Below are 57,456 nucleotides of genomic sequence, written 5' to 3'. Positions count from 1 at the left end.
GTTCCTTGCACGTGGCCGTCCAGGGTCGCTTCGTTGGCCAGCTCGGCCGGAATGCCGGCCAGGTCGGCGGCAAGCTTGTCGTAGGTGCCGCGGACGGCGTCCAATAATTCCTGTCGGGTTTGCGGCACAGCCATGATCGAGACGCTCCATATCGCCGCCGGCTGGCAGCGCATACCCGGCATTTTCTCATGTCGACTATGTTCTGGCAGCAATAAAAACAGCGGGAGGCATTCGAGCCGCCGTCCATGCTCGACAAGGGGATGTGGCCGATGGCATCGTCCAGAATTGGCCCCGCGAGTTTGCCACACGCACGCGCACGGCGGAACCGCATCGCGACGAATTTTCGCAAACGTCTCTTCTCCGCAAAGTATTGCATTTCTGTATTGACAATGACACCACAGCAGCCTAACGTTGCTAAAAATCAAATGTTTAATGGAGATTTACCTTGTCGATATCACACTTTCGCAGTGGTGCGCAGTGGAGTCTGAGCACCCTTTCCATCGCCGTCCTCGCCGCTTGCGGCGGCGGCGGCACATCCGAGCGCGCCCCCACGGTGTCGCCGGCGGCGCCAGTCACCGTCACCGACATGGGCGGCGGCGCATTGCGGCTGCCCGGCTCCGCCAATCCGCTCAATCCCGCCAACCCGCTGACGCCGGCGCCACCGCTGGCGCTACCGGCGCCGATCGGCACCACCCTGACCACTTTGCAGCTGATCAACAAGGCGACCGTGGCGCAAAGCAACGTGCCGCTCACCTTCGGCCAGGTGTTCGCGCCGGGCGCCTTCCCGGCCAACGCCGGCCTGGTCGGCGTGGCCGGCGACGTGCTGGTGCCGCTGCAAGTGAACGTCAAGGCCAAGCACCCCGACGGCTCGGTGCGTCACGCGATCATTTCCGCATCGCTGCCTCAGATTAACGCCGGCCAGAGCGTCTCGCTGGCGCTGAACGCCGCCGCCGCAGCGCCGCCGGTCGCACCGCGCGGCCCGGGATCCCTGCTGGCGGCCGGATTCGATACCATGGTCAAGCTGAACGTCGGCGGGCAGCTCTACACGGCATCGGCGGCCGAGCTGCTGCAACACAGCGCTTACCAGACCTGGCTGTCCGGCGCGGTGGTCAACGAATGGCAGGTCGCGGCGCCGCTCAAGTCGGCCGCCGGGGTCGAGCATCCGCACCTGAGCGCGCGTTTTGCCATCCGCGCCTACAACAGCGTCAATGGCATCAACGGCAAGGTGCGGGTCGACGTCACGATCGAAAACAACTGGGCCTACGAGCCGGCCCCGAAACAGTTCACTTACGATGCCGAAGTGCTGATCAATGGCAAAAGCATCTACAACATCAACGCCCTCAAGCACTATCAGCACGCGCGCTGGCGCAAGGTGTTCTGGCCCGGCGTCGACCCGAGCATCCACATCAAGCATGACACGCCTTACCTGATCGCCTCGAAAGCGGTACCCAATTACGACCAGAGCCTGACCATCGTGCCGGCCGCGCTGACGGCCATGAAAACCACCTGGGATAGCGCCAAGGCCGGCCCGATGGGCATGGCGATGGTCAACAACTACATGCCGGCCACGGGCGGCCGTCCGGACATCGGCCTGAACCATACGTGGGGCGCGATGTACCTGCTCAGCATGGACGAGCGCGCCAAGGAAGTCACCGTCGGCTTGAGCGACCTGAGCGGCAGCTGGCCGATGCACTACCGCGACCGCAACACCGGCCAGCCGGTCTCGATCGTCGACTATCCTTACGTGCGCGACATCCGCATCAGCAGCGACAGCTACAACCGCGTGCTCAAGCGCTGGGAAGACTTGCCGCGCTGCGCCCCGGCCGCCGAGTGCGTCACGCCGTACACGCCCGATACCGCGCACCATCCGTCCTTTTCCTACCTGCCCTACCTGGTCACCGGCGACACCTATCACCTGGACGAGCTGCACTTCTGGGCCAACTGGAACCTGGTCAACCAGAACCCGGGCTACCGCAAGTTTGCCACCGGCCTGGTCAAGAGCCACCAGGCGCGCGGACAGGCCTGGGCGCTGCGCTCGCTGACGCAGGCGGCCTACATCGCCCCCGACGATCACCCGCTCAAGGGCTACTTCAAGCAGGTGGTCGGGAACAACCTGGACTGGTACACCGCCACCTATGTGAACGGCAACAGCAACCAGCTCGGCTTCCTGGACAACAGCGGCTTTGCGACGGTGGCCTACGGCGGCCCGGGCGGCCCGAAGACCGGCATGTCGCCGTGGCAGGATGATTTCTTCACCTCCGCCGTGGGCCAGGCGCACGAGCTCGGCTTTACCAACGCCAAGCCGCTGCTCGACTGGAAGTCACGCTTTCCGGTCGGACGCATGACGGCGCCGGGCTATTGCTGGGTCGATGGCGCGGTGTACGCCCTGTCGGTGCGCGCCACCGAAACCGCGCCCTACTTCACCACCTTTGGCGAAGCCTGGCAGGCGACCATGCGGGCGGCGGACAATACCGACCTGGTCAACAGCACCGGCAAGCGCTATGTGGACCAGCCGTGCGGCAGCCAGATGCAGGCCGACTGGCGCACCCAGCTCGAACGCGACAAGAAAAGCGGGCGCACGCCGTGGCTGGCCGGGGAAATGACGGGCTACGCCAGTTCGGCGGAAGGCTTCCCGGCCAATATGCAGCCGGCGCTGGCGGCGGCGGCCGACAGCGGCATTCCGAACGCGCGCGCGGCGTGGGACGTGTTCGCGAAGCGTACGATCAAGCCGGACTACGGCCAGCGGCCCCAGTTCGCGATCGTGCCGCGCTGACATTTGGGGCCGGCAACCGGCCCCGCACAGCGACACGATGCGCCAGACGCCGGGCACGCCCCTGCGCCTGGCGCGCCATATCCGGTTCCACGGCGCACCCGCTGGTGCCGCCTCAATGCGCGCACAGCACCGTGAGCGCCACCTCGAACTGCTTGCCGCCCAGCGTCAGCATTACCTCATAAGTCCGGCCGACATCGAAAGCCGGCGCGACATCGGTGCACAGTCCGTCCACGGACGACGCCGCCGCGCCAGTGACGGCCTCGGGCGCCGCAACCGGCCAGATGCGCCATCCACGGCTCTCTTGCTCGGCAGCCGCGGTCGGAAGGATGCTGACGTGCAGGTGCGCCGTGTGAGGATTGGCACCGGTGTACTGGCGTGCGCGGAAGCCATATGCGCGCGACCAGATGGTCTTGTTGAAAATGACGTAATTGGTCGATGGATGCAGCAGTGCCGCGCGCACCACCTCCATCGGCGCGATGCCGTCCTTGTCGACATCGAAGGCATTGACCGAGCTGCGCTCGTTGGGATTGTGGTCGCTGGGACGCTCGCAGTGACTCTGGTCGCCAATGGTGCCGTCGGAGCGCTTGTCCCGATCCGGCCAGCGCAGGTTGATCTCGGCACGCAAGCGCACCAGGGCAGGCGCGACATGCCAGGGCCGGCTGCTGCAATCGCCCGCCACCCGCACCTCCCTGGCGCCGCGATCGTCGGCGGCGTCGGTGGCGATCTCCATCACGTCGAGGGCGCGTTCCTCGTCAGCGGACAGCGCCGTCCCGACGAAGCGGTCCGGGTTGTCGTCTTCGGTTTCGATGGTGTAGTCGTTGCGCCTGGCGTCCTCGCTGCCGAGTTCGGCGATCTCGGCGTCCAGGTCGGCCTCGGCAGGCGGCGTGCAGGCCATGCCGCCCGCAACCGGGAAGAATCGGCTGCCGACCAGCCAGCGGCCATACTGCGCAATGCCCGGCCTGAGCGTACCCGCCGGAATCGCCAAGGCCTCCATGGGCGCATGGAGCAAGCCCGCCAGCGATACCTCGTGCCGCAAGATATCGGTACCGAGCAGATCGATAGCGGCGGCGTCGGCGCCGATCACCACGCTCAGCGCCGGCGGCAAGCGCCGAAAGCCGAACTGCGCCGGACTGAACGGAACCGAAAACGCGAGTGGCAGCGCGCGGCTGACGGGTTTCAAGATGACCGACCCCAGCACCTGGTCGTAGAACACGACGGCAACGCGCAAGTGGAAGTGCGGATCGAACTGCTCGTCCGGGATCCGGCCAAGGTCCAGCGTTCCGGTCAGGGTGGTCATCGTCGGCTCCTGTTTGTGAAGGGGGCATTCACTTCCACTGTAGAGATGTTCAGCCCGCCCGCCTACCAGGAAGTCGCCGCCGCTTGTGTCCCATCATGCGCGCGCACGAATTTACGATCAATCCGGACACTTAAAAGGATCAGACGCAAGATTTCCGGCGCGAAGTGTGGCCGCAACGAAAAACGGCGGAAGGATCATGTGATCCTCCCGCCGTTGGCAAGCGTCAGCGACAGTCTCAGGCCGGCTTGTCGAACTTCTTCATCCACGCCGACAACTGGTGCGGACGCAGGCCGTCGTAATCTTCGAACGGCTGGTGAATCCACGGGTTGTGCGGCAAGTCTTCCAGGAAGTAATCCGGACGGATCGAGGACGTGCCCTTGACCCAGATCACCGCCGATTTGACTTCGGTCACGCCGGCGAAATTCTCGCTCAGGTGACGCGTGACCTTGTCGAGCGTGACGCCCGAATCGGCCAGGTCGTCGACCAGCAGGATCTTGCCAGCCAGCGGGCCCTTGGTCATCGTCATGTACTTGGCGATGTCGAGGTCGCCGCGCACCGTGCCCGCTTCTTCGCGGTACGAGCTGGTCGACAGGATCGCCAGCGGCACATCGAAAATGCGCGAGAACACGTCGCCCGGGCGCACGCCGCCGCGCGCCAGGCACAGCACCTGGTCGAACTTCCAGCCCGATTCGTAGACCTTGAGCGCCAGGCGCTCGATCAGGCGGTTGTACTCGTCCCAGGACACCCAGAGGTCGTTCTCGGTCGATGGAGGGGTGGTCATGATGATTCCTTATGTTTCTTGTAATTATTCGACTAATTATTCAAACGGGTGACGCAGGACGATCGTTTCGACCCGGTCTGGACCGGTGGAAACCATATCGACCGGCACGCCGACCAGTTCTTCGATGCGCTTGATGTAAGCGCGCGCGGTGGCCGGCAGCTCGGCCAGCGATTTCGCGCCGACGGTGCTTTCTTTCCAGCCCGGCATGGTTTCGTACACAGGCACGCAGCGCGCCGCGTCTTCCGCGCCGACCGGGAAGATGTCGACATCGCGGCCGTCGATCTTGTAGCCGGTGCACAGTTGCAAGGTTTCCAGGCCGTCCAGCACGTCGAGCTTGGTCAGGCACATGCCCGAAACACCGTTGATCTGGACCGAGCGGCGCAGCAGCGCGGCATCGAACCAGCCGCAGCGGCGCGCACGGCCGGTGACAGTGCCGAATTCATGGCCGACCGACGACAGGTGATGCCCAACGCCAGCGTCCGTCGGCAGTTCCGACGGGAACGGGCCGGAGCCGACGCGCGTCGTGTAGGCCTTGGTGATGCCCAGGATGTAGTGCAGCATGTTCGGACCGACGCCGGCACCGGCGGCGGCATTGCCGGCCACGCAGTTCGACGAGGTCACGTACGGATAGGTGCCGTGGTCGACGTCGAGCAGGGAGCCCTGCGCGCCTTCGAACAGCAGGTTGCCGCCGGCCTTGTGCGCCGCGTACAGCTGCGAGGACACGTCGCCGACCATTGGTTTGAGGCGTGGCACCAGGGCCATCGCGTCGTCGAAGGTTTTCTGGAAGTCGACCGCGTCGGCTTTCAGGTAATTGGTCAGCACGAAGTTATGGTAGTCGAGGTTTTCGCGCAGTTTTTCGGCGAAGCGCTCTTCGTTGAGCATGTCGGCGATACGGATCGCGCGGCGTGCCACTTTGTCTTCGTAGGCCGGGCCGATACCCTTGCCGGTGGTGCCGATCTTGTTGGCGCCGCGCGCCACTTCACGCGCCACGTCGATGGCGACGTGGTACGGCAGGATCGCCGGGCATGCCTCGGAGATCTTCAGGCGCGACACCACTTCCACGCCGATGGCCTGGAGCTTGTCGATTTCGCGCATGACGTCGGGAACCGACACCACCACGCCATTGCCGATGTAGCAGGCCACGCCTTCGCGCATGATGCCCGACGGGATCAGCTGCAAGGCGGTCTTCTGACCTTTGATGACCAGGGTATGGCCGGCATTATGGCCACCCTGGAAGCGAACCACGCCCTGCGCGTTATCGGTCAGCCAATCGACGATCTTGCCCTTGCCTTCATCGCCCCACTGGGTGCCGATGACAACGACGTTCTTTGCCACGTTTTTCTTTGACATCACACTTAGCCTAAGTTTTTGAGAATCCAGTTACTGTTTTCGAGGACGAGTACGCGATCGCACTCGAACTCGTCCTGCTCATTGTCGTGACCCGGCAAACTCTGGATCACAACCTCGCCTGCTTTGCGCAGTTGAGCGATTTTTTCACGCAGCTCGGGGGCATTGCCCCACGGAGCACGGATCGAGTGTTTGCGCTCGGCGGTCGGCAAGAGCCGCGCCAGTTCGCGCAAATCGAGCGAAAAGCCGGTCGCGGGCCTGGCCCGGCCGAATGCTTCGCCCACATGGTCGTAACGTCCGCCGCGCACCACCGCATTCGGCAGGCCGGGCACGTACAGCGCGAACATCGCGCCGCTTTCGTATTGGTAGCCGCGCAGGTCGGCCAGGTCGATCGCCACGTCGGCGCGGCCCAGGGCCGATCCGGCCAGCGCGGCCAGTTCGGCCAGCGCGCGCGTGATGCCCGGCAGCGCCGGCAGCACTTCGCGCGCCTTGGCCAGCACGTCGATGTCGCCGTACAGGCCGGGCAAGGCCTTGAGGGCGGCGCGCGTGGCTGGCGCGTACGCTGCGCTGATCGCGCCCAGCCCCGGGCTGTCCTTGGCGCGCAGCAGCGTGTACAGGGCCGCTTCGTCTTTTTTGGCGGCAGGGTCGTCGGCCAGCAGCGCGCGCAGCACGCCGGCGTGCGACAGGTCCAGGCGCACCTGCTCCGCGCCGAAACCGGCCAGGGCCAGCGAGGCCAGTGCCAGTTCCTGCACTTCGGCGTCCGCTTCCAGGCCGGCGTGGCCGTAGATTTCGGCGCCGATCTGGAGCGGCTCGCGGGTCGCGTGCAAGCCGCTCGGGCGGGTATGCAGCACGCTGCCGGCGTAGCACAGGCGGGTGACCGAGTCGCGGTTGAGCAGGTGGGCGTCGATGCGCGCCACCTGGGTGGTCATGTCGGCGCGCAGGCCGAGCATGCGGCCCGACATCGGGTCGACCAGCTTGAAGCTGCGCAGTTCGGTGTCCTGGCCGGCGCCGGCCAGCAGCGACTCGACGTATTCGAGCAAGGGCGGCATGACCAGCTCGTAACCGTAGGAACGGAAGTTATCGAGCATCAGGCGGCGCAGCTCTTCGGTCTTGCGCGCTTCGGACGGCAGGACGTCGGCGATATTTTCAGGCAGGAGCCAGTTCGGCATGGGCAACGGGAGATAGTTAAAAATCGGACAATATGGCGCGCACGGTCGTGCTAAATGTAGCGCCGAATCAGCGATTTTACAGGAAAATGGTTTAGGAGCGCCAACAAATGTGCAGGAGACAGTTGTGAGCTTGTTACGATGGGTGCGGCCGCTACCCTCAGAGCCGTCTTCCCCGCCTGCGCGGGGAAGACGGTGCTAGGAGTCTGCGCGGCAGAAGCTCGTCGGCCGAAACGGGTGGAGAAAAGTCCCACTCCCCACCCATTTCTCGGTCGTAGGTGCGCCGTCGCGCACCTACCTACGGCTACAGACCTCAAAAGTGGGTGTGAATTGGGTTCTTTTCCCACCCGTTTCGCCTCGGCTCCTTCTGCCGCGCAGACTCCTAGCGGGGAACGACGGTGGTGCTGGCGGGAACGGGCGTCCAATGCAAACGGGCGGGCCTGGAATCCAGGCCCGCCCGTCATGTCATCCCAACCGTCCGCTTACTTCTTCGGCGCGGACGGCGCCGAGGCCCCGCCCGGTGCACGGAAATACTTGAAGAACTCCGAGTTCGAATCGAGCACCAGCACGTCGCCGTGGGTCTTGAAGGTCGCGCGGTAGGCTTCCAGCGAGCGGTAGAACTTGTAGAACTCCGGGCTCTTGCCGAACGCTTCGGCGTAGATCGCCGATGCCGACGCATCGCCCTCGCCCTTGATCTGCTCGGCCTCGCGGTAAGCGGCGGCCAGCAGTTCGGTGCGTTTGCGGTCGGCGGCGGCGCGCAGCTTCTCGGATTCGGCCGAACCGGTCGAACGCAGCTCGTTGGCCACCTTCAGGCGCTCGGCGCGCATGCGGTCGTACACCGAGGCGTTGATCTTCTCGTCGTAATCGACGCGCTTCAAGCGCACGTCGACGATCTGCACGCCGATCTGCTTGGCCTCGGCCACCACCTTGCGCTGGATCGCTTCCATCACCTTGCCGCGCTCGCCCGAGATCACTTCGCGCACGGTGCGCTTGGTGATTTCTTCGTTCAGGGCGGCCTTGACGATCTGGCCCATGCGGCCACGGGCGCTGAGCTCGTTGCCGTTGAAGCTGATGTAGTACAGGCGCGGATCGACGATGCGCCATTTGACGAAGGCGTCGACCATGACGTTTTTCTTTTCCGACGTCATGAAACGGTCGGCGTCGGGCGTATCGAGTGTGAGGATGCGCTTGTCGAGGTAGATCACGTTCTGGAACGGCGGCGGCAGCTTGAAATGCAGGCCTGGCTCGCTGATGACTTCTTTCATCTCGCCGAACGCGAACACCACCGCGAACTTGCGCTGGTCGACCACGAACACGGTCGACGAGAACAGCATCAGCGCGATGAAGCCCGCAACAAAAATGGTAACTAGGCGGTTCATTAACGGGTCTCCCGATCACGTGAGGATTCGCGGCTGCGGCTATCGCGCTGGCGCACTTGTTCGAGCGGCTGCATCACCTCGGCCGGCAAAGCCTGCGGCTGGGCGGCGGCCTGCGCCGGCGCCATCATGACCGGGCCCGACTTGGACCCGATGGCGGCGTCGTTGGCGGCGGTCTGGGCGATCAGCTTGTCGAGCGGCAGGTACAGCAGGTTGCTGCCCGACTTGACGTCGACCATGACCTTGCTGGCGCTGCTGAAGATCTGCTGCATGGTGTCGAGGTACATGCGGTCGCGCGTGACGCCTGGCGCCTTCTGGTACTCGGTCATCACTTGCGTGAAGCGGGCCGCGTTACCGGTCGCGTTTTCGGTCACCATCGAGCGGTAGGCGCGCGCTTCTTCGAGCAGGCGCACGGCGTTACCGGCGGCGCGCGGCACCACGTCGTTGGCGTAGGCTTCGCCTTCGCTCTTGGCGCGTTCGTTGTCCTGGCCGGCCTTGTTGGCGTCGTCAAAGGCGCCCTGCACCTGCTCCGGCGGTTGCACGCCCTGCATGGTGACATTGCTGATCTGGGCACCCAGGGCGTAGCGGTCGAGGATCTGCTGCATCAGCAGCTGCGTGTCGAGCGCGACTTTTTCGCGGCCGACGTACAGCACATAATCCATCTTGCTCTTGCCCACCACTTCGCGGATCGCGGTCTCGGCGACCTGGCGCACGGTCTCATCCGTTTCCAGATTGTTGAACAGCCAGGCTTTCGGATCCTTGAGGGTGTACTGCACCGCGAACTGGATGTCGATGATGTTTTCATCGTCGGTCAGCATCAAGGACTCTTTCAGGTTCTTCGAGCGCACGTTGCCGCTGTAGCCGATTTCCATGGTCCGCACTTCGTTCACATTGACCTTTTCGTGGGTCTGGAACGGATACGGCATGCGCCAGTTCAGGCCCGAACCGGTGCTGTGGCTGTATTTGCCGAAGGTCGAGACGATGCCGGCCTGGCCTTCGCGCACGCTGAACACGCCGCTGGCGAGCCAGATGAAGCCGACCACCGCCACCGCCGCGCCGACCGTGACGCCGGCGCCCTTCATGTCGGGACGGTACGGACCGCCGCCGCCGGAATCGCCGCCACCGGGGCCCTTGTTGCCGAACAGGCGATTGAGGCGCTGATTGAAGTCGCGCCACATCTGGTCGAGATCGGGCGGGCCGTCACCGGGACGTTTGCTGTCCTGCAGCAGGACAGTAGGCGGCGGCCGGATGCCGACGCGTTTGAGTAATGAAGCAAGCATGCTATCGAGGTCCGACGTTGGTGGAGGTTAGAATTTCGGCCGGTTGCGCGTCCTGCTCGTGCGCAGCTTGCGCATCGTCTGCGTCGTCTGCGTCTTGTGCATCGTCGGCGTCGAGCGCATCGTCTGCGTCCTCGCCGTCGGGCGCGTCTTCCGGTTCGGCATCGTCCTGCTCTTCAAAAAGGTGGCTGCGCGCCGGCGCGGCCCTGGCCGCTTCGACCACGGCTTCGCGCAGCATGTCGAGCCCGGCGCCGGTGTGGGCGCTGATGAACACGCGCGCAATATTGCCCGCTTCATCGCGCTCGACCGCGGGCTCGAGGCCGGCGGCGTCGATCTTGTTCCACACAAGAATCTGCGGAATGTGATCGGCGCCGATTTCCTTGAGCACCAGGTTGACCTGCTCGATCTGTTCCATGCGCACCGGGCTGGCGCCATCGACGACGTGCAGCAGCAGGTCGGCGTGGATGGTTTCTTCCAGGGTGGCGCGGAACGCCGCCACCAATTGGTGGGGCAGCTCGCGCACGAAGCCGACCGTGTCGGACATGACCACGTTGCCCACCTCTTCGCCCAGGTAGACGCGGCGCGAGGTCGTGTCCAGGGTGGCGAACAGCTGGTTGGCGACATACACGCCAGCCTTGGTCAGGGCGTTGAACAGGGTCGACTTGCCGGCATTGGTGTAGCCGACCAGCGAGACCGAAAAGGTATGGCTGCGGCCGCGCGAACGGCGCTGGGTTTCATGCTGCTTGCGCAGCTTGGCCAGGCGCGCGCGCAGGGCCTTGACGCGCTCGCCGATCAGGCGGCGATCGGTCTCGAGCTGGGTTTCGCCCGGACCGCGCAGGCCGATACCGCCCTTTTGCCGTTCGAGGTGAGTCCAGCCGCGGATCAGGCGCGTGGCCAGATGCTGCAGCTGCGCCAGTTCGACCTGCAGCTTGCCCTCGTGGCTCTTGGCGCGCTGCGCGAAGATGTCGAGGATCAGGCTGGTGCGGTCGAGCACGCGGATATTCAGGCGCTTTTCCAGGTTGCGCTGCTGGGCCGGAGACAGGGCGTGATTGAAAATCACGATCTCGATGTTCTGGTCCACGCAGGCCAGGCCGATTTCGTCGGCCTTGCCGCTACCGACAAAGTAGGCGGCGTCGGGACTGGAACGCTTGGCGGTGATGGTAGTGATCGGCTCGGCGCCTGCCGAGCGGGCGAGCAGGGCCAGCTCCTCAACGCTCGCGTTGAAGTCGCCCGCGCCGAAATCGATGCCGACTAGTGCTGCGCGCATAGGCCTCCCTGCAGGGCCAGGCGACCCGGGGTGGCGACGCCCATGGCCTTACTCAGCTTCGGTATCAAGATTGAGATTCACCGCGCGTGCCGGCACAACGGTGGAGATTGCATGCTTGTAGACCATCTGGGTCACCGTGTTACGCAGCAGGACGACGTATTGGTCGAAGGACTCGATATGGCCCTGCAGTTTGATCCCGTTGACCAGGTAGATCGAGACGGGAACATGCTCTTTGCGCAAGGCATTGAGGAATGGGTCTTGTAACAGTTGCCCTTTGTTGCTCATAACAGCTCCGTGATGTTGTTGTAGTAAAGAATTGGAGGCGACTCGCTGGTTTTTCAAGTGCCGGGACCATCATTCTGTGAGGCGAATGATGTCCCTGAGTTACTGTAACCTGTTTTGCAATTGTCTGTCGTACGTGGAACCCGAAAAACCGGCTGGTTTTGCGGGGCCACGCAAGGTCTGTTACGACTTCGACGTACGTGCGAACGGATTCTTACCCACGCGCAGCTCGATCCGCAGCGGCGTACCTACCAGATTGAAGGTGTCGCGGAAATGCTTCTCGAGGTAGCGCTTGTACGGCTCGCCAATGGCGTCGAGCGAATTGCCGTGGATAACGATGATCGGCGGATTCTGCCCGCCCTGGTGCGCATAGCGCATTTTAGGACGGATCGAGCCTTTACGGCGCGGTTCCTGCTTCTCGACCGCTTCGATCAGCGCGCGCGTCAGGCGCGGCGTGGACAGGTCGGCGGTGGCGGCGGCGTAGGCGGCGTCGACCGACTTCATCATCGGCGCGATGCCTTGCGCCTTGAGTGCCGAAATGAAGTGGGTCTTGGCGAACGAGAGGAAATCGAGCTTGCGGTCGATGTCGATCTTGATTTCGTCGCGCTCGTCGGTGCGCAGGCCGTCCCATTTGTTCACGGCCACCACCAGCGCGCGGCCCGATTCCAGGATGAAGCCGGCGATGTGCGCGTCCTGCTCCGAAATGTCTTGCTGGGCGTCGAGCAGCAGGATCACCACGTGGGCTTCCGAAATCGACTGCAGCGTCTTGACGACCGAAAACTTCTCGATCGCTTCGAACACCTTGCCGCGGCGGCGGATACCGGCCGTGTCGATCAAGGTGTAGTTCTTGCCGTCGCGTTCGAACGGCACTTCGATCGAGTCGCGCGTGGTGCCCGGCATGTCGAAGGCGATCACGCGCTCTTCGCCGATCAGGGTGTTGACCAGGGTCGACTTGCCCACGTTCGGACGGCCGACGATGGCGATCTTGATGCCGCGCGCGGCCGGTTCCAGTTCTTCCTGGTCGTCCGGACGGCCGGCGAAGGCTTCGTTCAGCGCTTCTTCGACCAGGTCGGTCACGCCGTCGCCGTGGGCGGCGGAAATGACGTACGGATCGCCCATGCCGAGTTCATAGAAATCGGCCACGACGGAGCTGTACTTCATGCCCTCGCCCTTGTTGACGACCAGCATGACCTTGCGGCCCGACTTGCGCAGGAAGTCGGTGATGGTCTTGTCGTGCGGCGTGAGGCCCTGGCGGCCGTCGACGATGAACACGACCACGTCCGCTTCGGCGACGGCCTGCTTGGTCTGCAGGGCCATCTGGAACATGATGCCTTCCTTGGCGACCGGCTCGAAGCCGCCCGTGTCGATGACGAGGAAGGGGCGTTCACCGACCCGGCCTTCGCCGTAGTGACGATCGCGCGTCAGGCCAGGCAAGTCGGCCACGAGCGCGTCGCGCGAGCGGGTGAGGCGATTGAAGAGTGTCGATTTCCCGACGTTGGGGCGACCAACTAATGCGATTACCGGCTTCATGGTGTTTTTATTCGACCGCGATAGCGGTCACTGTCCCAGATTGTGTTTGAAAGATCAGGTTTGAACCAGCCACCAGGGGAGCGGACGTAATGGCGCTCCCGTCGGTGGCGGCGCGCGCCAGAAAGGAACCATCTTCCCGTGACAGGAAGTGGATGAAACCCTGATAGTCGCCGACCGCCACGGTGCGTCCGTAGGACACCGGGGTGGACAGGCGGCGATAGCTTAATTTGTCGTTTTTCCAGGCGCTCACGCCGCCTTCGCGGTTAAAGGCCGAGACCGCGCCCTTGTCGTCGACGGCGAACACAAAACGCTGGTCGACCGACACGCCGACGTCGGACGAGAGTTCCTTGGTCCAGCGCGCGGCGCCCGTGTTGATGTCGAAGCAGCCGACGCGGCCCTGGTAGGACACGGCGCACACTTCCTGGTCGATCACGACCGGGGTGCCGCCGATGTCGGTGACCCGTTCGAGTTCGGTGGCGCCGCGCGATTCGCCGACCGCCACTTCCCAGCGCGCCGCGCCCGTGGCCATGTTCAGCGACAGCAGTTTGCCGCCCGGCTGGGCGACGATGACTTCTTTGCCGACCACCACCATGCCCGGCGCATTGCGCAAGGTCAATGGCGGCGAGACGCGCTGCACGGTCCATTTTTTCTCGCCGGTCCTGGCGTCCAGGCCGACGATGCGGTTGTCGACCGAGCGCACCACCACGATGCCCTCGCCCACTACCGGGCTCGACAGCACTTCGCTCGAGGCTTGCGCCTTCCACAGCAGTTTGCCTTCGAGGTCGTAGGCCAGCACGCCGCCCTTGGCGCCGCCGAAGACCAGCATGCTGCCGTCGGTGCCGACGCCGGCGGTCAGAGCGGTTGCGGCCTTGATGCGCCACAGCTGCTTGCCGCTGGCGGCGTCGATGCGCGCGATGGCGCCGTCGGCGCCGGCCACGACCAGCGACTGGTTCACCAGCGCCGGGGTGAAGACGTAATCCTGGGCCTTGCCGATATCGAGCTTCCAGGCGGTGCGCACGGCCATCGAGCCCTTGAGCTCGACCAGCGGCGCGGGCACGTTGCCCTTGGATTTGGAGGCGAAAGGATTAAGCGAACTCAGGGTGGAGCAGCCGGCCATCAGGGCCAGCACACTCGCACCGATAAGTTTCTTGGTAATACGCATAGTCATGACCTTGTTCTGGGTACGTGGTCCGCTCAGGCGGCCGCTTTAGTTTCCGGCACGGTGCCGCCGATGGCTTCGAGCTTGATCTGCACCAGGGCCCGGCCCGGATGCTTGACGTCCATCACGGCCAGGGCAGCCTCGTAGGCGCTGCGCGCTTCGGCGATCTTGTTCTGCGCCACCAGGATGTCGCCCTTGCGGTCGGCCACGGCGCCGGCGAACTGCGGCAGGAATGGCGTCGCCAGCAGTTTCAGGCCTTCATCGTAGGCTTTCTCGTCGAGCAGCACGCCGGCCAGGCGCAGCTTGGCGATCGACTTGTATTCGTCGTTGCCGTTCTCGACCACCCATTGCAGATGGGCTTTGGCGCCTTTCAGGTCGTTGGCCTCGAACGCGCTCTTGGCGGCCGTGAGCGAGGTCATGGCGGCGTAGGCGCTCTTGGCGTACTTGGTGCGCACGTCGCCGGCGATGCGCTGCACCTTGGCGTTGTCCTTGGCGGCCGCCGCGCTCTGGATCTGCGTGTACAGGCTTGAGGCTTCGGCCGCGCTGACCTTCTCGGCGCGCTTCATCCAGGTGTAGCCGGCGTAGGAACCGGCGGCGATGATCAGCACCACCATCAGCATGTTGCCATACTTGTTCCAGAAGGCCTGCATCGCGGCCAGTTGTTCTTGTTCTTCGAGATCGTATGCCATGTGTTTCTCAACAGTATTAGGTCAGGTTAATCGGGGTACGGACGGGGCCTGCTGCTTAGTGATGGTAATGCACGTGCTCGTGGTCATGGTCGTGATCGTGGGCGCCGACGATCTGGTTGACCAGATAGTCGACGACATCGTCGAACGGCACATTGGCCTGCTGCTCGCCTTCGGCGCCGCGCATCGACTTGACCGCCGCCGTGCGGTTGGCGATTTCGTCGTCGCCCAGGATCACGGCAAACGCCGCGCCGCTGCCGTCGGCTTTTTTCATCTGGCTCTTGAAGCTGCCGGGACCGCTCGCAGCGGCGCAATGTAACACAACATCCAGGCCGGCATCACGGATGCGCTCGGCCAGCACGAATGCCTGCATGCGCGCTTGCTCGCCCTGGTGCACCATGTAGACATCGCATTCGGACGGATCGTTCGGTTCGCCCGCTTCTTTCATCAGCTCGATCAGGCGCTCGATGCCCATCGCGAAACCGACCGCCGGGGTTGGTTTACCGCCGAAACTTTCGATGAGCGGATCGTAACGGCCGCCCGCGCACACGGTGCCTTGCGAGCCGAGCTTGTCGGTGACCCACTCGAACACGCTGCGGTTGTAGTAGTCGAGGCCGCGCACCAGGCGCGGGTTGACGGTGTAGGGGATATTGTTGTGGTCGAGAATGCGCTTGAGGCCGTCGAAGTGCGTGACCGACTCGCCTTCGAGGTAGTCGAGCAGCTTCGGCGCATTGTTAACCAGGTCCTGCATGGCGGGGTTCTTGGTGTCGAGGATGCGCAGCGGATTGGCGTGCAGGCGGCGCTTGGCTTCTTCGTCGAGCAGGTCAAAGTTGGCTTCGAAATACGTGATCAGGTCGGCGCGGTGGCGCTGGCGCTCGGCGGCGTCGCCGATCGAATTGATTTCGAGGCGGATGTTTTCCAGGCCCAGGTCGTCCCACAGGCGGCGGCACAGCATGATCAGTTCGGCGTCGATGTCCGGACCGGCAAAGCCGACCGCTTCGGCGCCGACCTGGAAGAACTGGCGATAGCGGCCGCGCTGCGGACGCTCGTGGCGGAACATCGGTCCCGAGTACCAGACGCGGCGCGGGCCGTCGTAGACCAGGTTGTGTTCGACGACCGCGCGCACCACGCCGGCCGTGCCTTCCGGGCGCAGGGTCAGTTCGTCGTCGTTCATGGCATCCTTGAACGAGTACATTTCCTTTTCGACGATATCGGTCACCGCGCCGATGGCGCGCTTGAACAGCGCCGTGTCTTCGACGATCGGGGTGACGATTTTCAGGTAGCCATAGCTTTTCAGGACCGAGTGCACAGTGTTTTCGAACAGCTCCCACAGCGGCGCGTCGGCCGGCAGGATATCGTTCATGCCTTTGACGGCGGTGATCTTCGTGGCTTTTTTGTTATCAGACATATTCTTAAAACTCTTCTGTATGTTAAGGCGTCCCGGCTTGCAAGCCGGGGACCGCTACGGCGGCAAGCGGCATGCCGCTTGCAACCCCGCCTGCGCCATGTGCGATTTGCTTACCGTAAGTGGTTTGTACGTAGTTCAGGACAATCGCCTGGAATTCCTCGACGATCTTGTCACCGCGCAGGGTGACGGTTTTTTTGCCATCGACGAACACCGGCGCGGCGGGCGATTCGCCCGTGCCCGGCAGGCTGATACCGATGTTGGCGTGTTTCGATTCGCCCGGACCGTTGACGATGCAACCCATCACGGCCACGTTCATGCCTTCCACGCCCGGATAAGCCTTCTTCCATTCAGGCATCTGCTCGCGCAGATAGGTCTGGATGTTGTCGGCCAGTTCCTGGAAGGTGGTCGAGGTGGTGCGACCGCAACCCGGGCAGGCGATCACCATCGGCGCGAACTTGCGCAGGCCCATGGTTTGCAAAATTTCTTGCGCCACCACGACTTCGCGCGTGCGGTCGCCGCCCGGCTCCGGCGTGAGCGAAATGCGGATGGTGTCGCCGATGCCTTCTTGCAGCAGCACCGACAGGGCGGCGGTCGAAGCGACGATGCCCTTGCTGCCCATGCCCGCTTCGGTCAGGCCCAGGTGCAGCGGATAGTCGCAGCGGCGCGCCAGTTCGCGGTACACGGCGATCAGGTCCTGCACGCCCGAGACTTTGCACGAGAGGATGATCTGGTCGCGCCCGAGGCCGATTTCTTCGGCGCGCACGGCGTTGTCGATGGCCGAGGTGATCAGCGCCTCGTACATCACCGCCTGCGCGCTCCACGGCTGCGCGCGCTGCGCGTTTTCATCCATGATGCGGGCCAGCAGCGACTGGTCCAGGCTGCCCCAGTTCACGCCGATGCGCACCGGCTTGTTGTACATCACGGCCGCTTCGATCATCTGGGCGAACTGGCTGTCGCGCTTGGCGCCCTGCCCCACGTTGCCGGGATTGATGCGGTACTTCGACAGCGCGCGCGCGCACTCGGGGAAGTCGCGCAGCAGGGTGTGGCCGTTGTAATGGAAGTCGCCCACCAGCGGCACGTCGATTTCCATCCTGTCGAGCTGTTCGCGGATCAGCGGCACGGCGGCGGCCGCTTCGGGCTTGTCGACCGTGATGCGCACCATCTCGGAGCCGGCGCGCGCCAGTTCCTTGACCTGGATCGCGGTGCCGATCACGTCGGCCGTGTCGGTGTTGGTCATCGACTGCACCACCACGGGGGCGTCGCCGCCGACCCAGATTTTGCGTTCGCCGTGCGCGACCAGCACGCGGCGGCTTGCACGCCGCGCGAGGGGACCGGATGGAATCGCCAGATTCGAAGAAGACATGAACAAGGACCTATTACTTGAATTTACTTGAGTTTGACTTTGGCGGTGCGGCCATTGTCCGGCAAATTGACCGCTTCGCCGCGCAGGGTGGCCGATACGCCGCCCGGCTTGCCGACGATCAGGGTGACCGGCTCGGTGATGTCGAGCGTTTCGACGGTGCCGGCCTTGACCAGGCGCGACAGCAAAGGCGCCCCCTTGGCGCGCCGCACTTCGACCCAGGAATCTTCGCGCACATTGAGCACCAGCGGGCTGCTGCCCGGGGCGGCGGCGGGCGCGGCCACGCCGGCGGCAGGACCGGCGCCCGATACGGTCGCGGCGGCGCCGGCCACCGGGGTGGCAAGCGTTGCCGCTGGGGTCGAGCCGGCCGGCGGCAGTACCGACACCAGCGGCGGCGCCGGGGCGATCACGGGTTTGCGTTCATCGGGCTTGACCAGGGTCGTTTCGAGCGGCGCGGCGACGCCGGCGGGCTTGTCGCCCACCAGCGGGGCCGGCAGCACCGTCACGCTCGCTTGCGAACCGGAAGCGGCCGCCGGCGTACCCTGGCTGGCGGCGCCCAGCAGCGAGGACGGCACCAGGCCGAACTGCCAGGCGCCGGCGGCGGCGGCGATCAGCAGCACCGCCGCGCCGATCAGGCCGAGCGGCAGGCCGGAGCGTTTGCCGTTGGTCGGAAAGCGCACTTCGGAAAACGTGGCCGGCTTGTCGCGCCGCACGCTGCGGCTGCCGGGTTCGGTCAGCTCGGGCGTGTCGAGCGAAATCATGGCCACCAGCGGGGCCGCGTCGAGCTTGACGACCTTGGCGTAGGCGCGCACGAAACCGCGCACCACGGCCGGTCCCGGCAGGTTGGCGTAGTCGCCCGCTTCCAGCGCGGTGACCTGGCGCACCGCCATTTTCAACTGGTCGGCGACCTGCTCGACCGTCCATCCCATCGCTTCACGCTGGGCGGCCAGGGTCTTGCCCGGCAAACCGTGGTTGGCCGCGTTCGCGTTGGCGCCCGCTGCTGGTTGTTCTGCCCACTCTGAACTCATTGTCGATCCTGTCTCACTCATCAAATGCACCGCGCTGGAAGGCTGCGAACTCGGGCGAACCGGGGTGGCGGCGACGCAGTTGCGTCACCAGGCTCGTCTCCGAAGCCTTCTCGCCCAGTTTGCGTTCGACGCGGATCGCCAGCCAGAGCACATCGGCGGGCAAGCTGTCCAGTTTCGCGACCGCTTTGACACGGTTGATATAAACTCCGGCGCGCACGTAGTCGCGCCGCTCGTAATAGACCCGCGCCAGGCCGGCTTGCACCTGCACCAGGTCGGGCTCGATACGCACGGCTTGCAGCAGGTAGCGCTCGGCCGCGTCGTAATTCTTTTGCTTGATGCTGCATCCGCCCGCATTGACCAGCGCCTTGACCGGCGACTGGTACATGGGGTTTTTCAGGGCGATCTCGAACTGGGCGATGGCCGGCGCGTAGCGCTCGGTCTGGCACAGGAAGGAGCCGTAGTTGTTGTTGAACTCGGGATTGCGCGGCGCCAGGCGCATCGCGCGCTGGTAGTTTTCCTCGGCCAGGATGTTCTCGCCCATGCTGGTGTAGATCAGGGCGCGCACGCTGTAGGCGTCGGCCATCTCGGGATCGATGGCGATGGCTTGCTTGATCTCGTCGAGGGCGACCGCGTAGTTGCCATCCTGGTAGTAGCCGATGGCCAGCTGCATGCGGATGCCGGAGCGCTTGTCCTTGGTGGTCTGGTCGGACGCGGTCTTCAGTTCCGTGGTGCTGCCCTGCAGGCCGGCCGCTTCGGCCGAGGCGTTGCGGGTGACGCTGGTGGTGGTGCAGGCGCCCAGCGCCGCCACGGCAGCGGCCACGAGGGCCAGCGCCATCAGGCGGCGCCGGTCGAGGCCAGGCGGCACGCGCGCGTTCAAGAAGGAATCTCCACGATGCGCCCGAAGTCGGCGCCGAACTTCTTCTGGTATTCAGCCATTTTTTCCATGCGCTCCTGAACGCGGGTACGGTCTTGCACTTCGCCGGCCAGCTGGCCGCAGGCGGCGTCGATATCGTCGCCGCGGGTTTTGCGAATCGTGGTCACCAGCCCGCCATCCATCAGCACCTGGGCGAAAGCCTTGATGCGCGGATTCTTCGAGCGCAACAGGCCGGACTCGGGGAAAGGATTGAACGGAATCAGGTTGAATTTGCATGACACGCCGACCAGCGGGTCGTTGACCAGGGCGACCAGCTCGCGCGCGTGCTCGTCGCTGTCGTTGACGCCGTCGAGCATGCAGTATTCGAAGGTGATGAAGTCGCGCGGGGCGAATGCGAGATAGCGGCGGCAGGCCGCCATCAGCTCGCGCAGCGGGTACTTTTTGTTCAGCGGAATCAGGCCGTCGCGCAGGGCGTCGTTCGAGGCGTGCAGCGAGACCGCCAGCGCCACCGGCACTTCCTGCGACAGCTTGTCCATCATCGGCACCACGCCCGAGGTCGACAAAGTCACGCGGCGGCGCGACAGGCCGTAGGCGTTATCGTCGAGCATGAGCTTGAGGGCGGTGACGGTCGGCTCGAAATTGAGCAGCGGCTCGCCCATGCCCATCATCACCACATTGGTGATCTGGCGCTCGCCCTTGGGGCCGGGCTCGATGCCCTTGGTGCGGCGCAGCTCGAATTCGGCCATCCACAGCTGGCCGATGATTTCGGCCACGGTCAGGTTGCGGTTGAAGCCCTGCTTGCCGGTGGAGCAGAAACGGCAGTTCACGGCGCAGCCGGCCTGGGTGGAAATGCACAGGGTGCCGCGGTTTTCTTCCGGGATGAACACGGTTTCGACCGCGTTGCCATTGCCCACGTCGACCAGCCACTTGCGCGTGCCATCGGTGGAGGTGTGGTCGCTGATGGTGGCCGGTGCGCGGATTTCGGCGCGCGTGGCCAGCTTGTCGCGCAGCGACTTGGCCAGGTCGGTCATGGTGTCGAACTCGCTGGCGCCGAACTGGTGGATCCAGCGCTGCAGCTGTTTGGCACGGAACGGCTTCTCACCCAAGTCGGCGCAGTAAGCGACGAGTTGCGCGGGATCGAAGTCCAGCAGGTTGGTGAGAGTCGTCATAGTATTCTTCAGTAAGTCAGGACAAAATCAGGGGAAAAACATCCCGCCCGCCCGGCGAACCGGGCAAGCGGTGTGATACAGGTCAAGCAGTCGCGAATGACTGATTAACGGGAGTACACGTTCAGTGCTGGGAAGTAGTAAGCGATTTCCACAGCGGCGGTTTCAGCGGCGTCGGAGCCGTGCACGGCGTTGGCATCGATCGAATCGGCGAAATCGGCGCGGATGGTGCCTTTTTCTGCCTTCTTCGGATCGGTCGCGCCCATCAGGTCACGATGGGTAGCGATGGCGTTTTCGCCTTCGAGCGCTTGCACCATGACAGGACCCGAGATCATGAATTCGACCAGGTCCTTGAAGAATGGACGTGCAGCGTGCACAGCGTAGAAGCCTTCCGCTTCGGCGCGCGACAGGTGCATCATGCGGGCTGCGACGATTTTCAGGCCAGCGCCTTCAAAGCGGCTGTAGATTTGCCCGATGACGTTTTTTGCAACTGCGTCAGGTTTGATGATCGACAGGGTGCGTTCGATTGCCATGTGTAAAAACTCCAATAAAAAGAAAGGTTTAATGTTGGGTAACGGGACCCAATCAACCTTCGATTTTACCATACAACACCCCTTTTTGAGGGATATTGCACGGCCGTCCGCAGAAGTGTTAGAGTGACGGCTTCAAATGGACGCGGGCGCATGCGCGATTTTGCGCGTTTTTCCCGCGCCGTGCTATTCTTTTAGCGAGCATTACTTTTTTATTAATCGGAGGCACTATGTCAATTAGCTTGCAAGACTACGACCTGGCGGGTTCCAGCCAGGCGGTACGTCATCGCGTACTGCGCAATACCTACTGGCTGCTGGCCCTGTCGATGATCCCGACGGTGCTCGGCGCCGCCATCGGTGTGATGTTCCATCTGCCCGTACCACGCGGCATCCTCGGTTTCGTGCTGTTCCTGGCGATGTCGTACGGCTTCATCTGGGGCATTGAAAAAACCAAGCAAACGGCCATGGGCGTCGTGGTGCTGCTGGGCTTTACCTTCTTCATGGGTATCTGGCTGACCCCGCTGCTGACCCGCACCCTGGGCTTTTCCAACGGCGGCACCCTGATCATGATGGCGTTCGGCGGCACGGCCAGCGTATTTGCCGTTCTGGCAAGTATCGCCACCGTGAGCAAGCGCGATTTCTCGATGATGGGCAAGTGGCTGTTCGCCGGCGTGATCGTGCTGATCCTCGCCACCCTGGCCAACTACTTCCTGCAGATGCCCGCCCTGTGGCTGGCCATCTCGGTGATCGGCATTGCGATCTTCTCGGCCTACATCCTGTACGACGTGCAGCGCATCGTCAACGGCGGCGAAACCAACTACATCAGCGCCACCTTGAGCCTGTACCTGAACGTCTACATGATTTTCCAGTACCTGCTCTCGCTGCTGGGCCTGGGCGGCGAACGCGAATAAGCGTTAGCCATCCGGCAATAAAAAACCGGCCCGCGGGCCGGTTTTTTTACGTCCGCACAGCCGCCCGGCGGCTGTGCGCGGCTCAGAAATCCATGGCCAGCGACGCCCGCGCGCTGCGCGGCGCGCCGAAGGTGAGCGCGCCGCCGTTGGTATTGGCCAGGTAGCGCCGGTCGGCCAGGTTCTCCACCGTCAGGCGCAGCACCACGCGCTGGCCCGACGCCAGCGCCTGTTCGTAGCGCACCCCGGCGTCGAGCCGCAGGTAGGCGCCGGCCATCCAGGTATTGTGCAGGTCGACCGCCTTCTTGCCGCCGTAGTAAGCACCCCCGTTGAGCGAGAGCCCCGGCAGCAGCGCCCCCAGCGCGTAGTCGGCGAACAGATTGGCCTGCCAGGCCGGCACGCCCTGCGGCCGCTTGCCGATCAGGCTCAGGTTGGCCGTTTCATCGACCCGCGCCTTGAGCCAGGCCGCGCCCGCGAGCAGGCGCAAGTTGCGCGTGAGCGGCCCGCCCAGCGTCACTTCCACACCCTGGTGCAGCTGGCTGCCATCTTGCACGTACAGCTTGTCGGCATTGGTGTACTCGAGGCCCTTGTCGATCTGGAACAGCGCGCCGGTCAGCAAGGCGCCGCCGAGCTCGGCCTTTGCGCCCAGTTCGAGCTGGCGGCTGTCGAGCGGATTCATCACCTGGTTCTGGTTGCTGCTGCCGAGCGGCGCGGTGCCGCCCTGCTCCAGGCCTTCGGCATAGCTGGCGTACAGCGACATCCCGGGGACCGGCTTGAACAGCAATCCCAGCGCCGGCGTGGTCGCGGCCTTGTCGTAGGTCTTGCGCAGCACGCCGCTGGCGCTGCCGCTGTGGATGGCGATGCGGGTATGGCGCAGGCCGCCGAATACCTGCCACTGCTCGCCCAGGCTGATGGTGTCGGTGGCGAACAGCGCGCGCTGGTCGGCCCGGTTGGCCAGGTAGGCCGCGCCCACCACCGGAGCCGGGTCGGCGATGGGGCGCGGCGCGAACAGGTTGCCCTGCCCGATCGGCCCCGAAAAACCGTCGCCGTAGACCATGTCGCGCCGCACCGAGTCGACCCCGACGGCCAGCGCATGCGCCAGCGCTGCGCTGCGCAGGTCGCCCTCGAGCACCAGCTGCAGGCTGCTGTTGTTGCGCTCCTGGTCCGGGCTGAAATACAGGCTGGCGTCGTACTCGCCGTTGGGACGCGTGGCGCGCGGGTTGATCGAGCGCTGGTCGCGCGCGAGCCTGGCGCGGTGGCCGGCCAGCGCCAGCTTCCATTGTTCGCCCAGCTGATAGGTGGCGCGCGCGCCGAGGTAGGTTTGCCGGTTCGGCTCGACCGCCCAGTCCTGCGCCGCATAGCTCTTCGCGTCGAGGCGGGAAAAAGCGGCGCGCGCCTCGGCCAGGGTGTTCCACCACAACACGTTGGGCGAGCCGGGACCCTGCTTGTCGGAGCGCTGGTGTTCGATATCGGCTTCGAGCAGCAGCGCGTCGCCGGCCTGCCATTCGAACGCGCCGCTGACAAACTGCTTGTCGCCCTGGTAGCCCGGCACATGGTTGCGCAGCTTGTCGGCGGCGCCATTGAGGCGCACCCCGAACTGCCGGTCGCGGCCGAAGCGCCGTCCCAGGTCGGCGTGGACGCCCAGCGCGCCATCGTCATTGGCCGACAGCGTCAGGCGCGACAGGCTGTCCGCGCCCGGGCGCTTGACGATGTAATTGACCACCCCGCCGGGCGAGGTCAGGCCGTGGCGCAGCGCCGACAAGCCCTTGGCGATCTCCACCGAGGCCTTGTTCTGGAGCGCGATCGAGCCCTGGTCGTTGATGGTCAGGCCGTCGCGCTTGACCGCGTCCACGCCCAGGTAGAAGCCGCGCACCATCACCCGGTCGAACCACATCGGGTCCGACGCCAGCGTGACCGAGGGGTCGTTCTTGACCACATCGGCCAGCGACTTGGCTTGCTGGTCCTGGAACAGTTCGGCCGAAACGCGCTCACCGAAAACGGCGTGTCGAGCACGGCCTGCTCGCGAAAGCCAGAGGCGGCCGAGCGGCGCACCCGGTAGCCCTGCTCGCGCGCCTGGGCCGGCTCGCTGAGCGGCGCGGCCGTGACCGTCACTTCCTTCATCATGACCTGCTCGGGGGCGCCCGGCGCCGGCCGGATCAGCACCGCGCCCCGCTCCACCTTGCCGGCCAGCCCGCTACCGTGGAGCAAGCGGTCGAGCGCCTGCTGCGTCGTGTAGTTGCCGGCCACGGCGGGCGCGGTCTTGCCGCTGACCAGGGCCGGGGAAAAGCCCAGCTGCAAATTGGCCTGGCGCGCCAGTTCGTTGAGGGCGTCGCCGAGCGGGCGGCTGGCCACGTCGAGCCGCAGCACGGGCGCGGCGGCCGGCGGCGGGACTGGCGCGGCCGCGACGGCGGCGGCCGACAACAAGCTCGCGAAGGCGAACGGAAGGGGGATGAAACGCGCTTTGCGCATGAGGCAAACTCCACAGACAGATGTTGAAAAAAGAGGTTCTGTGGAGGAAGACGCAGCGGCGCCGCACATCCTCAGGTCGAAATGAGAATTATTCTCACTTTTTCAGCGCCACGATCTCGGTCTGGCCGGCGCGCTCCACCAGCCGCACCGGCAGCATGACTGGCAGCGCGGCGGCGAAGGCCGGCAATTCCCGCACCGTGTAGCTGCCGCCCACGCGCATGGCGCCCACGGCCGGATCGCGCAGCACCAGAGCGGTCCGGCCGTAGCGCTCGAATTCGGCGAGGGCCAGCGCCAGCGGGGTGTTCCTGAAACTGATGCGGCCGTCGCGCCAGGCGGCCACCGCCCCCGGCGCCACGCTGGCCACGGCCCCGAGGCGGCCGTCGGCGGCGGCGCTGATGGCCTGGCCCGCGCCCAGTTCGGTTTCCGCGCCGCCCCCGGCGCGCACCCGCACCCGCCCTTCTTGCACGGAAACGGCGGTCAAGTTCGCGTCCAGGCCGGTGCGGGTGTGGCGCACCGCGAAGCGGGTGCCGAGCACCGTGACGCGGGCCGCGCCGGCGCTGACCTGGAACGGCCGCGCGCGCTCGCTGCGCACGGCGAACAGCGCCTGGCCATCGTGCAGGACCAGCTCGCGCCGGTCGCGGTACAGGCGCACCTCGATGCGGGTGGCGGTATCGAGCGTGATCACGCTGCCGTCGGGCAGCGCCTGGGTCAGCTGCTGCCCGCGCGCGGTCGCGTACGCGGCGCTGAAGGTCGGCTGGCGCCGCTGGTGCTCCCAGGCCAGCCAGGCGCCGCCGGCCACGCAGACGCTCAGCATGGCGCAACACGCTTGCAGCGCGAGGAGGCGGCGCGGCGCCGGCGCGCGCGGCGGTGCCGGGATCGCCGCGCGCAAGCCGGCCACGGCCGACTGCGGCAAGGCGCGCACGCCGCGCAGGGTGGCGCGCATGGCGTCGAACGCGGCGCGGTGGCGTGCATCGGCCGCCAGCCAGGCCGCCAGTCCGGCCTGGCTGGCAGTGTCCCCGCCGCGCAGCGCCCAGGCGGCCGCTTCTTGCGCGATGCGCTGCTCGGCGCCCGTCATGCCGACGCGCTCCGTTCGCAGGCGCGGCAGGCCAGCATGCCGCGCACGATGTGCTTTTCCACCATGCTGGCCGAAATCCCCATGCGGGCGGCGATCTCTTTGTGGCTCATGGCGTCGAAGACGTGCAGGATGAAGGCTTCGCGGCAGCGCGGCGGCAAGCCCTCGATCGCGCGCAGGTAGGCTTGCACCGACTGCTCCGAGGCCAGTGCTTCGTCGGGCTGGAGGTGGCGCGGGCCGGCCTGCTCGGCGATGGCGTCGAGCTCATCGTGGCTGCGCACGCCGGCGCGCCGGTGGGTGTCGATGACCAGGTTGCGCGCCGTGCGGTACAGCAGCGCGCGGGCATTGGCGATGGCGCGTCCCGATTGCTGGTGCGCCAGCACGCGCACGAAGCTCTCCTGCGCCAGGTCGGCGGCGGCGTGGCGGTCGCCCAGCAGGCGGTGCAAGAAGTTGAGCAATTCAAGGTGATAGCGTTCGAACACGATGGCGGGCGGCTGGAAAATGGTCGTCCCGACCCGCGCTGCATAGCCACACCGCCCCTGACAGGCCGCACGGCGGCGCGCGGCCGGAAATGAGAATGATTCTTATTATACCAAACAGCGCGCCACCCTTCTCCGCCCGGTCTTTACACCAGGTTGAACACGGCCATCGATTCCACGTGCGAGGTGTGCGGGAACATGTTGACCACGCCCGCCTTGCTCAGTTCATACCCGGCTTCGTGGGTCAGGATGCCGGCGTCGCGCGCCAGGGTCGACGGGCTGCACGAGACGTACACGATGCGCTTGGGCAGCATGTCCGGATGGCTCAGGCGCAGTGCCGCCAGCGCCTGCGCCAGCGCCATCGCGCCATCGCGCGGCGGGTCGATCAGCATGCGGTCGAACTTGCCGAGCGCGACCAGGTCTTCCGCCGTCACCTCGAACAGGTTGCGTGTCGAAAAGCTGGTCTTGTCCGACAGCCCGTTCGCGCGCGCATTCGACAGCGCCCGTTCGGTCAGGGTGGTGCTGCCTTCGATGCCGACCACTGCGCGGGCCTGGGTGGCCAGCGGCAAGGTGAAGTTGCCCAGGCCGCAGAACAGGTCGGCCACGCGGTCTTGCGGCTGCACCTCCAGCAGATTGAGCGCCTTGCCGACCAGCACGCGGTTGATGTGGTGGTTCACCTGGGTAAAATCGACCGGCTTGAACGGCATCTTCACGCCGAACTCGGGCAGGGTGTAATACAGTTCCTTGTCCAGCGGATAGAACGGCGCGGCCGTTTCCGGCCCCTTGGTTTGCAACCACCACTGGATGTTCCACTGGTCGGCAAAGCTTTTGAGCAAGGTTTCATCGGCGCCGGTGAGGGGCGCCATGATGCGCAAGACCATCGCCGTGGTTTCCTCGCCGACCGCGACTTCGATTTGCGGCATCTGGTCGAAGATCGACAGGGCGCCCACCAGCGCGCGCAGCGGCAGCAGCATGGCGGCCACATGCGGCGGCAGGATCTTGCAGTCACTCATGTCGGCCACGAAGGCCGAGCGTTTTTCGTGGAAACCGACCAGCACCGTGTCTTTTTTGGCAACATGGCGCACCGACAGGCGCGCGCGGTAGCGGTAGCCCCAGGTCGGGCCGTACATCGGCCGCATCACATTGCCCGGCTTGACCTTGCCGATGTGCCACAGGTTGTCTTCCAGCACGCGCTGCTTCATGGCCACCTGGGCCGACGGCTCCAGATGCTGCATCGAACAGCCGCCGCAATTGTCGAAATGCGGGCACTTGGGCGTCACGCGCATCGACGAGGCCTTGTGCAGCACGGTCATGCGCGCCGCTTCCCAGTTCTTTTTCTTCTTGAAGGTGACAAAGCTGACTTTTTCGCCCGGCAAGGCGCCCTCGACGAAGATCACCTTGCCCGGCGAACCGTCCTCGTTGGCGAGGTGGCCGACGCCGCGGGCGTCCATGTCCAGGGATTTGATGTCGAGAATGGTGTCTTGCATGGCGAAAAACACGCGCAGGGCGTGTGCGGAAAGAGGTTGAATGGGGAAGAGGAGGCGCGGATCAGCCCGCGCGCATCATAGCAAGGAATCGCGCACCACGCCACGGGCGGCCATCGCCCGTTTCAGTTTGACCAGGGCTTCCTGCTGGATCTGGCGCACCCGCTCGCGCGTGACGCCCATCTCTTCGGCCAGGGTTTCCAGGGTGGCCGGATCGTCGTTGTCGAGCCCGAAACGGCGCATGATCACGATGCGCTGCTTGTCCGGCAGGCGGGTGAGCCAGTCGCGCACCAGCACCGTCATTTCGTGGTGCTCGGCGCGGCTGTCGGGACCATCGTCGGCGTCGCCGGGCAGCATATCCATCAGGCTCGACTGGGGATCGTTGTCGAGCGGGGCATCGAGCGAGGTGGCGTGCTCGGACAGGGCCAGGATATCCTGCACTTCCTCGACCGGGCGCCCGACCAGGTGGGCGATGTCTTCGGCGGTGGCGTCCTTGCCGTCGTGGTGCTGGGCTTCGAGGTGGTACTTGGCGCGCAGGATCTGGTTCAGCTCGCGCACCATGTGGACCGGCAGGCGCACCGTGCGCGCCTGGTTCATGATGGCGCGCTCGATGCTCTGGCGGATCCACCAGGTGGCGTAGGTCGAAAAGCGGAAACCGCGCTCGGGCTCGAACTTGTCGATGGCGCGCATCAGGCCGATATTGCCTTCCTCGATCATGTCGAGCAGCACCACGCCGCGGTTGATGTAATGCTTGGCGATCGACACCACCAGCCGCAGATTGTGTTCGATCATGGTCTGGCGCGCGGGAAAGTCGCCGGCCTTGGCCAGGGTGGCGAAATGGACTTCCTGCGGGGCGGTCAGCAGCGCGCGCGTGCCGATCTGGTTCAGATAGTGCTGGGTGGTATCGGTCGAGAGCTCGGCCGCCAGCACCTTTTTCAGTTCGTCGACGCTTTCGAGCACCGCGCCGGCCACCGGCACGCTGTCGGCGCCGGGCCCGGCATCGGACTCGGCCTCCATGTCGGGGTCGAGCGCGGGATCGAGCGCGGCGTCGTCCGGATCGTCCGGAAAGTCATCCGGGCCCGAATCGTCGCCTTGCTGGTAGCTCGAATGCGTCATGAAAGATCCACGGGGCCGGTGTCGGTTGTCATCCGGCGGTAATTTCTCAGCGGTTAGGCAGGAAACGCGAAGGATCGACCGGCTTGCCCTGCTGGCGGATCTCGAAGTGCAGCTTGACCGAATCGGCATCCGAATCGCCCATTTCGGCAATCAGCTGGCCCTTGTGGACGCTCTGCCCTTCCTTGACCACGATTGAGCGGTTGTGGGCGTAGGCGGACAGCAGGCTGTTGCTGTGCTTCACAATCACCAGATTACCATAACCGCGGATGCCGCTGCCGGCGTACATGACTTTTCCGGCGCCGGCCGCCATGACTTGCTGGCCCGCCTTGCCGGCGATATCGATGCCCTTGTTCTTGCCTTCATCGAAGGTGGCGACGATCTTGCCCTCGGACGGCCACATCCAGCTCAGCTGTTCCTCGTCGGCGGCGGCAGGCCGAGGCGGCGGCGGCGTCACCACCGCCACCGCTGGCGTCGCGGGCTCGGGTTTCTCGGCCGGCTTCGGATCGGCCTTGACCGGCACGCCGCCCTCGCCTTTCTGCAACTCGGCCAGCGCGCTGTCGCTGTACGGCCGCTTGTCGGCGCGCGGCGTGGTCTTCTTGACCACCACCGGGGCCGGCGGCGGTTTCGGTTCCGACGACGGCGGCATGTCGATCTTGCTGGTGGTCACGCCACTGCTGCCGCTGTCGCTCTTGCTATCGGGCGGCTGTACGCGCAGCACCTGGTCGACCTTGATGTCGTTCGGGTTCGACAGTTTGTTCCATTCGACGATGTCGCGGTAATTCTGGCCATGGTCGAGCGCGATGCGGATCAGGGTATCGCCCTTGCGCACGGTGTACATGCCGCGTTCATCCTTGTGGTCGTCGACGGGGCGCGGCACGCGGTTGTCGGCGGCCGGCAGGCGGTCGATCACGGGTGCGGGGCGGCGGGGAGCGGTGTTACAGGCGCTGAGCAGGCCCAGGGTCAGGAGCAGCAGGGGAAGATGGCTTGTGTATTTCATTCTCATGTTATGTGTGTCGTGTTCTGTAAGCGGAGGCGCGCGCCAGGGGGCGCAGGCGGGCGAACCCAGCCGAACGCAGGCGAACGCTAAACGGTGCCCGGACGCAGCGGCACGAAGTGGCAGCCTTCCAGGGTCTCGCTCATCCATTCGGCCTTGCCGGTGCGGGTGATCAGCTGCAAGTGCTGGACCTGCGCGCCCACCGGGGCGACCAGGCGGCCACCCACGCTGAGCTGCTCCAGCAGTGCCTGCGGCACCTCCAGACCGGCCGCAGCCAGAATGATACCGTCGAATGGGGCGGCCTGGGGCAAGCCTAGCATACCATCTCCGTAGTGCAAGCGCAGATTCACGATGCGCAGGTGGCGCAGATTGGTCTTGGCCAGCTCGTGCAATTGACGAATCCGTTCGACCGAAAACACATCCTTGGCGATGTGCGAGAGCACCGCCGCCTGGTAGCCGCAGCCGGTGCCGATTTCCAGCACGCGGGTCAGCGGCTTGCCGTTGCGCAGCACTTCGAGCATGCGCGCCACGATGTAGGGGCGCGAAATGGTCTGGTTGTGGCCGATCGGCAGGGAAGCGTCGACATACGCCTGGGCCGACAGGGCCGGCTCGATGAAGCGGTGGCGCTGCACGCTTTCCATGGCCTTGAGCACCACCCCGTCCTGCACGCCCTGCTTGGCCACGCGGCCCACCATGGCGCGCCGGATCGCGTCCGACACGCCGGTATCGGGGCGCGGCGCGCTCAGCGGCAGCGGCTGGGCGCGCTGGTAGGCGTCGAGCGGCGCCCTGGAAGGCGCGACGCTGACGCGCGGCACGTAATTCTGGGCCCCGCCCTGGCTGCCCTGCACCCCGCTGCCGGCGGCATTCCGGGTCGCGGTTTGCGGGGTTGCTACTTTGACAGGAGAAAACGCCGCACCCGCGCGCTTATCCCCGGTCACCGACGACAGCGGCAGCGGAAACGTGCTGCGTTTGTCGCTCTTGTCGCTCATGCGAATCCGCGCTGAAGCAGCGCCAGCTGGTCGCGGTGGGTCAGGTCGACCTGCAGCGGGGTGACCGAGACTTCGCCCAGCGCGGTGGCGTGGAAATCGGTGCCCTCGCCGGCGTCGCGCGTGGCGCCCGGCGGGCCGATCCAGAAAATCTCGCGCCCGCGCGGATCGCGCGCGCGAATCACCGGCTCGGCCTGGTGGCGTTTGCCCAGGCGCGTGGCGCGCACCGTGCGCAGCGCGTCGTACGGCAGGTTGGGGATGTTGACGTTGAGCAGGTAGGGCGTGGGCAGGTCGTCGAAGCGGCGCAGCACGATGTCGCGCGCCAGCCGCGCCGCCGCGTCGATGTGTTCCCAGCCGGACGCCACCTGCGAAAAGGCGATCGCCGGAATGCCGAACAGATACCCTTCGGTCGCCGCCGCCACCGTGCCGGAATACAGGGTGTCGTCGCCCATGTTCTGGCCGTTGTTGATGCCGGAGACGACCAGGTCGGGCCGGTAGTCGAGCATGCCGGTCAGGGCCACGTGCACACAGTCGGTCGGGGTGCCGTTGACGAAGTAAAAGCCGTTGGCGGCCTTCTGCACCGACAGCGGCCGGTCCAGCGACAGTGAATTGGAGGCGCCGGAACGGTTGCTGTCGGGCGCCACGACCACAATCTCGGCCACCGAAGCGAGCGCGTCGGCCAGCGCCTGGATCCCGGGGGCGAGATAGCCATCGTCATTGCTGATAAGAATTCTCATCCCCAGATTTTACCTGAAGCAATGAGCCTCACGCTGGCCCCGCACCAACATTTTATGCGCACTGTGCGCGCCACGCGGCTACTGCGCGCTGACCGGGCGCCCGCTGACGGCGTCGTTGAGCGCTTCCTGCAAAAACGCGACCTCGTCCTGGGCCAACGCCAGCAAGGCATCCTTGTCGTTGTGGCGCACATAGACCTGGCGGATCAGGGCCATGCCGCGCTTGCGCAGCGGCGGCGGCACGTTACGGCGCAGTACCGGCTTGCGCAGGCTGTCGGCCAGCGCGCGCGCCTCGCGCTCGCTGCAACTGTCGATCAGTTCCTGCAGCTGCGCCAGTTTGTGGCTGAGGGTGTCGGCGCCGCCGCTGTCGGGCGGGGCGTCGAGGATGCTGGTCGGGCGCGCGCCGGCCTCAAACCGCGCCGCGCCGGGGCCGCCGAAAAGCGCACCATGGCGGCCGGCGCCGTGCCCGGCCTCGCCACCCTGCCCCGGGCGCGGCGCGGCCGTGGCCGCCAGGCCCGCCGCATCCGGACTGGCGCCGGCCGGTCCCTGCCCGCTTGCGCCGGCCAGCTTTTGCTGGAGGCGCCGCGCCGCGTCGACATCGCCCTGCTCGCTCAGGGTCGAGGCCAGCCGCAACTGGCTGCTGAGGGTGTCGGGATGGCCGGCGCCGAGGCTGCGCTCGCGGCTGCGCGCCAGCAGTTCGAGCATCGCGCGCACGCCGGCCAGGTCGCTCTGGGCGGCCATGATCTCGGCCAGCAGTTCGCGCGCCTGCATCGTGGCTGGATGGTCGGGGCCGGCATGGCGCTCGCGCGCCGCCACCACGCCTTCCTGCAGCTTGCGCGCATTGCCCAGGTCGCCCAGCTCGCGCAGCAGGGTCGACAGGTCCTGGGTGCAGCGCAGGGCGTCTTCGTGTTCGCTGCCGAGCAGGCGTTCGCGCCCGTCGAGCACGCGCTCGTAGACCATGCGCGCGCGGCTGTACTCGCCGTGGCGGGCCAGGGTGCGCGCCTGTTCGGCCAGGCAGTCGAGCGTGTGCATGTGGCTGGGTCCGTACAGGCGTTCGCTGGCGTCGATGACTTGCTCGTGCAGCGCCAGCGCGCGTCCGAAATCGCCGCGCCGGGCCACGGTGGCGGCCAGCGCGGCGCGCGCCGCGAGCGTATCGGGATGTTCGGGGCCGAGCAGGCGCGCGCAATCGTCGAGCAGCAGTTCGTGCAGGAACTGGGCCTCGGCCAGGCGCCCGTCGTGGCGCAGCAGGGTGGCCAGCTGGGCCCGTCCGGCGCGGGTGTCGGCGTGTTCGTCGCCCAGCAGGCGCTGGCGCAGGTTGATGCTTTCTTCGAAGCAGGCGATGGCCTCGGTGGCGCGGCCGGCGCCGCGGTACAGCTCGCCGAGCTGGTGCAGGTCGCGCGCCAGCGGCAGCGCCAGCGCCAGGTTGATGCCGCCCCCGAGCCGCTCGCGCGCCGCGCCGATGGCGCTGGCCAGACGCACTTCGGCATGCGATTGCCAGGGAAAATAGTTACCGAGGAGCCAGTCGAGCAAGGTGTCGAAGGTGCGCGTGAGCGAAAAGCGGTCGGCGTCGCGTTCGCCGCCGTGGGCCAGCTGCTCGGCGCCGGCCATGGCGTGCAGCTGGGGCAGCTGGACTTCGTCGAAGTAACTGTCGAGCGAGACCCGGGACACCCCGTAGCACTGGCGCAGCAACTGTTCGATCGTGCTCTGGTAGCCGGCCACCGCCTTGTGCGGGTCGCCGCGCCGCCACAGCAGGCGGCGCGCGCTGTCGGCGCTGTCGATCGCGGCCGGCAGCGGGTACACCAGCAGCGGGCGCTGCTCCTGTTCGTGGCTGCAGCGGTACTCGATGGCGCGCGTGACCACCCCGGCCAGCCCGTCCAGGCTGCGCTGGGTGGGCGTGAACACCGTCACCAGGCGGCACGGCAGCAAGGTGGTGCAGATGCTGACCGCCGCCGAGCGCCCGCTGCGCGCGTCCACCAGCACGTGGGCGAAGCGCTGCGCCATGAACTCGGCGAAACAGCGGAACAGGGCCGGACATAGCTGGAACAAGCCGTCCCAGTCGAACTGGTCGGCGCGTTCGCCGTAGCTGTCGTCGAAGCTGCCGGCGCGCATCAGGTACAGTGGACGGCTGAGGTCGACGCGCTCGACGAACGGTTCCCAGGCGACGGCCTCGAGCACCTGGCGCGCCAGCGCCGCGTCGTCCAGGCCGTCCGGATCGTCGGCGCCGTAGCCAGGCGGGGTGCGCGCCGGATGGCCGCGCCCGAGCAGGCGCAGCTGGTCGCGGCAGGCCTGGAAGTATTCGAGCAGGCCGGGACGCTCGCCGCGGCGCTCGAAATAGTGGTGCAGGCCGGGCGATTCGGTATCGAAATCGATCATCAGCACCGGCACGGTGGCGTTCTCGCGGCCGGCCAGCCGCAGCGCCATGGTGGTCAAGGCCACGCTGCGCGCGCTGGCGCTCTCGAACGAATAGAAGGTGGTGACATCGCCGGGACCGGAACGCGGCGGCAGGGTAAGGCGTTGGATTTCCATGTTGCTCCTCTTATTTTTTCGGGAAAGACAGATCCGGCAGATCGCGCCACTGAGGTGGGACATCGGGGAGCACGAATTGGTTGCAGTCATGGCCTGCGGGGGTGTACTTTTTTTGATACTGATAATGGATGACAATCCGCTCCACGATTTTTTTGATGTCCGGCAGAAAATCCGGATGCGATTTCAGGTCGCCGGTGGCCATCGTGAAATGCGAAAAATCCACGTAGAAACTCGACGCCGCAATCTGCGGCGGCAGGCGCGCCGGGTGCATCGTCATGATCACCGGAATGATCAGATGGCTGGGCATGGCGTACCACTGGCTGCGCTCGGCTTCGATGGCCTGCATGGCGGCGAACTCGCGCCGCGTGTAACCGTGCGCCTCGTATTTGGGGGTGTAAATCAGGATCATGGTGACGCTCTCGCACAGGGCGCGCGCGATGCGGCGGTCGAGGTCGTCGCCGCCGCCGAGCTGTTCGGTGTCAATGAACAGCTCGTCTTCATTGTCAAAATAGGGTTCCAGATAGCAGCGGATGGCATCGGACAGGGAAGCCTTGAACCGGTTCATCAGCTCATAGCGGCCGTGGGCGTAACTAAAGAAACAGCCGTAACGGATTGCCATGTCAGCCTCCCTCTTCTGTGGTCCCACCAGCGCGCTCGCGCTGTCGACTTTAACAAGCGCGGCGGCGCCGACCTTGCGCGCACGCAAATGGCCGGACCATCCGGCCACCCCCGCCCATCCCGAATTGAGGCATAATCAAAAATCAAACGGTCGTACTATTTTTTGATAACACTCATCGGAGACACCTATGAAAGCCGTGGTTTGCAAAGCGTGGGGGCTGCCCGACAGCCTGGTAGTGGAACAACTGGCCGCCCCGGTGGCGGGAGCGGGCCAGGTGCTGGTCGATGTGCAGGCGGCCGGGGTCAACTTCCCCGACGTGCTGATCATTCAGGGCAAGTACCAGTTCAAGCCGGAGCTGCCGTTCACCCCCGGCAGCGAACTGTCGGGCGTGGTGGCCGCGCTGGGCGAGGGTGTGAGCAACGTCAAGGTGGGCGACCGCGTGATCGCGTTTTCCGCCCAGGGCGCGTTCGCGCAGCAGATCGTGGTGCCGGCCCAGGCCGTCATGCCGATGCCGCCGGGAATGGACTTCGACACCGCCGCCGCCATCACCCTCACCTACGGCACCTCGCACCACGCGGTGGTCGACCGCGCCGCGCTCAAGGCCGGCGAAACCATGCTGGTGCTGGGCGCGGCCGGCGGCGTCGGCCTGGCCGCCATAGAAATCGGCAAGGCGCTGGGCGCGCGCGTGATCGCGGCCGCCTCGAGCGATGAAAAACTGGCGGTGTGCCGCGAGCACGGCGCCGACGCCACCATCAACTACACCAGCTCCGACCTGCGCGAAGCGATCAAGGCCGCCACCGACGGCAAGGGACCGGACGTGATCTACGATCCGGTCGGCGGCGTGTACGCCGAACCGGCGTTCCGCTCGATCGGGTGGCGCGGGCGCTACCTGGTGGTGGGCTTCGCCAATGGCGAGATCCCCAGGCTGCCGCTGAACCTGACCCTGCTCAAGGGCGCGTCGCTGATGGGGGTGTTCTGGGGCGAGTTCGCCAAGCGCGAACCGAAGGCCAACCTGGCGGCCATGCGCGAACTGATGGGATGGCTGGCCGAAGGCAAGATCCGCCCGCGCATCTCGGGCCGCTACGCGCTCGAACAGACCGCCCAGGCACTCAACGACATGGCGGCGCGCAAGGTCACCGGCAAGGTCGTGATCCTGCCGCAGGGATAGCGGCGGCGTCAACGGCAAGGCGGGTGGGGACGCCTGCGCGCCGCCACCCGCCGCTGTCGCACCGGGACAATCAGGCCTTCGGTGCGAAGGCGCGGTTGAGCACGGACTGGTCGAAACCGTTGCCGGCATTGCCGCTGGCGGCGTAGCGGTACAAGGTGGCCGCGTAGATGCCGGACAGCGCGTTATGGATCAGCAAGATGACCAGCGCAGCCAGCACCCCGATCACCACGAACGCGATGGCCAGGCCGGAACTGCCGATATTCACGCCCAGGCCCACACCGGACAGGGTCAGCGTCACCACCAGGAACATCAGCACGCCGAAGAACAGGCTCATGCCGGACTGGCCGACCACGTTCTCGCCCCAGGTTTGTTTCAGCAGGGTGGCGCTGGCCTTGATCGAGTCGATCGGACCGGTATTGCACGCGACCAGCACCGGCACCACCAGGAAGGTGGCCACGGTCCAGCCCACGCCGATCAGGCCGACGATGAAGCGGCCGACGAAGCCGAGCCGTTCCTGGATCGCGCGCAGGATGATGCCGACGGTTGCGGCGATGACCGCGTAGCCGAGAATGGCGGCGAAGCGGCTGTTGGCGATGCGCAGGCCGTCGCCCAGGGTCGGCGCGCCGCCATCCATGCGGATCATGGTGGCGCCGACCAGCGCGGCATTAAAGTAAAACATCACGAAGTACTGGCTGATGTAAAACAGGAAGGCCAGCGAATACCAGGCCCCATTGCTCTCGCTCAGGCCGTCGAGCGAACTGAGGCCGAAGGCCGGCAACAGGAAGCACAAGACCACGGCCAGCGACGCCGCGCCCGAAATCAAGGGGAACATCAGCAGGTGGCTGTCCTGGCGCAGGACGGCGGCGCTGGCTTTGACGAGATCGAAGCTGCGCTTGAAACGGTCGAACATGGGTGGCACTCCTTTGATGGTAAATACGCAAGAAAATATTTCTTATGCGCATTACTGTGCAAAGTATCACACTCGATCGTAGCAATCTATCAATAAATTGCTTTTCCAATCAATCTGTTGAAGTTTACCAACTTATCTGGCCTGCTGCGCAATCCATCCGTTCATCTTGGTCTCGAGCAGCGCCAGCGGCAAGGTACCGTCGGACAGCACCGCATCATGGAATTTGGCCAGGCTGAACTTGTCGCCCAGCGCCGTCTGCGCGCGCTGGCGCAGTTCCATGATCTTCAGCGCGCCCACCTTGTAGCCGAGCGCCTGGGCCGGCCACGCCATGTAGCGCTCGGTCGCGTTGCGCGCATCGTCTTCGGTATTGCCGGCCTCCTCGACCAGGAAGCGGATGGTCTGCTCGCGCGTCCAGCCCTTGGCATGCAGGCCGGTATCGACCACCAGCCGCGCCGCGCGCATCATGTCGAGCATCAGGTGGCCGGCGTAGGCGTTGGGGTCCTCGTACAGGCCCATTTCCTTGCCCAGCGACTCGGCGTACAGCGCCCAGCCTTCGACATACGCATTGTTGCCGCCGAATTTGCGGAACTTCGGAATCGGCAGCTCTTGCTGCTTGGACAGCTGGAAGTGGTGGCCCGGATGGCCTTCGTGCAGGAACAGCGAGGTCATGCGGGTGCTGGCATATTTGGCCGGATCGGGAATCACGGCCCAGAAGATGCCCGGACGCGAGCCGTCGGCCGCGGCGGCGGTGTAATGGTCGGACGCGGTATCGCGCGACAGCGGCGGCTCGGCGCGGATCTCGAGCGGCGCCTTGGGCAAGGTCGCGAACAGGCGCGGCAGCATCGGCAGGATGCGCGCGTTCAGCGCCCGGTAGGCCTGCAGCACCTCTTCCTCGGTCTTGAACGGACGATACTTGGCTTGCTGCGCCAGCCAGCGCGGCAGGCCGGCCGGCGCGCCGCTGTAGCCGAGCTTGGGCGCCAGCTTGGCGAACTCGGCATTGATGCGCGTCATCTCGGCCAGTCCGATGCGGTGGATTTCTTCCGGCGCCAGGGTGCTGGTGGTTTGCGACGCCACCCACGCGCGGTACCAGTTGCCGCCGTCCGGCAGGCTGCCCCAGCCGGCGGTGGCGCGCGCGGCCGGCAGGTATTCGGTGTCGAGAAAAGCGGCCAGCCTGCGCAGCGCCGGCAACACCCGCACCCGCACCGCTTCGCGGTAGGCGCCCGTCATGCGCGCTTTTTCGCCCTTGGAAAAGCTATCGGGCAGCGCCCGCACCGGCGCCGTGTAGGCGCTGCTGTCGACCGTCGCGGCGGCCAGCGCCTTGATCTGCGGCAGCAGCGACTGCACCAGCGCCTTGGGCAGCACCACGCCCTGCTTGATGCCGCTGCGCATATTCGCGATCGCCGCGTCGGTCCACTGCGGCAAGGCCGTGATGCGCTTCAGGTAAGCCTGGTAATTGGCCACGCTGACCAGCGGCTGCGAACCGTCGCCGGCGCCAAAATTGGCCAGCAGCACGGGCAGGCTGTCCATGTGGTTCATCGGCAGCAGGTAATCCTTGAGCGGCTCGAAACGCAGCAGGTTGTTGACTTCAAAACCCAGGATGTCGTAGGTGGTCAGGCCCTCCGGCGCGAGCTTGCTGCGGTCGATCCGGGCCAGTTCGTCGCGCACCTCGTGCAGCATGGCGAACTGGCGCGCCCGCACCGATGGCACGATGGTCATCGGCAGCAGGTCGTCGAAGCGGTTGTCGCCCGAAAACGTGGCGTTGACCGGCTCGTAGCGCGCCTGCTCTTCGTAATAGCGTTCGGCCAGCCGGGCCAGCTGCGCGGCGGGATTGGCGGCAGGGTTCGCGGCCGGGTTTGCCGCCGCATTCGCCTCGCCCGCCAACGGCGGCGGCGCGGGAACCTGGGCGGGAGCCTGCGCAGCAGACTGGGCCATGGCGCCCGCGGTCGTGCCCAGCAAGGCGGAAAGTAACAGCGAGCGCAGCACGGTCATGGCTTAGTCCTGGGTGTCTTGAGGTGGTTTGAAAAAGGCGATCACGTCTTCCTGCAGACGGGTGCGCTTGAAGGACGGCAGGCTCTGCCACACACGCTTGCCGTACGATTTGGAAATGAGGCGCGGATCGCAGATCATCAGCACGCCGCGGTCGGTCTCGTCGCGGATCAGGCGCCCCGCCCCCTGCTTGAGGTTGATGATCGCCTCGGGCAAGGTGTGGTGCATGAAGCCGTTCAAGCCCTGCTTTTCCATCACGTCGATGCGCGCGGCCAGCACCGGGTCGTCGGGCGGGGCGAAGGGCAGCTTGTCGATGATGACCAGCGAGAGCGCGTCGCCGCGCACATCCACGCCTTCCCAGAAACTCTGGGAGCCGACCAGCACGCCGTTGCCGGCATTCCGGAAGTTGTCGAGCAATTCGGTGCGGCCGCGCTCGCCCTGAACGAACAGCGGAAAGTCGAGTCCGCGCTTGGCGAACTCGTCGCGCAAGCGTTCGGAGACCTGCTTGACCGCGCGGATCGTGGTGCACAGGAAAAAGGTGCGCCCGCCGGCCGCTTCGATCACCGGCAGCGCGCTGTCGATCACGGCGTCGGTGTAGCCGAAGGAATTCGGCTCCGGCAAGCCGCTCGGCACGTACAGCAAGCCCTGCTGCTCGTAGTTGAACGGGCTCGGCCAGGTCTTGGCCGGCTCGCCGGTCAGGCCCATCTGGTTCGAGAAATGCTTGAAGTCGTTCTTGACCGCCAGCGTGGCCGAGGTAAAGATCCAGCTGCGCGGCGTGCCTTCGCGCTGGTTGTTGAAGATCGGCGCGATCGACAGCGGCGTCTTGTGCAGTTGCAGGGACGACGAAAAGGCCTCGACCCACAGCACCGCCTGGTCGCCTTCGACCAGCTTTCCCTTGCCATCCTGCTTCCAGCCGTCCAGCGAGGCGGCCAGCTCGACCGCGCGCACCCTCACCTGCTCGATGGTCTCGGCGCGCGCGGCCTGGTCTTCGAGCACGTCGATCATCTCGGCCAGCTTGTCCTTGAGCGTGTTCAAGGCCGGGAAAAACTCGGAGGACGGCATGATCTGCGCCAAGGACAGGCGCATGATGTCTTGCGGGAAGGTCAGGCGCAGGTCGCGCGCGGCCTTTTCGACCACCATGACCACCTTGGCCCAGTCCGGCCCGCCGCGCGCGTGCGCCAGGCCCTCGGCCAGCACGTCGCGGCACAGCTCCAGGATTTGCGAGGTCGAGACCGTCTGGCCGAAGAACAGGGTCGCCGTATCGGGCAGCTGGTGCGCTTCGTCGAAGATGATGGTGTTGGCCGACGGCAGCAGTTCGGCCACGCCGGTGTCTTTCAGCGCCACGTCGGCGAAGAACAGATGGTGGTTGACCACCACCACGTCGGCCTGCTGGGCTTCGCGGCGCGCCTTCATCACGAAGCAGTCCTGGTAGTACTGGCACTCGGCGCCCATGCAGGTGTCGCGGGTCGAGGTGACCAGGTTCCAGATCTGCGCGTTTTCGGGCACCTTGGCCAGTTCGGCCTTGTCGCCCGAGCTGGTCATCTTGATGAAGCGCGAGATTTCGCGCAGATTGCCGACATCGTCGCGCGAGGTCATGCGCCCGTTCTGCAGGGTGCGTTCGAGGTGGTAGTGGCAGACGTAGTTCGAGCGGCCCTTGAGCAAGGCGATCGAGACCGGCGCCTTGAGCGCGGCGCGCACGGTCGGGATGTCGCGCAAGAACAACTGATCCTGCAAGTTCTTGGTGCCGGTCGAGATGATGGTCTTGCCGCCCCACAGCAGCGCCGGGACCAGGTAGGCGAAGGTCTTGCCGGTGCCGGTGCCGGCCTCGGCGATCAGGGTGCTCTGGTCGGCGATGGCCTGGGCGATCGACTTGGCCATCTCGGTCTGCGAGCGGCGCGGGCTGAAACTGCCGACGGACGGCGCAAGCGGGCCGCCCGCGCTGAACAGGCGGTCGACTTCGGCATCGTGTTTGCCTTCCGGCTGAGCCGGCGGAGTGTCTGCGCCGTCGGCGCCAGGAAGCGCGCCGGGCGCCAAAATAGGGTCGGTCAAAGTGGCATTTCAGAGAAGCGAAGACGGATCAGGCCGGAACATCGGGCACTAATTGCATTTTCAACAGGGTAATATGGTCTTTCAGTTGCAGTTTGCGCTTTTTGAGGCGGCGCAGCTGCAACTGGTCGTGGTGCCCGTCCAGGGTCAACATGTCTATGACCGCATCCAGGTCGCGATGTTCCACATCGAGTTCGATCAGGCGGCGCTGGATAGTTTGGTCATCGTTCATATGTGGCATTCCAGACAAGTTCATTTCAAAAATTTCATCAACTGCGGGCGAAAAACGCATACAATCTGAAACAATTTTTGTCGCACAGAAAATCGTCGCGGCTTGCAACATACCGCATACTCGGTGCATAGTTTAATCTACGGCGTCGTTGCAGCCAACAATATAGAATACGGCAGCCACGAGAGCCGTATGGTAACGCAGCCAGGACTTTACCCCAAGCATATGAACGTATACAAGATAGAAGCTGGTACCGCGCAGCACATTGGTAACCGGCCGGAACAGACCAACCGCACCGCCCTGTTCACCGGCGCGCGCGCGCCCGGCTACATGATGGCGGTGCTGGCGGACGGCGTTTCCGGCGGTTCTTCGGCCTCGGACCAGGTACTGATGACGGCCAAGCAGCAGTTCGACCTGTTCAAGCCGGGCGACGATCCGAGCGTCGAGCGCCTGCAAGCGATGCTGCGCGATATCGTGCTGGAAACGCACACCATGCTCAAGCTCAATTCCGTGACCAGCAAGACCGAGGGCCATTCGACCTTCGTCGGGCTGGTGATCACCCCCAAGGGCACGGCGGTGTGGGCGCACGTGGGCGATTCGCGCCTGTACCGCTTCGTGCGCTCCGAATGCGTGGTGCGCACCAGCGACGTGCCCTACATCGAGCACCTGGTCGGCACCGACAAGCTGCCGCTCGAAGCGGCCAGGAACCACCGCCACTCCAAGCTGCTGGTCAATGTGCTCGGCAACAGCCGCAAGGAGCCGTTCGTGGCCGTCGGCCACCACGAGAACCTGGCTGCGGGCGACACTTTCCTGCTGGCCTCGGACGGGCTGTGGCACTTCTTCACGGATGCCGAACTGGGCGCGGTGACCAGCAAGAACACCCCGCGCCAAGCCTCCGAGCTGCTGATCAACAAGGCGGTGGAGCGGGCCCAGGGCAAGGGTGGCAACTGCACCATGGCCATTGTGAAGCTGGTCAAGCCGCCCAAGGAAGTGCCGAATTACACGGTGGAACGGATGCGCCGGGCGGTGTAGTACATCGCTCCCCGCCTCGGCGGGGAGCGATGGGGCTTACTTCGAGATCTTCACTTCCTTCGGCTTGGCGGCCGCCTCGGCATCTTTGGCCGCCTTTTCCGCCTTCTTCGCGCTGGCCGCCTTTTTCTCTTCGACCTTGCGCTGGCGCCTCTCCGAATCGATCCGCTTCTGCTCGAACGCGGCCGCGTTGGCCGCGCGTTCCGGCACCGCCGCTCTCTCGGCGGCGGCGATGTTGGCCAGCTTGGCCGCCTGCGCCGCCTGGCGCGCTTCCAGGCTCGGCCTGGTCGATGGTCCCTTCACCTTCGGCGCCGCCACCACCGGGGCCGGCGCCGGATTGGCCGCCAGGCGCGCCTCTTCCGCTTCCGCCACGCGGATCGATTCGGCCACCGCCGCGTCGCGCGCGTCGGCCGAGGCCTTGCGCTGGAAATGCTGGGCTTCGTCTTCCACCGCGTTCAGGTAAGCCAGGGTCACGCGCCGGTATTCGCGCGCTTCATCGAGGCAGTCGTTGACGAAGAATTTTTCGTAGCAGGTCACTTCGCTGTTGGCGTAGCGCGCTTCGGTGGCGGCGCGCTGGGCGCGCACCTGTTCGAGCTTGAGCGCGGCCTGTTCCAGCGACTCGGTGGCGGGCACCTGCGGCGCCATGCTGGTCGGCTGCAGGCCGGGCGTGCAGCCGACAAGGCCGGCGGCCAGCGCCAGCGCGGCAAGCCGGATCATGGGAAAAACAAGGCGGTTGTTCATGTTCAGTATCCTGTGGGCAGTCGGGCGAAGGGGCGGGAAAAGGGTCAGGAAAGCGACTCGGCCGCGCCGCGCCGCTCCGCATCCATGTATTCGCGCGACTGCATTTCAATAATACGCGAGACGGTGCGGTGAAACTCGTTCGACAGCGTCCCTTGCGTGTACAGCTCTTCCGGCGCCACGGCGGCCGACATCAGCAGTTTAACCTTGTGGTCGTAGAAGACGTCGATCAGCCACGTAAACCGGCGCGCCTCGGACGACTGCGCCGCCGACATGGCCGGAATCCCCGACAGCACCACGGTGTGGAAGCGGCTGGCGATTTCGAGGTAATCGTTCTGCGAGCGCGGCCCGCCGCACAGGGTCGCAAAGTCGAACCAGATGATGCCGCCCGCGTGCCGCAGCGCGCGGATTTCGCGCTCTTCGATGCGGATGCGCGGGTCTTCGTCGGCCGTCTCGGCGATGCGCGCGTAGGCCGTGCGCAGCGCCTCGTCGGAGGCGGCGTTCAGTGGCGTGTAGTAGCTCTCGACCTGTTCCAGCGCGCGCTTGCGGTAGTCGATGCCGGCGTCGACGTTCAATATGTCGAGCTTGTCCTTGAGCAGGGCGATGGTCGGCAGCATGCGGTCGCGGTGCAGGCCGTCCGGGTACAGCAGGTCGGGATCGTAGTTCGACGTCATGATGAAGGACACGCCGTTATTGAACAGGGCCGTCAACAGGTTGTACAGGATCATGGCGTCGGCGATATCCGACACATGGAATTCGTCGAAGCAGATCAGGCGGTACTTTTTGGCGATGCGGCGCGCGACGTCGTCGAGCGGATCGGCCACGCCCTTGAGCTCATCGAGCTCGCGGTGCACGCCGCGCATGAATTCGTGGAAATGCAGGCGCGTCTTGCGCACCACCGGCACCACCGAGTAAAAACTGTCCATCAAAAACGACTTGCCGCGCCCTACTCCACCCCACAGGTAGACTCCGCGCGGCACGTCCGGACGGTTGATCAGGCGCTTGAAGGTGGACGAGCGCTGCGAACGGAACTCCACCCACTCCTCGTAGGCGCGCTGCAGGCGGTCGACCGCGCGTTGCTGCGCCTCGTCCGAGGTAAAGCCGCGTTGGGATAAGGCGTGCTGGTAGAACTCTTGGACATTCATCTGGGGAGGCAATACAGAAAGCCGGGCGCGCCGATGGAATTCATCGGCGCGCCGGCGGGGTACGGATTTAGAAGTTCAAGGTGCGCTTGTCGACGGCCAGCGCGGCTTCCTTGGTCGCTTCGGACAGCGATGGGTGGGCGTGGCAGATGCGGGCGATGTCTTCCGCCGATGCGCGGAATTCCATCGCGACGACCGCTTCCGAAATCAGTTCGGAGGCCATCGGGCCGACGATGTGCACGCCGAGGATTTCATCGGTGGTGGCATCGGCCAGGAACTTGACCATGCCCGAGGTGTCGCCCAGCGCGCGCGCACGGCCATTGGCCATGAACGGGAAGGTGCCCGCCTTGTAGGCCACGCCGGCCGCTTTGAGCTGCTGCTCGGTCTGGCCAACCCAGGCAATTTCCGGCGAGGTGTAGATCACCCACGGAATCGTGTTGAAGTTGGTGTGGCCATGCTGGCCGGCGATACGCTCGGCCACGGCAACGCCTTCTTCTTCGGCTTTGTGCGCCAGCATCGGACCGCGCACCACGTCGCCCACCGCCCACACGTTCGGCAGGTTGGTCTTGCAGTCGTCGTCGACCGCGATGAAGCCGCGCTCATCGAGCTTCAGGCCAACCGAGTCGGCGCCCAGGCCGATCGTGTTCGGCACGCGCCCGATCGAGATGATCAGCTTGTCGAACACGGCGCTCTGCGCTTCGCCGGCGGCGTTGGCATAGTCGACGGTGACGTTGTTGCTGCCTGCGCTGACTTTGCTGATCTTCACGCCCAGGTTGATCGCCAGGCCCTGCTTGGTGAACAGCTTGTGCGCTTCCTTGGCGATCTGCTCGTCGACCGCGCCGAGGAAAGTCGGCAGGCCTTCCAGCACGGTGACCTTGGCGCCCAGGCGGCGCCACACGCTGCCCATTTCCAGGCCGATCACGCCGGCGCCGATCACGCCCAGGGTGGCCGGCACGGTGTCGATGGTCAGTGCGCCGGTGTTCGACAGGATCAGTTTTTCGTCGAACGGTGCGCCCGGCAGTTCACGCGCGTTGGAACCGGTCGCGATGATGACATGCTTGGCGCTGAGCGTTTCGGCGGCGGGGCCGGTGACGCTGACCTGGTAGCCGCCTTCGGCGGCGCCGGAGAACGCGCCGCGGCCGTGGAAGAAGGCGATCTTGTTTTTCTTGAACAGGAACAGGATGCCGTCGTTGTTCTGTTTGACGACGGTGTCCTTGCGCTTCAACATCTGCGGCAGGTTCAGCGCCAGGCCGGCGACATCGATGCCGTGCTCGGCGAACGCATGGCCGGCGTGCTCGAAGTGCTCGGACGACTGCAGCAGCGCTTTCGATGGAATGCAGCCGACGTTGGTGCAGGTACCGCCCGGTGCCGGGCCGCCCTTGGCGTTGGACCATTCATCGATACAGGCAACCTTGAAACCCAGTTGCGCCGCGCGGATGGCGGCGATGTAGCCGCCCGGACCGGCGCCGATGACAACCACGTCGAATTGTTTTGCGTCACTCATTATTGATTCCCTTGATTTATTCTTCTGGTACGAATACCCACATCAGCAGGTAGATCAGCAGGCCAAGCAGGAAGTACAGGGTAAAGACCGTAAACACCAGCCGCCATACCCATGCATCCATGCCCGAGACCCTGGCCAGGCCGCCGCACACGCCCGAGATCCAGCGGTCGCCGCGCGTGCGGCGCAGCCGCGAGAACTCGCTGGCCAGGTCGCCGTTGCCGGGACCGGGGCCAAGGCTGGCCCGCTCTTGTTCGGCCAGCAGGCGCGCCTTGGCCTGTGAAAATTCGGCGTCGGAGAGCGCGCCGGCTTGATGCAGTTCGTGCAAACGCTTGATTTCGTCGGAGATATTCAATTATCCACCCATCCAAAACAACCGGCTAAGCACGCGCTGCCAGCGCGCACCTCGTGCTTACAGGTCCAGCAGCAAACGCGCCGGATCTTCCAGCGTTTCCTTCATCGTGACCAGGCCCAGGACGGCTTCGCGGCCGTCGATGATGCGGTGATCGTACGACATCGCCAGGTAGTTCATCGGACGCACCACGACGAGCCCGTTTTCGACGACGGCGCGGTCCTTGGTCGCGTGCACGCCCAGGATGGCCGACTGCGGCGGGTTGATGATCGGGGTCGACAGCATGGAGCCGAAGGTGCCGCCGTTCGAGATCGAGAAAGTACCGCCGGTCAGGTCGTCCAGGGTCAGCTTGCCTTCCTTGGCTTTCTGGCCGAATTCACCGATCTTCTTCTCGATTTCGGCGATCGACATCTGGTCGGCGTTGCGCAGGATCGGCACCACCAGGCCGCGCGGCGAACCGACCGCGATGCCGATGTCGAAGTAGCCGTGGTAGACGATGTCGTTACCGTCGACCGACGCATTGATGATCGGGTACTTTTTCAGCGCGGCGACAGCGGCCTTGACGAAGAAGGACATGAAGCCCAGCTTGACGCCGTGCTCTTTCTCGAACTTGTCCTTGTACTTGTTGCGCAGGTCGATCACCGGCTGCATGTTCACTTCGTTGAACGTGGTCAGGATGGCGTTGGTCGACTGCGACATGACCAGGCGCTCGGCGATACGGGCGCGCAGGCGGCTCATCGGCACGCGCTCTTCCGGACGCTCGCCCAGGCTGGCGGCGGCCGGTGCGGCGATCTGCTGCAACGGTGCCTTGGCCGGCGCGGCTGGTGCGGCCAGTGGTGCCGGCGCAGCCGGCTTGACGCCGCCCGCTACCGCGCCCAGGACGTCGCCCTTGGTCACGCGGCCATCGCGGCCACTGCCGGCCACGTCGGACGTGGTCAGGTTGTTATCGGCCAGCAGCTTGGCCGCCGCTGGCATGGCGACGTTCGATTTCGATGCGATCGCGCTGATCGCTGCGGCAACCGGATCGGCGGCAGCTGGTGCGGCGGCAGGCGCGGCTTGCACAGGGACGCTGGAGATCTGCAGCGGGCTCACTTGTGCCGACGCTTCGGTGTCGATGATGGCGATGACTTCGCCGGCGACGACGGTGGCGCCGTCGGCCTTGAGAATCTGGGTGATGATGCCGGCGTTCGGCGCAGGCAGTTCGAGGACGACCTTGTCGGTCTCGATGTCGATCATGTTTTCGTCGCGCGCGACTGGCTCGCCGACTTTCTTGTGCCACGACAGCAGGGTCGCTTCCGCTACCGATTCCGACAGAACTGGGACTTTGACTTCGATTTGTGCCATGTAAAACTCCGTGTATTGTTTTTAGCAGCGCCCCGCCGGGGGATGGACCCGGCGGGGCGTGGTGATTATTTGGTCAGGATGAAACCCTTGAGCTTCGAGAATGCCGTTTCCAGCAATTCCTTCTGCTGCGCATTGTGCTTGTCGCCGTAACCGACGGCAGGCGATGCCGAAGCCGGACGGCCTGCATACGCCAGGCGCTGGCCCGATTCGAGGCTCTCGAAAATGTTGTGCTGGATCTGGAACCATGGTCCCTGATTCTGCGGCTCATCCTGGGTCCACACCAATTCAGTCGCGTTCGGGAACTTTTTGAGTTCAGCCGCGAACGACTTGTGCGGGAACGGATACAGCTGTTCGACACGGATGATGGCGGTATCGAGCTGGTTGCGCGTCTTGCGGCTGTTGACCAGGTCGTAGTAAACCTTGCCCGAGCAGGCGATCACGCGCTTGACCTTCTTGGCGTCGATTTTCTCGTCGACTTCACCGATCACGGTGTGGAACATGCCCTTGGCCAGTTCGGTCAGCGGCGAGCTGGCGTCCTTGTTACGCAGCAGCGACTTCGGCGTGAGGATGACCAAAGGCTTCCTGAACTGGCGCACCATCTGGCGGCGCAGCAGGTGGAAAATCTGCGAGCCGGTGGTCGGCTGCACGACTTGCATATTGTTGTCCGCGCACAGCTGCAGGAAGCGTTCAGGACGCGCCGACGAGTGCTCCGGACCCTGGCCTTCGTAACCGTGCGGCAGCATCATCACGAGACCCGACGCGCGGCCCCATTTGACTTCGCCGGAAGCGATGAACTGGTCGATCACGACCTGGGCGCCGTTGGCGAAGTCGCCGAACTGGGCTTCCCAGATGGTCAGGGTGTTCGGTTCGGCGGTCGAGTAGCCGTATTCGAAGGCCAGTACGGCTTCTTCGGACAGTACCGAGTCGATCACGACGAACGGCGCCTGGCCTTCCGACACATTGCACAGTGGGACGTAGGTACCGGCATCCCAGCGCTCGCGGTTCTGGTCGTGCAGCACGGCGTGGCGGTGGGTAAAGGTACCGCGGCCGGCATCCTGGCCCGACAGGCGGATGGCGTAGCCGGACGAGACCAGCGAAGCGTACGCGAGATGCTCGCCCATGCCCCAGTCCAGGTTCAGCTCACCACGGCCCATGGTGGCGCGGTCGGCCAGCACTTTTTCGACCAGCGAGTGGACTTTGAAATTCTCTGGCAGGGTGGTGATGCGGGTGGCCAGGCGTTTCAGTTCCGTCATCGGCACGGCGGTGTCGGCACTGTCGGTCCATTTGCGGTTCAGGAACGGCAGCCAGTCGACCGCGTACTTGTTCTTGAAGTTCGAGATGACCGGATCGATCGTGTGCTTGCCGGCGTCCATGGCGTCGCGGTAGGCCGAGACCATTTTGTCGCCGCCGTCGGCCGCCAGGGTGCCCTGGGCGATCAGCTTGTCCGCGTACAGCTTGCGGGTGCCCGGATGCTGGCCGATTTTCTTGTACATCAGCGGCTGGGTCAGCGCCGGGGTGTCCTGTTCGTTGTGGCCGAGTTTACGGTAGCAGATGATGTCGACCACGACGTCTTTCTTGAACTGGACGCGGTAGTCGAGCGCGATCTGGGTCGCCAGCACGACCGCTTCAGGGTCGTCGCCGTTCACGTGCAGTACCGGCGCTTCGATCATCTTGACGACGTCCGAGCAGTACAGGGTCGAACGCGCATCGCGCGGGTCGGACGTGGTGAAACCGATCTGGTTGTTGATCACGATGTGCACCGTGCCGCCCGTGCCGTAGCCGCGGGTCTGCGCAAGGTTCAGCGTTTCCATGACCACGCCCTGGCCGGCGAAGGCGGCGTCGCCGTGGACCAGGATCGGCAGCACTTGCGCGCCATCCTTGTCGCCGCGACGCTCCATGCGCGCCTTGACCGAACCTTCGACCACCGGGTTGACGATCTCGAGGTGCGATGGGTTGAAGGCCAGCGACAGGTGGACCGGACCGCCGGCGGTCGAGATATCGCTTGAGAAGCCCTGGTGGTACTTGACGTCGCCCGACGGCAGGTCGTCGCCGTGCTTGCCTTCGAATTCTTCGAACAGTTCCTGGGGCGATTTGCCCAGGGTGTTGACCAGCACGTTCAGGCGGCCACGGTGGGCCATGCCGATAACGATCTCCTGCACGCCTTTTTCACCGGCGCGCTGGATGGTTTCGTCGATCGAGGCGATGAAGGATTCGGAGCCTTCCAGCGAGAAGCGCTTGGCGCCGACGTATTTGGTGTGCAGGTAGCGCTCCAGGCCTTCGGCAGCGGTCAGGCGCTCGAGGATGTGGGCTTTTTTCTCGGCCGTGAAGCTCGGGGTCGAGCGGATCGCTTCGAGTTTCTCCTGCAGCCAGCGCTTTTCCGCCGGATCGCCGATGTACATGAATTCGGCGCCGATCGAACGGCAGTAGGTATCGCGCAGGAAGTTCAGCAGGTCGCGCAGGGATGCGGTTTCAGGGCCGAAGTAGGTATTGCTGATGTTGAACACGATGTCCATGTCGGCATCGGTGAAACCGTAGAAGCTTGGCTCGAGTTCCGGAATCATCGGACGTTCCTGGCGCTGCAGCGGGTCCAGGTTGGCCCACTGCGAACCGAGATAGCGGTAAGCGGCGATGAGCTGGGTGACGGCGACGCGCTTGCGTCCCATTTCGGCGTCGGTGGACGCGGTCACGACACGGATCGGGCCTGCTTTGGCGCGCTCGGCGAACGAGGCGATGACGGAAGCGTGGGCTACGTCGGGTTTGTTGGAGCCGTCGACCGCAGGGACATTCTGCATGGAGTCGAAATAGGCGCGCCAGTTGTCTGGCACCGAGCCTGGGTTGTCGAGATAGGCCTCGTACAGCTCTTCAACGTACGGCGCGTTACCACCGAACAAATAGGAGTTCGCGGTTTGTTCTTGCATCATCTTGCTCACCTTTCTTCGCGCTTCGCGAGTTTGGCGGGTTAATCTAACCTTCCGCGACACGGCCTGACCGGTTAGCGGATTGCACATCAAGTTGTGGGGAAGGACTTGTAAAGCTCGCAGCATTCTTACGACGTCGGAAGAATAGCACGCGTATTGTAGCCTAACATTCCACCCCGCGAAAAAAGTTGCCGATCATCTTTTTGTATTGGGCGATGCCAAAACCACGGCTTGGCCGCGAATAGTTTGACTTTGCACAAGTTTATGGATAGTCAACGCGGTGATTTCTTGCGCCAGCTCACGGACAATATCGGGCCTGTGTGGGTGAAAACAAGCGATTGTTGCGTATTGTAAATGTGCCTTGATGCCATTGACCGCACAAATGATAATAGTTATCATTTGCGTTTAGCTCGTTGACGGAAGCACCGAATGTCCTCCCCTGCCACGCTCCCCAGCGCCAGCCGCGCCGCCTGGCTCAAGAACCTGCACCGCTGGCACTGGATCAGCTCGGCCTTGTGCCTGATGGGGATGCTCTTGTTCAGCATCACCGGCATCACGCTCAACCACGCCACCCAGATCGAAGCCAAGCCGGCCGTGACCAAGCGCAAGGCCACCCTGCCCGCGCCCCTGCTGCGCGACCTGAAGCAGGCCGCCACCGAACACGTGGACGCGCGCGCCCCGCTGCCGGCGCGCGTGGCCAGCTGGGCCGACCGCGAGTTCGGGCTGGACCTCGGCGCCATCGACGCCGAATGGACCGAGGAAGACGCCTACGTCGCCCTGCCCCGGCCCGGCGGCGACGCCTGGCTGCGCATCGCCGTCGACGGCGCCGCCGAATTCGAAAAGACCGACCGCGGCATGGTCTCCTGGCTCAACGACCTGCACAAGGGCCGCAACGCCGGCCCGGTGTGGAGCTGGTTCATCGATATTTTCGCGGTGGCCTGCGTGGTGTTTTCGCTGACCGGTTTCCTGATCATGAAACTGCACGCCGCCAACCGCCCGTCCACCTGGCCGGTGATCGGCGCCGGCATCCTGCTGCCGCTGCTGCTCGCCCTCCTGTTTACTCACTAATTACCCACTACGTCTGCCACCCATGAAACTACAGCACACGCTTGCCCTTACCCTTCCCATGCTGAGCAGCTGGGCCGTCGGCGCCGACCTGGCCGTCAAGTTCGAGATCCCGCAACTGAACGTGGCCGAATACCACCGGCCCTACGTGGCCATGTGGCTGGAACGCGCCGACCAGAGCGTGGCGGCCAACCTGTCGGTGCTGTACGACGTCAAGAAGAAGGACAACGCCGGCACCAAATGGGTCAAGGACCTGCGCACCTGGTGGCGCAAGGCCGGGCGCGACGTGGAACTGCCGATGGATGGCGTCAGCGGCGCCACCCGTTCGGCGGGCGAACAGACCATCAGCTTCGGCCCGGCGCGCAGCGGCATCGACAAGCTGCCGGCCGGCGACTACAAGCTGGTGATCGAAGCGGCGCGCGAATCGGGCGGCCGTGAACTGGTACGCGTGCCGTTTTCCCTGCCGCTCAAGGGCAAGCAAACCTTCAGCGCGCGCGGCAAGGAAGAACTCGGCGCGGTTTCCCTCCAGATCACCCCTTAAGTGAAGACAATGACCAACACCATGATGAAAAAGACCCTGCTCGCGCTGACCCTGGCCGCCGTCTCCCTGAGCGCCTCCGCCCACCGGGGCTGGCTGTATCCGCAGGCGACCATGGTCGAAGCGAAGGAGCCGTGGGTCACCATCGACGGCGCCATTTCGGAAGGCCTGTTCGAGATCGAACACGTCGCCCTCAAGCTCGACGCGGCCACCGTCACCGATCCGGACGGCGTGGTCACGCCAGCGCCGGCCGGCTACACGGGCAAGCAGCGCAGCACCTTCGACCTGAAGATGGCCAAGAACGGCACCTACAAAATCAGTATCGTCAGCCGCAACGTCATGGCCAGCTACAAGGACAAGGCTGGCGAAACCAAGCGTTTCCGTGGCAGCGAAGAAGCGTTTGCCAAGGAAGTGCCAGGCGATGCGCAAGAACTGAAAACCACCTACGCGCATCAGCGCCTGGAGACGTTTGTCAGCGCCAACAAGACCAGCGACGGCGCCCTGAAACCGAGCGGCGTGGGACTGGAGATGATCGCGCTGACCAATCCGACCGACCTGCGCGCCGGCGAAACGGCCAGGTGGCGCTTCCAGCTCGATGGCAAGCCGCTGCCCAAGTTCGCTTTCAGCCTGATTCCGGGCGGGGTGCGCTATCGCGGCGTGCTCGGTGAAGTGCGCCTGGAGACCGACGCCAAAGGCGAAGTGGCGGTGACCTTGCCGGCGCCCGGCATGTACTGGCTCAACGCCGGCTTCCCGGCGGCCCAGGCCAAAGGCGCGGCAGCGGCCGACGCACCGGCCGTGACGCGCCGCTACAGCTACGCCGCCACGCTCGAAATACTGCCAGAGTAAGCCAGCGTCAATGAATCGCCGCGTCCTCGTTCCGCTGGCCATCGCGCCGGCCCTGCCGCCGCGCACCAGCGTGCTCCATGAGCTGGGCGGCGCCACCATGGGCACCAGCTGGTCGGCGCGGGTGATGGCGCCGCCCGACGCCGCCCCGACCGTGCTGGAAGCCTTGCAGCGCCAGCTCGACCTGGTGGTGGCGCAAATGAGCCACTGGGAACGCGACTCGAACCTGAGCCGCTTCAACAGCGCCCCGGCCGGCAACTGGCATCGCCTGCCGGATGCATTTTTCACCGTGCTCAGTTACGCGCTGGAGGTGGCCGAGGCCAGCGGCGGCGCCTACGATCCGTGCGCGGGGGCGCTGGTCAACGCCTGGGGCTTCGGCGCGCGCCAGCGCTACAACGAAGCCAATTTCTACGCGCCGCTGGCGGCGGCAACGCAAGCCATCGTGGCGCGCGCCGACCGCCAGCGCCTGCAACTGGACCGCGCCAGCCGGCGCGCGCTGCAACCGGGCGGCGTGCAGATCGACCTGTCGTCGGTCGCCAAGGGCTACGCGGTGGACCTGCTGGCGCGCTGCCTGGAAGCGCAGGGACTGTTTCACTATCTGGTGGAGATCGGCGGCGAGCTGCGCGGCGCCGGCACCAAGGCCGACGGCCAGCCGTGGTGGGTCGCGCTCGAAGGCGTGCCCGGCGCGGGCGACGGCGCCGGCCCGACCACGGTGGCGCTGCATGGCCTGGCGATCGCCACCTCGGGCGACTACCGGCGCTACTTCGAGCATGGCGGCCAGCGCGCCTCGCACACGCTCGATCCGCGCAGCGGCGCGCCGATCCGCAACGACGTCGCATCGGTCACCGTGCTGCATGCCGAATGCATGGCGGCCGACGCGCTCTCGACCGCGCTGTCGGTGCTCGGCCCCGAAGAGGGTCTGGCGCTGGCCGAAAAACAAACGCTGGCCGCGCGCTTCCTGCTGCGCCATGACGGCGGCCTGCGCGAAGTGCTCTCCAGCGCCTACAAGGAATTACTGCAATGATGACTGTCGATCCGGTCCGCTGGGGCGGCGCCGCCGCCGCCGTTGCGGCTTACGCGGGCATGTGCCTGACCCTGTTGCGCGCGCGCCGCGCCGCCGGCAAGCGTCCCCAGGACAGCGGCGGCGCGGCTGCCGACTGGCTGGTGGCTTACGCCAGCCAGACCGGCACCGGCGAAGCGCTGGCCGGACACACCGTGGCGACCTTGCGCACCGGCGGCCTGTCGGCGCGCGCGATCAGCGTCGAGCAACTCGACGAAGCCACCCTGCGCGGCGCGGCGCGCATCCTGTTCATCGCCAGCACCTACGGCGAGGGCGATGCGCCCGACAGCGCGGCGCGCCTGGCGCGCCTGCTCGACGACCCGGGCATGGCGCTCGGCCAGCTGCACTACGCGCTGCTGGCACTGGGCGACAGCACCTATGCCAACTACTGCGGCTTCGGGCGCCGCCTGGACGCCGCCCTGCAAGCGCGCGGCGCGCAGGCGCTGTTCGCGCGGATCGAGGTGGACCGCGGACGCGGCGCCGCCATCGAGGCCTGGCAGCATCACCTGAGCCACCTGGCCGGAACCAGCGACGCCCCCGACTGGAGCGCGCCAGCCTACGGCGACTGGCGCATCGCCGCGCGCCGCCTGCTCAACCCCGGCAGCGCGGGCGCCCCGGTGTACCGCATCGACCTGCTGCCGGCCGCAGGCGAATTGCCCGCATGGGAAGCGGGCGACCTGGTGCAGGTGAGCGCGCCGGGCGACCCGGACTATCCGCGCGAGTATTCGATTGCCTCGACCATGGCCGAAGGCTGTCTGTCCTTGCTGGTGCGCCTGCACGCGCGCGACGATGGCAGCCTGGGGCTGGCATCGGGCTGGCTGTGCCGCGAGGCGCGGGAAGGCGCGCCGGTGCTGCTGCGCGTGCGCCAGCACAGCCGCTTCCGGATCGGCGACAACACGCAACGGCCGCTGATTTTGATCGGCAACGGCACCGGCATCGCCGGCCTGCGCGCGCACCTGCAAAGGCGCGCCGAGGCGGGCCAAGCGCGCAACTGGCTGCTGTTCGGCGAGCGCCAGGCCGCGCACGATCACTTCTGCGCCGGCGACATCGCCGCGTGGCGCCAGGCCGGCATGCTGGACGCCGTCAGCCTGGTGTTTTCACGCGATGGCGGCAGCGAGCGCTATGTGCAGCACGCGCTGGCGGCGCAGGCCGCCGAACTGCGCGCGTGGGTGGCCGATGGCGCCGCCATCTACGTCTGCGGCAGCCTGCAGGGCATGGCCGGCGCCGTCCACGCCACCCTGGAAACGGTGCTCGGCGCCGACACCGTGGCCGTGCTCGACCAGGCCGGCCGCTATCGGCGCGACGTGTACTGATGCCGCTTTTCACAGCAAAAAATATGCAAAAAGCATAAGTTTGCCGATTTTATCAGATGCGAATAAGAATTATATTGATAACGATTCTCATTTACATAGTTTTACATTTCCCCTACAATGACTAGATTGTTGGCAATTTATGTCCAATCCACCCTATCCGAAGAGAAGCAGATGGCCCCGATCAAAAGCCGCAAGCACGCGCAATCCCGTTTCAATCAACACATGAGCGCCGCGCTTGCCGCGCTGCTGGTCCCGGTAGCGGCCCATGCCGCCACCGACGCGCCCCAGGCCAAAAGCCTGCCGGAAGTGCGGGTCGTCAGCAAAACCGGTGAAGAAACCACCAACGACTTCAAGGCCGAACGCGCCGCCTCGCCCAAGTACACCGAAATCCTGCTCAACACCGCGCAAACGGTCACCGTGATCAAGAAAGAGCTGATCATGCAGCAAGGCGCGGTGACCCTGACCGAAGCGCTGCGCAACACGCCTGGCGTGGGCACCTTCTTCCTCGGCGAAAACGGCAACACCACCACCGGCGACACCATCTACATGCGCGGCTTCGATTCCTCGACCAGCATTTTTGTCGATGGCGTGCGCGACATCGGTTCGATTTCGCGCGACGTGTTCAACGTCGAACAGCTCGACGTGCTCAAGGGCCCGGCCGGCACCGACACCGGGCGCGCGTCGCCGACCGGCTCGGTCAACATGGTGACCAAGCAGGCGGTCATGGAGTCCGGCACCACCGGCACCGTGGTGGCCGGCAGTGGCAAGCAAAAGCGCGCCACGCTCGATTACGCGAGCGTCTTGAGCGCCGAAAAAGGCGTCGCCTTCCGCCTCAACGCGCTGGCGCAGGACAGCGGCACGCCGGGGCGCGATGTGGTCAACAACAAGCGCTGGGCGCTGGCGCCGTCGCTCGCCTTCGGCCTGAACAGCCCGACCCGGATTTACCTGAACTACCTGCACGTGGACCAGGACAATGTGCCGACCGGCGGCGTGCCGACCATCGGCCTGCCCGGCTACAAGAGCCCGGATGCGCGCACCTTCCTGACCACGGCGGCGCCGGTCAACCCGGAGAATTTCTACGGTTCGGCCAGCGACTACGACAAGGTCAAGGCCGACATGTTCACCGTCAAGGTCGAGCATGATTTCTCGCCGACCGTGAAATTGCAGAACACCACGCGCTACGGCAAGACCTCGCAGGATTACCTGCTGACCGCCTTCATGGGCACCAGCGCCAACCTGAAAACGCCGAACGTCAACGATCCGTCCAGCTGGACCATCACGCGCGGCAACCGTACCGTCAAGGACCAGTCCAACACCATTCTGACCAACCAGAGCGTGGCGACGGTCAACCTGGACATGGGCGGGCTGAAGCACACCTTGGTGGGCGGCCTGGAGCTGACCAGCGAAGAGCAGACCAATTACAGCTACCTTGGTGCCGGCACGATGGCGGTCGACTCGCTGTACGCGCCGAACCCGTACTCGCCGATCACCGGGCTGAACCTGGTGCGCAACGGCGCGGGCACCAATTCCAAGGTCGATACCCAGAGCGTGTACCTGTTCGATACCATCAAACTGGGCGAGCAGTGGATCTTCAACGTGGGTGGCCGCATGGACCACTTCAACGTGAACTACAACGCCACCAGCCTGTCGACCGCCGCGGCCAATCCGACCTTGCCGGTGGGCACTCTGGTGCCGACCAAGCTGAAGCTGAGCGACACGGTCGGCAACGGCAAGATCTCGGCCCTGTACAAGCCGACCAAGGACAGCAGCATATACGCCCTGATTGCCACGTCGAAACAGCCGCCGGGCACCAACTTCACCTTGTCGAGCTCCGCCAACAGCGCCTCGAACCCGAAATACGATCCGCAGCAATCGACCACGACCGAAATCGGCACCAAGTGGGATTTCCTCAAGCAAAAGCTGTCCGTCACGGCGGCGGTATACAAGACCACCGTCAAGAACGAGCTGGAGCAGGATCCGGTGGATCTGCTGTACTACCAGACCGGGCGCAAGCAAGTGAAGGGGATCGAGCTGGGCGTGACCGGTGAAGTGGCGCGCAACTGGCTGGTCAGTGCCGGTTATGCCCGCATGGATACGGAAGTGCGCAACGGCAAGGTCGTCACCGCCAGCGGCATCAACAACCTGAACTACACGCCGAAGGATGCGTTCACCTCGTGGACCTCGTACACCCTGCCGATGGGCCTGAAAGTGGGCGGCGGCGCGCGTTACGTCGGCAAGCTGCTGCGCGGCACCGATGGCGCGGTGGGCACGCCGGCCTTTGCCGATGCGTACTGGGTGGTCGATGCGATGGCGTCGTACAGCGTGAGCAAGAATGTGGACCTGCAGCTGAACTTGTACAATCTGGCGGACAAGGAGTACATTGCGCAGATTAACAAGAGCGGCTATCGCTACACGCCGGGCGCGCCACGCTCGGCCAGTTTGACGGCGAATTTCCGCTTCTAAGCCGATACCACCTACCCCGTCCGTGGCCCCCCCGGGGGCGGGGCCGCGCCCGCCCGGCCCCCCGGGTGGGCCCGGGGGGGCGCCACGACCCCCCGCCGGCCCCCCCCCCACGGCGCC

Annotated in this window: 50 protein-coding genes (1 of these 50 only partly in view); 10 read left to right on the top strand and 40 right to left on the bottom strand. The window is 65.3% G+C overall.

Annotated elements, in window-relative coordinates; translation table 11 throughout:
* On the bottom strand, nt 1–134 hold the 5' portion of the coding sequence (locus F2P45_RS26045) for a ClbS/DfsB family four-helix bundle protein (protein WP_166881116.1). 382 nt of this gene lie to the left of the window's left edge; the window shows 134 of its 516 coding nt (coding positions 1–134); its start codon is at nt 132–134; its stop codon lies off the left edge, out of view.
* A gap of 311 nt (nt 135–445) precedes the next feature.
* On the opposite strand from F2P45_RS26045, the gene F2P45_RS26040 reads away from it, so the two are divergent.
* Nucleotides 446–2,773 (top strand): hypothetical protein, encoded by a 2,328-nt coding sequence (locus F2P45_RS26040; RefSeq protein ID WP_229505311.1) that lies wholly within the window; start codon nt 446–448, stop codon nt 2,771–2,773.
* A gap of 112 nt (nt 2,774–2,885) precedes the next feature.
* On the opposite strand, the gene F2P45_RS26035 is transcribed toward F2P45_RS26040, so the two are convergent.
* From F2P45_RS26035 to ndk, 17 genes are all read right to left on the bottom strand, one after another.
* Entirely contained in the window at nt 2,886–4,070 is a 1,185-nt protein-coding gene (locus tag F2P45_RS26035; protein ID WP_166881115.1) for a hypothetical protein, read from the bottom strand.
* A gap of 235 nt (nt 4,071–4,305) precedes the next feature.
* A complete protein-coding gene (locus F2P45_RS26030; RefSeq protein WP_166881114.1) occupies nt 4,306–4,851 on the bottom strand; it encodes a phosphoribosyltransferase in 546 nt (181 codons plus the stop codon).
* A 36-nt stretch (nt 4,852–4,887) separates the two neighbouring features.
* On the bottom strand, nt 4,888–6,201 hold the full coding sequence (locus tag F2P45_RS26025) for an adenylosuccinate synthase (protein WP_166881113.1): 1,314 nt from the start codon (nt 6,199–6,201) through the stop codon (nt 4,888–4,890).
* A 5-nt stretch (nt 6,202–6,206) separates the two neighbouring features.
* Complete coding sequence (locus F2P45_RS26020) at nt 6,207–7,367, bottom strand: ATP phosphoribosyltransferase regulatory subunit (protein ID WP_166881112.1); 1,161 nt, start codon at nt 7,365–7,367, stop codon at nt 6,207–6,209.
* 479 nt (nt 7,368–7,846) lie between these two features.
* Nucleotides 7,847–8,743 carry a protease modulator HflC gene (gene hflC / locus F2P45_RS26015; protein ID WP_166881111.1) on the bottom strand — a complete coding sequence of 299 codons (897 nt, stop codon included), beginning with the start codon at nt 8,741–8,743 and terminating at the stop codon, nt 7,847–7,849.
* Nucleotides 8,743–10,020 carry an FtsH protease activity modulator HflK gene (hflK, locus tag F2P45_RS26010; protein WP_166881110.1) on the bottom strand — a complete coding sequence of 426 codons (1,278 nt, stop codon included), beginning with the start codon at nt 10,018–10,020 and terminating at the stop codon, nt 8,743–8,745. Before hflK ends, hflC begins: the two co-directional genes overlap by 1 nt.
* A 1-nt stretch (nt 10,021) precedes the next feature.
* Nucleotides 10,022–11,284, bottom strand: a complete 1,263-nt coding sequence (hflX, locus tag F2P45_RS26005; RefSeq protein ID WP_229505310.1) for a GTPase HflX — start codon at nt 11,282–11,284, stop codon at nt 10,022–10,024.
* A gap of 48 nt (nt 11,285–11,332) precedes the next feature.
* Nucleotides 11,333–11,569, bottom strand: a complete 237-nt coding sequence (hfq, locus tag F2P45_RS26000) for an RNA chaperone Hfq (RefSeq protein WP_166881109.1) — start codon at nt 11,567–11,569, stop codon at nt 11,333–11,335.
* Nucleotides 11,570–11,749: 180 nt separating this feature from the next.
* The gene (gene der / locus F2P45_RS25995) at nt 11,750–13,096 is read right to left on the bottom strand and encodes a ribosome biogenesis GTPase Der (RefSeq protein WP_166881108.1); all 1,347 of its coding nucleotides are present in this window, start codon (nt 13,094–13,096) and stop codon (nt 11,750–11,752) included.
* Between the two features lie 7 nt (nt 13,097–13,103).
* A complete protein-coding gene (gene bamB, locus F2P45_RS25990) occupies nt 13,104–14,258 on the bottom strand; it encodes an outer membrane protein assembly factor BamB (RefSeq protein WP_166881129.1) in 1,155 nt (384 codons plus the stop codon).
* A 32-nt stretch (nt 14,259–14,290) separates the two neighbouring features.
* A complete protein-coding gene (locus F2P45_RS25985) occupies nt 14,291–14,944 on the bottom strand; it encodes a YfgM family protein (protein ID WP_166881107.1) in 654 nt (217 codons plus the stop codon).
* 55 nt (nt 14,945–14,999) lie between these two features.
* Complete coding sequence (hisS, locus tag F2P45_RS25980) at nt 15,000–16,349, bottom strand: histidine--tRNA ligase (protein ID WP_166881106.1); 1,350 nt, start codon at nt 16,347–16,349, stop codon at nt 15,000–15,002.
* A gap of 22 nt (nt 16,350–16,371) precedes the next feature.
* Nucleotides 16,372–17,712: a flavodoxin-dependent (E)-4-hydroxy-3-methylbut-2-enyl-diphosphate synthase gene (gene ispG, locus F2P45_RS25975; protein WP_166881105.1), complete on the bottom strand. Its 1,341-nt coding sequence runs from the start codon at nt 17,710–17,712 to the stop codon at nt 16,372–16,374.
* 23 nt (nt 17,713–17,735) lie between these two features.
* Nucleotides 17,736–18,737 (bottom strand): helix-turn-helix domain-containing protein, encoded by a 1,002-nt coding sequence (locus F2P45_RS25970; RefSeq protein ID WP_166881104.1) that lies wholly within the window; start codon nt 18,735–18,737, stop codon nt 17,736–17,738.
* Between the two features lie 13 nt (nt 18,738–18,750).
* Nucleotides 18,751–19,614: a type IV pilus biogenesis/stability protein PilW gene (pilW, locus tag F2P45_RS25965; protein ID WP_229505309.1), complete on the bottom strand. Its 864-nt coding sequence runs from the start codon at nt 19,612–19,614 to the stop codon at nt 18,751–18,753.
* A complete protein-coding gene (gene rlmN / locus F2P45_RS25960) occupies nt 19,611–20,780 on the bottom strand; it encodes a dual-specificity RNA methyltransferase RlmN (protein WP_166881103.1) in 1,170 nt (389 codons plus the stop codon). Before rlmN ends, pilW begins: the two co-directional genes overlap by 4 nt.
* Before the next feature lie 104 nt (nt 20,781–20,884).
* Nucleotides 20,885–21,310 (bottom strand): nucleoside-diphosphate kinase, encoded by a 426-nt coding sequence (gene ndk / locus F2P45_RS25955; RefSeq protein ID WP_166881127.1) that lies wholly within the window; start codon nt 21,308–21,310, stop codon nt 20,885–20,887.
* Nucleotides 21,311–21,537: 227 nt separating this feature from the next.
* Here ndk and F2P45_RS25950 point away from each other — a divergent pair, with 227 nt between their 5' ends.
* Nucleotides 21,538–22,218, top strand: coding sequence for a Bax inhibitor-1/YccA family protein (locus F2P45_RS25950; RefSeq protein ID WP_166881102.1), 681 nt, complete (start codon nt 21,538–21,540; stop codon nt 22,216–22,218).
* An 82-nt stretch (nt 22,219–22,300) separates the two neighbouring features.
* On the opposite strand, the gene F2P45_RS25945 is transcribed toward F2P45_RS25950, so the two are convergent.
* From F2P45_RS25945 to F2P45_RS25895, 11 genes are all read right to left on the bottom strand, one after another.
* Complete coding sequence (locus F2P45_RS25945) at nt 22,301–24,151, bottom strand: TonB-dependent receptor (protein ID WP_370663314.1); 1,851 nt, start codon at nt 24,149–24,151, stop codon at nt 22,301–22,303.
* A complete protein-coding gene (locus F2P45_RS25940; protein WP_166881101.1) occupies nt 24,091–24,684 on the bottom strand; it encodes an STN domain-containing protein in 594 nt (197 codons plus the stop codon). Before F2P45_RS25940 ends, F2P45_RS25945 begins: the two co-directional genes overlap by 61 nt.
* Before the next feature lie 94 nt (nt 24,685–24,778).
* Entirely contained in the window at nt 24,779–25,759 is a 981-nt protein-coding gene (locus F2P45_RS25935) for a FecR family protein (protein WP_166881100.1), read from the bottom strand.
* The gene (locus F2P45_RS25930) at nt 25,756–26,238 is read right to left on the bottom strand and encodes an RNA polymerase sigma factor (protein ID WP_166881099.1); all 483 of its coding nucleotides are present in this window, start codon (nt 26,236–26,238) and stop codon (nt 25,756–25,758) included. Before F2P45_RS25930 ends, F2P45_RS25935 begins: the two co-directional genes overlap by 4 nt.
* A 143-nt stretch (nt 26,239–26,381) precedes the next feature.
* Nucleotides 26,382–27,722: a 23S rRNA (uracil(1939)-C(5))-methyltransferase RlmD gene (gene rlmD, locus F2P45_RS25925; RefSeq protein WP_166881098.1), complete on the bottom strand. Its 1,341-nt coding sequence runs from the start codon at nt 27,720–27,722 to the stop codon at nt 26,382–26,384.
* 75 nt (nt 27,723–27,797) lie between these two features.
* Entirely contained in the window at nt 27,798–28,835 is a 1,038-nt protein-coding gene (gene rpoS / locus F2P45_RS25920; protein ID WP_166881097.1) for an RNA polymerase sigma factor RpoS, read from the bottom strand.
* Nucleotides 28,836–28,881: 46 nt separating this feature from the next.
* Nucleotides 28,882–29,832: a peptidoglycan DD-metalloendopeptidase family protein gene (locus F2P45_RS25915; RefSeq protein WP_166881096.1), complete on the bottom strand. Its 951-nt coding sequence runs from the start codon at nt 29,830–29,832 to the stop codon at nt 28,882–28,884.
* Nucleotides 29,833–29,918: 86 nt separating this feature from the next.
* On the bottom strand, nt 29,919–30,818 hold the full coding sequence (locus F2P45_RS25910) for a protein-L-isoaspartate(D-aspartate) O-methyltransferase (protein ID WP_166881095.1): 900 nt from the start codon (nt 30,816–30,818) through the stop codon (nt 29,919–29,921).
* Nucleotides 30,815–31,552, bottom strand: coding sequence for a 5'/3'-nucleotidase SurE (gene surE / locus F2P45_RS25905; RefSeq protein WP_166881094.1), 738 nt, complete (start codon nt 31,550–31,552; stop codon nt 30,815–30,817). Before surE ends, F2P45_RS25910 begins: the two co-directional genes overlap by 4 nt.
* A 78-nt stretch (nt 31,553–31,630) precedes the next feature.
* Nucleotides 31,631–34,075, bottom strand: coding sequence for a tetratricopeptide repeat protein (locus F2P45_RS25900; RefSeq protein WP_166881093.1), 2,445 nt, complete (start codon nt 34,073–34,075; stop codon nt 31,631–31,633).
* A 10-nt stretch (nt 34,076–34,085) separates the two neighbouring features.
* Nucleotides 34,086–34,802 carry a toll/interleukin-1 receptor domain-containing protein gene (locus tag F2P45_RS25895; protein ID WP_370663313.1) on the bottom strand — a complete coding sequence of 239 codons (717 nt, stop codon included), beginning with the start codon at nt 34,800–34,802 and terminating at the stop codon, nt 34,086–34,088.
* Nucleotides 34,803–34,881: 79 nt separating this feature from the next.
* On the opposite strand from F2P45_RS25895, the gene F2P45_RS25890 reads away from it, so the two are divergent.
* Nucleotides 34,882–35,862, top strand: a complete 981-nt coding sequence (locus F2P45_RS25890) for an NADPH:quinone oxidoreductase family protein (RefSeq protein ID WP_166881092.1) — start codon at nt 34,882–34,884, stop codon at nt 35,860–35,862.
* A gap of 70 nt (nt 35,863–35,932) precedes the next feature.
* Here F2P45_RS25890 and F2P45_RS25885 read toward each other — a convergent pair whose 3' ends face one another.
* The 4 genes from F2P45_RS25885 to F2P45_RS25870 all read right to left on the bottom strand — a co-directional run bounded on the left by F2P45_RS25885 (nt 35,933) and on the right by F2P45_RS25870 (nt 41,036).
* A complete protein-coding gene (locus F2P45_RS25885; RefSeq protein WP_166881091.1) occupies nt 35,933–36,772 on the bottom strand; it encodes a DUF6159 family protein in 840 nt (279 codons plus the stop codon).
* A gap of 132 nt (nt 36,773–36,904) precedes the next feature.
* Entirely contained in the window at nt 36,905–38,761 is a 1,857-nt protein-coding gene (locus F2P45_RS25880; protein WP_229505308.1) for a DUF885 domain-containing protein, read from the bottom strand.
* 3 nt (nt 38,762–38,764) lie between these two features.
* Nucleotides 38,765–40,795: a DNA repair helicase YoaA gene (yoaA, locus tag F2P45_RS25875; RefSeq protein WP_166881123.1), complete on the bottom strand. Its 2,031-nt coding sequence runs from the start codon at nt 40,793–40,795 to the stop codon at nt 38,765–38,767.
* A gap of 40 nt (nt 40,796–40,835) precedes the next feature.
* Nucleotides 40,836–41,036, bottom strand: a complete 201-nt coding sequence (locus F2P45_RS25870) for a YdcH family protein (RefSeq protein ID WP_166881122.1) — start codon at nt 41,034–41,036, stop codon at nt 40,836–40,838.
* 222 nt (nt 41,037–41,258) lie between these two features.
* On the opposite strand from F2P45_RS25870, the gene F2P45_RS25865 reads away from it, so the two are divergent.
* Entirely contained in the window at nt 41,259–42,065 is an 807-nt protein-coding gene (locus F2P45_RS25865; RefSeq protein ID WP_166881121.1) for a PP2C family protein-serine/threonine phosphatase, read from the top strand.
* A gap of 36 nt (nt 42,066–42,101) precedes the next feature.
* On the opposite strand, the gene F2P45_RS25860 is transcribed toward F2P45_RS25865, so the two are convergent.
* The 7 genes from F2P45_RS25860 to F2P45_RS25830 all read right to left on the bottom strand — a co-directional run bounded on the left by F2P45_RS25860 (nt 42,102) and on the right by F2P45_RS25830 (nt 50,456).
* A complete protein-coding gene (locus F2P45_RS25860) occupies nt 42,102–42,803 on the bottom strand; it encodes a hypothetical protein (protein WP_166881090.1) in 702 nt (233 codons plus the stop codon).
* Nucleotides 42,804–42,847: 44 nt separating this feature from the next.
* Nucleotides 42,848–43,945: a cell division protein ZapE gene (gene zapE / locus F2P45_RS25855; RefSeq protein WP_166881089.1), complete on the bottom strand. Its 1,098-nt coding sequence runs from the start codon at nt 43,943–43,945 to the stop codon at nt 42,848–42,850.
* Nucleotides 43,946–44,012: 67 nt separating this feature from the next.
* Entirely contained in the window at nt 44,013–45,446 is a 1,434-nt protein-coding gene (gene lpdA / locus F2P45_RS25850; RefSeq protein WP_166881088.1) for a dihydrolipoyl dehydrogenase, read from the bottom strand.
* Nucleotides 45,447–45,462: 16 nt separating this feature from the next.
* Nucleotides 45,463–45,798 (bottom strand): PspC domain-containing protein, encoded by a 336-nt coding sequence (locus tag F2P45_RS25845; RefSeq protein WP_166881087.1) that lies wholly within the window; start codon nt 45,796–45,798, stop codon nt 45,463–45,465.
* Nucleotides 45,799–45,855: 57 nt separating this feature from the next.
* Complete coding sequence (odhB, locus tag F2P45_RS25840; RefSeq protein WP_166881086.1) at nt 45,856–47,139, bottom strand: 2-oxoglutarate dehydrogenase complex dihydrolipoyllysine-residue succinyltransferase; 1,284 nt, start codon at nt 47,137–47,139, stop codon at nt 45,856–45,858.
* A gap of 65 nt (nt 47,140–47,204) precedes the next feature.
* Nucleotides 47,205–50,060 (bottom strand): 2-oxoglutarate dehydrogenase E1 component, encoded by a 2,856-nt coding sequence (locus F2P45_RS25835; protein ID WP_166881085.1) that lies wholly within the window; start codon nt 50,058–50,060, stop codon nt 47,205–47,207.
* A 192-nt stretch (nt 50,061–50,252) separates the two neighbouring features.
* On the bottom strand, nt 50,253–50,456 hold the full coding sequence (locus F2P45_RS25830; protein WP_166881084.1) for a hypothetical protein: 204 nt from the start codon (nt 50,454–50,456) through the stop codon (nt 50,253–50,255).
* A 30-nt stretch (nt 50,457–50,486) separates the two neighbouring features.
* Here F2P45_RS25830 and F2P45_RS25825 point away from each other — a divergent pair, with 30 nt between their 5' ends.
* The 6 genes from F2P45_RS25825 to F2P45_RS25800 all read left to right on the top strand — a co-directional run bounded on the left by F2P45_RS25825 (nt 50,487) and on the right by F2P45_RS25800 (nt 57,339).
* Nucleotides 50,487–51,125 (top strand): PepSY-associated TM helix domain-containing protein, encoded by a 639-nt coding sequence (locus F2P45_RS25825; RefSeq protein WP_166881083.1) that lies wholly within the window; start codon nt 50,487–50,489, stop codon nt 51,123–51,125.
* A gap of 22 nt (nt 51,126–51,147) precedes the next feature.
* The gene (locus F2P45_RS25820; protein WP_166881082.1) at nt 51,148–51,663 is read left to right on the top strand and encodes a DUF2271 domain-containing protein; all 516 of its coding nucleotides are present in this window, start codon (nt 51,148–51,150) and stop codon (nt 51,661–51,663) included.
* Between the two features lie 9 nt (nt 51,664–51,672).
* The gene (locus tag F2P45_RS25815; protein WP_229505307.1) at nt 51,673–52,506 is read left to right on the top strand and encodes a DUF4198 domain-containing protein; all 834 of its coding nucleotides are present in this window, start codon (nt 51,673–51,675) and stop codon (nt 52,504–52,506) included.
* A 10-nt stretch (nt 52,507–52,516) separates the two neighbouring features.
* Entirely contained in the window at nt 52,517–53,527 is a 1,011-nt protein-coding gene (locus tag F2P45_RS25810) for an FAD:protein FMN transferase (RefSeq protein ID WP_229505306.1), read from the top strand.
* The gene (locus F2P45_RS25805) at nt 53,524–54,876 is read left to right on the top strand and encodes a sulfite reductase subunit alpha (RefSeq protein ID WP_166881081.1); all 1,353 of its coding nucleotides are present in this window, start codon (nt 53,524–53,526) and stop codon (nt 54,874–54,876) included. Before F2P45_RS25810 ends, F2P45_RS25805 begins: the two co-directional genes overlap by 4 nt.
* A 171-nt stretch (nt 54,877–55,047) precedes the next feature.
* Entirely contained in the window at nt 55,048–57,339 is a 2,292-nt protein-coding gene (locus F2P45_RS25800; protein WP_166881080.1) for a catecholate siderophore receptor Fiu, read from the top strand.
* Nucleotides 57,340–57,456 lie beyond the last annotated feature (117 nt).

It is taken from the genome of Massilia mucilaginosa (genome assembly GCF_011682145.1).
GTDB lineage: Bacteria > Pseudomonadota > Gammaproteobacteria > Burkholderiales > Burkholderiaceae_D > Telluria_A > Telluria_A mucilaginosa.
Note: the sequence above shows the minus strand (reverse complement) of the source record. Positions and strands in the feature narration are given on the sequence as shown.

Bases quoted from the DNA above. Each gene is read 5' to 3' on its own strand.
- hisS (WP_166881106.1), bottom strand. From the start codon at position 16,349: ATGTCTGATAACAAAAAAGCCACGAAGATCACCGCCGTCAAAGGCATG.
- F2P45_RS25810 (WP_229505306.1), top strand. From the start codon at position 52,517: ATGAATCGCCGCGTCCTCGTTCCGCTGGCCATCGCGCCGGCCCTGCCG.
- F2P45_RS25825 (WP_166881083.1), top strand. From the start codon at position 50,487: ATGTCCTCCCCTGCCACGCTCCCCAGCGCCAGCCGCGCCGCCTGGCTC.
- rpoS (WP_166881097.1), bottom strand. From the start codon at position 28,835: ATGACGCATTCGAGCTACCAGCAAGGCGACGATTCGGGCCCGGATGAC.
- hflC (WP_166881111.1), bottom strand. From the start codon at position 8,743: ATGAACCGCCTAGTTACCATTTTTGTTGCGGGCTTCATCGCGCTGATG.
- hflX (WP_229505310.1), bottom strand. From the start codon at position 11,284: ATGCGCGCAGCACTAGTCGGCATCGATTTCGGCGCGGGCGACTTCAAC.
- F2P45_RS25860 (WP_166881090.1), bottom strand. From the start codon at position 42,803: ATGAACAACCGCCTTGTTTTTCCCATGATCCGGCTTGCCGCGCTGGCG.
- F2P45_RS26035 (WP_166881115.1), bottom strand. From the start codon at position 4,070: ATGACCACCCTGACCGGAACGCTGGACCTTGGCCGGATCCCGGACGAG.
- F2P45_RS26025 (WP_166881113.1), bottom strand. From the start codon at position 6,201: ATGTCAAAGAAAAACGTGGCAAAGAACGTCGTTGTCATCGGCACCCAG.
- F2P45_RS25935 (WP_166881100.1), bottom strand. From the start codon at position 25,759: ATGACGGGCGCCGAGCAGCGCATCGCGCAAGAAGCGGCCGCCTGGGCG.
- ispG (WP_166881105.1), bottom strand. From the start codon at position 17,712: ATGTCTTCTTCGAATCTGGCGATTCCATCCGGTCCCCTCGCGCGGCGT.
- der (WP_166881108.1), bottom strand. From the start codon at position 13,096: ATGAAGCCGGTAATCGCATTAGTTGGTCGCCCCAACGTCGGGAAATCG.
- F2P45_RS26020 (WP_166881112.1), bottom strand. From the start codon at position 7,367: ATGCCGAACTGGCTCCTGCCTGAAAATATCGCCGACGTCCTGCCGTCC.
- hfq (WP_166881109.1), bottom strand. From the start codon at position 11,569: ATGAGCAACAAAGGGCAACTGTTACAAGACCCATTCCTCAATGCCTTG.
- F2P45_RS25865 (WP_166881121.1), top strand. From the start codon at position 41,259: ATGAACGTATACAAGATAGAAGCTGGTACCGCGCAGCACATTGGTAAC.
- F2P45_RS25885 (WP_166881091.1), bottom strand. From the start codon at position 36,772: ATGTTCGACCGTTTCAAGCGCAGCTTCGATCTCGTCAAAGCCAGCGCC.
- ndk (WP_166881127.1), bottom strand. From the start codon at position 21,310: ATGGCAATCGAACGCACCCTGTCGATCATCAAACCTGACGCAGTTGCA.
- F2P45_RS25805 (WP_166881081.1), top strand. From the start codon at position 53,524: ATGATGACTGTCGATCCGGTCCGCTGGGGCGGCGCCGCCGCCGCCGTT.
- F2P45_RS25940 (WP_166881101.1), bottom strand. From the start codon at position 24,684: ATGCGCAAAGCGCGTTTCATCCCCCTTCCGTTCGCCTTCGCGAGCTTG.
- F2P45_RS25985 (WP_166881107.1), bottom strand. From the start codon at position 14,944: ATGGCATACGATCTCGAAGAACAAGAACAACTGGCCGCGATGCAGGCC.
- lpdA (WP_166881088.1), bottom strand. From the start codon at position 45,446: ATGAGTGACGCAAAACAATTCGACGTGGTTGTCATCGGCGCCGGTCCG.
- F2P45_RS25870 (WP_166881122.1), bottom strand. From the start codon at position 41,036: ATGAACGATGACCAAACTATCCAGCGCCGCCTGATCGAACTCGATGTG.
- F2P45_RS26030 (WP_166881114.1), bottom strand. From the start codon at position 4,851: ATGACCACCCCTCCATCGACCGAGAACGACCTCTGGGTGTCCTGGGAC.
- F2P45_RS25900 (WP_166881093.1), bottom strand. From the start codon at position 34,075: ATGGAAATCCAACGCCTTACCCTGCCGCCGCGTTCCGGTCCCGGCGAT.
- F2P45_RS25970 (WP_166881104.1), bottom strand. From the start codon at position 18,737: ATGAGTTCAGAGTGGGCAGAACAACCAGCAGCGGGCGCCAACGCGAAC.
- F2P45_RS25915 (WP_166881096.1), bottom strand. From the start codon at position 29,832: ATGAAATACACAAGCCATCTTCCCCTGCTGCTCCTGACCCTGGGCCTG.
- F2P45_RS25820 (WP_166881082.1), top strand. From the start codon at position 51,148: ATGAAACTACAGCACACGCTTGCCCTTACCCTTCCCATGCTGAGCAGC.
- hflK (WP_166881110.1), bottom strand. From the start codon at position 10,020: ATGCTTGCTTCATTACTCAAACGCGTCGGCATCCGGCCGCCGCCTACT.
- zapE (WP_166881089.1), bottom strand. From the start codon at position 43,945: ATGAATGTCCAAGAGTTCTACCAGCACGCCTTATCCCAACGCGGCTTT.
- F2P45_RS25880 (WP_229505308.1), bottom strand. From the start codon at position 38,761: ATGACCGTGCTGCGCTCGCTGTTACTTTCCGCCTTGCTGGGCACGACC.
- F2P45_RS25800 (WP_166881080.1), top strand. From the start codon at position 55,048: ATGGCCCCGATCAAAAGCCGCAAGCACGCGCAATCCCGTTTCAATCAA.
- rlmD (WP_166881098.1), bottom strand. From the start codon at position 27,722: ATGCAAGACACCATTCTCGACATCAAATCCCTGGACATGGACGCCCGC.
- rlmN (WP_166881103.1), bottom strand. From the start codon at position 20,780: ATGACGACTCTCACCAACCTGCTGGACTTCGATCCCGCGCAACTCGTC.
- F2P45_RS25815 (WP_229505307.1), top strand. From the start codon at position 51,673: ATGACCAACACCATGATGAAAAAGACCCTGCTCGCGCTGACCCTGGCC.
- odhB (WP_166881086.1), bottom strand. From the start codon at position 47,139: ATGGCACAAATCGAAGTCAAAGTCCCAGTTCTGTCGGAATCGGTAGCG.
- F2P45_RS25910 (WP_166881095.1), bottom strand. From the start codon at position 30,818: ATGAGCGACAAGAGCGACAAACGCAGCACGTTTCCGCTGCCGCTGTCG.
- F2P45_RS25830 (WP_166881084.1), bottom strand. From the start codon at position 50,456: ATGATAACTATTATCATTTGTGCGGTCAATGGCATCAAGGCACATTTA.
- F2P45_RS25835 (WP_166881085.1), bottom strand. From the start codon at position 50,060: ATGATGCAAGAACAAACCGCGAACTCCTATTTGTTCGGTGGTAACGCG.
- surE (WP_166881094.1), bottom strand. From the start codon at position 31,552: ATGAGAATTCTTATCAGCAATGACGATGGCTATCTCGCCCCCGGGATC.
- F2P45_RS25950 (WP_166881102.1), top strand. From the start codon at position 21,538: ATGTCAATTAGCTTGCAAGACTACGACCTGGCGGGTTCCAGCCAGGCG.
- bamB (WP_166881129.1), bottom strand. From the start codon at position 14,258: ATGCGTATTACCAAGAAACTTATCGGTGCGAGTGTGCTGGCCCTGATG.
- F2P45_RS25890 (WP_166881092.1), top strand. From the start codon at position 34,882: ATGAAAGCCGTGGTTTGCAAAGCGTGGGGGCTGCCCGACAGCCTGGTA.